This is a genomic window from Streptacidiphilus neutrinimicus, from assembly GCF_000787815.1.
Lineage (GTDB): Bacteria > Actinomycetota > Actinomycetes > Streptomycetales > Streptomycetaceae > Streptacidiphilus > Streptacidiphilus neutrinimicus.
In genome coordinates, this window is sequence record NZ_BBPO01000015.1 from 11,763 (window position 1) to 67,956 (window position 56,194).

Sequence of the window (56,194 nt, forward strand, 5' to 3'; positions counted from 1 at the left end):
CCGAGGGGCGGGCCGGGTATTCCCCGGCCCGCCCCTCGGCGTTCGCTCAGCCGCGGCCCAGCCGGTATCCGACGCCGTGGACGGTGATGATCCACTTGTCGCCGAGCTTGGCTCGCAGGTTGCTCACGTGCGTGTCGATGGTGCGGCTGGACGCCGCCCAGCTGGTGTCCCACACCCGGGCCATCAGCTCCTTGCGGGACAGCACGCTCCTGGGGTCCGCGGCGAGCGTGTGCAGCAGGTCGAACTCCTTGGAGGTGAGCTCCACCGGCCTGCCGTGCAGGCGGACCTCGCGGGTGCTGCCGTCGATCTGAAGCGGGGTCAGCGAGATGGTGTGCGAAGCGGGCTGCGGCCGCGCCCGGCGCAGCACGGCCTCGATGCGGGCCAGCATCTCGCGGATGCCGCACGAGGAGACGACGCAGTCGTCCGCCCCCGCCTGCAGCGCGAGGACCCGGTCGAGTTCGGTGTCGCGGGGGGCGATGGAGATGATGGGCTGGTCCCCGCTGGTGCGCAGCAGTCGGCACACCTCCAGGCCGTCGATGTCGGGCAGGTCGAGGTCCAGCAGGACCAGCTCCGACCGCTGGTGTGCGGCGAGCGCCTCCGCGCCGGTGGCGACGCTGCTGACGGCGTAGCCCTGCCGCCGCAGGTCCCGGACCCTGGACTCGGCCGCGGCCTGGTCGGCGGCGACCACCAGCACGGAGCCGGTCAGGCCCGGCGCGCGGGCCGTCCGCGCCTCTGCTCTCAGTGCCTCCGTCGTGATCATGGTCATGGATCCCCCACTCGTAAGCCCGGCGGGGCGCCGGTGCCCCGCCGGCTGCCCCCACATGACGGTACCCGCTTAAATAATAGCGACACTTATTTTTTTGTCACGTGAGCCGGATAACATCAGGCTGAACAGCCGACGACGGTCTGCGGGCAACTCTGCTTGCGGGGAAGGAGCGTGGTGATGCAGGAGAGGGCCGCCCGGACCCGGCAGGCGTTGGTGTGCGCCGCCGCGCGCGAGTTCGACCGCAACGGCTACGCCGCCTCGTCGCTGGCGCGGATCACCCGTTCGGCGGGGATCTCCGTGGGGGCGCTGACCTTCCACTTCGCCAGCAAGGAGGACCTGGCGGCCGAGGTCCGCGTGCACGGACACGCCGCCACCGTGGCCACGGTCAGGACCGTGCCGCGCCAGTCCGAGGCGGTGCTCTGGGTGATCTCACTGACGCTCGCCCTGGCCACGCTGCTGGAGGAGGACGTGGCCGTACGCGCCGCGGCCCGGCTGACCCGGGAACAGCCGGAGGGCGGGCCCGACTGGTCCTCCGCGTGGGTCCCGGCGATCAGGGAGCGGCTCGGCCAGCCCCGTCAGGACGAGGCGCTCCCCGGCACCGCCAGGGCCGCCCTCGCGGCCCTGGCGACCCATCTGCTCACCGGCGTCGAGGCGGAGATCCGCCAGCTTGTCTCCCTCGACCAGACCCCGGACGGCCGGCCCACCGCCCGCCTCGCCCGCATCTGGGACCTCATCCGCCAGGGCCTCGCCGCCGCCCAGGCGGAAGCCGGCCCGACGCTCCGCGACGCCCTTTAGGGCCCGGCGCGGCTCAGACCGCGGAGCAGCCGCCGTCGACCGGGACCGCGCCCCCGGTGACGAAGGAGGCGTCGTCGCTGAGGAGCCAGGCGGCGGCGCGGGCGATCTCGGCGGGCTCGGCGAGGCGTCGCTGGATGGCCCGGCTCGTGGCCGCCTGCTCCAGTTGCGGGACCGCCTCGATGGCCTGCTCCAGCAGCTCGGTGCGGGTGCTGCCGACGATGAGCGCGTTGATCCTGATGCCCCGGCCCCCGTACTCGGCCGCCGCCGCGCGGGTCAGGCCCAGCACGGCGTGCTTCGCCGCCACGTACGGCGAGACCACCCCGGTGGCGAAGAGGCCCGCCGTGCTGGAGGTGTTGACGATGGCACCGCCGCCCCGCCCCAGCATGGCCGGGATCTGCTGTTTCATGCAGTTCCAGACGCCGCGCACGTTGACGTCCATGATGCGGTCGAAGACGTCGTCGTCCGTCTCGTGCAGCGCGGTTCCCAGCGTCCCCCAGCCCGCGTTGTTGAACGCCGCGTCCAGCCGCCCGAAGGCGCGCATCGCGCGGCCGACGGCCCGCTCGACGTCGGCCGCGTCGGTCACGTCGCCGACGGCGACCTCCGCGTCCCCGCCCTCGGCCCGTATCTCGTCCGCCAGTTCGCGCAACGGCCCTTCGCGTCGCGCCATCAGCACCACCGCCGCCCCCTCGGCGGCGAACACGCGGGCGGCGGCGGCGCCGATCCCGCTGGACGAACCGGTGATCATGATGATCTTGTCGTGCAGAAGCCCCTTGTCGCCCATCGGCGCCGATCCCCCCAGATCGCTCATTCGCCCCCGCTGATCGGCGGGGGCGTGGGCGTCACCGTAACCCGGGGGTCGAGCCTCCCGCCAACTCTGTTTCCTGAACTCCAGGTTGACGCAGAGCTGCGGCGGTCGGGGGGCTGCGGCGGTCGGGGAGGTGCCGGCGGGGGGAGGCGCGGGCCGGACGGCCGGGCGGTCAGGCCGCCACGTGGGTGCGCCCCTCGCCCATCTCGATGCGCTTGACCGCGCTCGGCACGGCGAAGGCGGGCAGCAGGCAGTGCCACATGTCCTCGACGCGCTCCGGCAGGTTGGGCCGGGTGCGGTCCGAGGTCTCGACGTAGGAGCGCATCTGCGCGCCGGTGCAGGCGTCGACCACCAGCCGCGAGAGCGTGTCGACGTCGGTGCCGGCGCGCAGCTCCCGGCGGGCCAGCGCGACCTGGAGGGCCTCGGAGATGATCTCGGTCCACTGGTCGTGGGAGTTGGCCTGCGGGGAGGCGAAGTTCTCCTGCTCCCAGACCAGTCGCGCCCCCGCCTGCAGGATCGGGTCCTTCGGCATCCGGTACGCCCAGGTGAGGGTGATGTCCACGGCCTGCTGCAGGCCCTCGGAGGCGTGCGGCGGGACCACGTGCTTGGGCTGCTCCTGGACCAGCAGTTGGGCCAGTTCGTCCTTGCTGCGGAAGTGGAAGTACACCGCTCCCATCGTGAGACCGGCGCGGTCGGCGATCTTCATCATGCTGGCTCCGGCGAAGCCCAGCTCTCCGAACACCTCCGCCGCCGCCTGGATCAGGGTGTCACGGGTCCGTTCGGCCCGCGCCTGCTTCACTGTCCGTCCAGCCGCCATGAGTGCACCTCGAGGATCGCGCTTCCCAAAAACCAAAGTGTTCATTATGTTATTGACGGATGCAGCGGCCAGGCAACTGCCAGTGCGCCGCCGTTCAGCACGTACTCTCGAGGAGACGACTCGTCATGACATCGTGCACGACCGCGAACCTGCAGCTCATCAGTGTTCCGCCGCAAACGCCTGCCGGAATCTTAACTCAGGTCCGCAAGACCGACGCTGGAGAAGTCCTCGTGGCCGGCTGGAGTCGCATCTCGGACACCACCCAGCACGTCACCGTCGGCTGGCCCACGGCGCACGAGTTCTACGCCGAGGACGGGCGCTACCGTCCGCTGCTCTTCGTCGAGAGCCTGCGCCAGGGGCTGGCCCTGCTGAGCCACAGCGTGCACGAGGTCCCGCTCGGCCACCGCCTCGGCTGGGAGGCGGTCGACCTCTCGGTCAACCCGGAGGCGCTGCACGTCACGTCGGAGCCGGTGACGGTCACGCTGCTGGTGACGCACCAGTCCGTCAGACGTCGCAGACTCGGCTCCGCCCACTTCGCGTCGCGCATCGAGGCGCGGCACTCCGGACTGCAGCTCGGCACCGCCGAGGTGCACTACACCACGCATCCGCCGGCGCTCTACGACCGGCTGCGCGGCCGCTACGCGAACGCCCGCGAGGCCTTCGCGCTCGCCGCGCCCCCCACGCCGCCCGTCCCGCCGAGCCTGGTCGGGCGCACCCGCGCCCGCGACGTCGTGCTCTCGCCGACGGGCTCCGCCCTCGGCTGGCAACTGCGCGTGGACACCGGCCACAGGGTCCTCTTCGACCACCCGCACGACCACATACCCGGCATGGTTCTGCTGGAGGCGGCGGATCAGGCGGCGCAGGCCGCCACGGGCCGGCCCGTGACCGCCGTCGGGTTCGACACGACCTTCGTCCGCTACGTCGAGTTCGACCGGCCGTGCCTGGTGACGGCCGAACCGGAGGCCCCCGACGGGCTCGGTCGCGCCCGGACCAGGGTGGAGATCACCCAGGACGGCCGCCGCGTGTTCACCTCGACCGTGACCACGCTGCCCCGCTGAGGCCCAGCCGGTCACTGCCCGGCGAGCCTGCCGCGCACCATCGTCGACAGGACCGCGTGCACGTCGTCCAGGCTGCGCTCCGGCTGGAACGTGAGCCAGTCCACGGCGACGACCAGCACCATGCCGAAGACCGCCGCCGCCACCAGCCCGGTGTCGAGATCCGCCCGCAGCTCCCCCGACGCCACCGCGTCGTCCAGGGAGCCGCGCACCACCGCGACCGCCTCCTCCCGCAGCAGGGTGAGTGTGGACTGCCACGCGCGGTTGGTGCGCCACAGCTCCGACAGCAGCAGCCGTGCGAACGCGCGGTACTGCTCGATGAAGGCGAGACCCTCGCGGATCATCGCGTCGAGCTGGTCGATCGGCGCACCGGGGTGGGCGGCGGAGGCGGTCCGCAGTGCGGCGGTCAGCAGGCCGACGCCGTGCCGCAACAGCTCCTCGAACAGCTCGTTCTTGTTCTTGAAGTTGTAGTAGACCGTGCCCTTGGCGACGCCGGCCCGCTCCGCGATCTCGTCCACCGAGGTCGCGGAGAACCCTTGTTCCGCGATCAGCTGCTGGGCGGCGACGAAGAGCTTCTGCCGGGTCTGCTCGCGGCGTCCGCCGCCGCCCGCTCTGGCTGTTCTCGGGGGAGGGGTCATGACGTCATCCTTCCGCACCGGGCGTCGCTCACAGCACCAGCTCGGGGTGGAGCGAGGCCACCGTCCACATCTGGCGGCGGCGCGCCGCCAGCACGGTGCCGGCCAGCGAGGCGACCAGGAACGCGGCGAGGACGGCCGTGCCCTGCCACACCACGGTCAGGTCGCCCCCGCTGATCAGGCGGCGCAGGCCGTCGACCACCCAGGTCATCGGCAGGTAGGGGTGGATCGTGCCGAAGAAGCCGGGGCTGGTCTGAACGGGGTAGGTGCCGCCCGCCGAGGTCAGCTGCAGCATCAGGATCGCCAGGCCGATGACCCGGCCGCGCGTGCCGAAGACGGCGTTGACGCACTGGAGCACCGCGGCGAAGCTCGCGGAGGTCAGCAGCAGGAAGCCGATCGCCGCCGCCGGGCGGGCCAGGTCCAGGCCGAGCGCGAAGTGCAGCACCGCCAGCAGCGCCCCGACCTGCGCGACGCCGATCGCGACCGCCGGCAGCCAGCCGGCCAGCGCGGCGCGCCAGGAGGGGATGCCCGCGGCGAGCAGCCTGCTGTTCAGCGGGCGCAGCAGCATGTAGGCGACCATCATGCCGACCCACAGCGCCAGCGGGATGAAGTAGGAGGACAGTCCGGTGCCGTAGTTGGCGGCCTTGTTGAGCGTGCCGAGGGCGAGCTGCACCGGGTCGCTCATCACGCCGGTCGTGTTCGCGCGGTCCTGGGCGCTCAGGTCCGGGATCTTCGCGGCGCCGTCGTGGAGGGAGCCCGCCAGCTGGTCCGAGCCGCCCGCGAGCTTGTAGAGGCCGGAGTCGAGCCGGTCGGCGCCGGAGGCGAGGGTGCCCAGTCCGTCGTCCAGGCGGTGGGCGGCGGTGGAGAGTCGCGCGCTGCCCGTCGCGATGCCGCGGACGCCCGCGTTCAGCTCGTCGATCTTCGCCACCTGCGCGTCGACCTGGTCGGCCAGATGCGGCGCGTCGGCTGCGAGCTGGTTCGCGTAGCCGCGCACCGTGCCCGCGTCGGAAGCCAGTTGGGCCAGCTCGGCCTTGTTCGAGGCGACGGCCTGGTCGACCGAGGTGGCGATCGCGACCGTCCGCTGCGACGCCTGGACGGCGGTCCGCAGCGCGACGCACTCGGCGGCGCTGCCGCCCGGCGCCGCCCCGGCCTGCTGCCCGGCCTGGCACTGCTGGGCGTAGACCTGCTCCAGCTGCGCCTCGGCGGCCTTGGCGTCCGCCACGGCCCGGGCCGAGTCGGCGGGCAGCGAGGTGGCGATCTGCTGCACGGTCCCGGCAGCCGTCGCGACGGCCTGCGCGGCCCGCTGGATGTCCCCGGCGCGGCTGCGCAGCGTCGGCGTCAGCTTGTCGGTGACCCCGTGCACCATCTGGTCCAGCTGTGCCGTCCCGGCAGCGGCCTGGGCCGCACCGCTGTGCAACTGGTCCAGCCCGCCCGCGAGTTGGCCGCTGCCGGCCTGGGCCTTGCTCAGGCCGTCGCTCAGCTGCTGCGCCCCGCCCTGCGCGGTGTGCGCGCCCTGAGCCAACTTCCCTGCTCCGCCCGCCGCCTGGAGGGTCCGGTCGTGGATGTCGCCGAAGGAGACGTAGATCTGGTCGAGATAGCCGCGCACGGCGCTCGCCGAGCTGGCGGCGCGGATCTCCGAGAAGGCGGACTTCGCGATGATGCCGCTCAGGTAGCTGTTCGAGTCGTTGCTGCGGGCCTGGAGCAGGCCCGCGACGGGGTGGTCGCTCCCGCCCGTCGCGATCTTCGCGGTGAAGTCGGCGGGGATGGTGAGCGTCATGTAGTAGTCGCCCTTGCGCAGCCCCTGGTCGGCGCGGGCGGCGCTGACCTCGTGCCAGTCGAAGGTGTGCCGGTCCAGCAGCTCCGTGGTGAGGTCGCGTCCGGCGTTCAGCTGCTTGCCGCCCACCTGGGCGCCCCGGTCCTGGTCGACGATCGCGACCGGCAGGCGGTCGAAGTGGCCGTAGGGGTCCCAGAACGACCAGATGTAGAGCGCGCCGTAGAGCAGCGGCAGCAGGGCCACCGCGACGACGGCGGCGCGCGGCAGCGAGCCGCGCCGGAACCGGCGCAGCTCGAGCGAGCCGAGGGAGAGGGCGCGCAGGGGGCGCCGGCGGGCCAGCTTGTCACTCATCGTCGTCGCCCTCCGTGTCGTTCGCGTCGTCCGCCTGCGGTACGGCCGCGGGTTCGGCGTGGGCGGCCTCGATGGGCGTGGGTTCGGCAGGCGTGGGTTCGGCGGGCGCGGGTTCGCCGAGGTCGACGACCACGTCGGCCCAGGCGCCCGCCGGGGCCTGTCGGGTGGTGGCCAGCACGGTGAGCCCGGCGTCGGCGAGGGAGCGCAGCGTCGCCCAGGCCGCGTCGCGCTCGGTGTCGGAGAGGCGGTCGCCGACGTCGTCGACGGCGAGCACGCGCGGACGCCCGATCAGCGCCGCCGCGAGGGAGGTGCGGAACGCCTGCGGCGCGGAGAGGGTGTCCGCCCGCAGCGGCAGCTCGGCCCGGGTCAGTCCGGCCGCGTCGATCGCGGCGGTGACGCGCCGGTGCGCGCGGCGTCCGTGCGAGCGCAGCAGCAGCCGCTCGGTCAGGTGCTCCTCGACGGTCAGGCCGCCGTCGAGGTCGTTGACCCCGGCGACCGCGCCGAGCGCGACCAGCTTCCGCACCGCCGCGGCCCGCCGCGGCAGCGGCAGCCCGGCGACGCTCGCCTTTCCGCCGGTGGGACGCATCCGGCCCGCGACGCTCAGCAGCAGCGAGGTCCGCCCGGACCCGCTCGCCCCGACCAGGGCCACCAACTGCCCAGGTTCACCTTTGAAACTGACGCCCTGATAGACGTCTCCGCGCGGCCCCCGCAATGACAGCTCCGCCACCGCGACGGGGGCGCCTTCGTAGTCGCCCATCCCCGCCCCTCCCACTGCTCCGCAGTCTTTTGAACTGACCGGTCAGTACAAAAATGTACCACCGAAGACGCCACCGTGCGGCGAAGGGGGGCGAATCGGGCGGGTCCGTCAGGCGGGTCGGGCGAGGCCCGCGTCGTAGGCGATGATCACGGCGTGGACGCGGTCGCGGGCGCCCAGCTTGGAGAGGACGCGGCTGACGTGGGTCTTCACCGTCGACTCCGACAGGACCAGGCGCGTGGCGATCTCACTGTTCGTCAGGCCCTGGGCGACCGCCTCCAGGACCTCGCGCTCACGGTGGGAGAGGAGCGCGATGCGGGGGTCGGTGTCCGGCTCGCGGGAGGGCGCGCCGGAGGTGAAGGCGTCCAGGAGGCGGCGGGTCATCGCCGGCGCGACGACGGCGTCGCCCCCCGCCACGGCGCGGATGCCGGAGAGGAGCTCGTCCGGGCGGGCGTCCTTGAGCAGGAAGCCGCTCGCGCCCGCGCGCAGCGCGCCGTAGGCGTACTCGTCGAGGTCGAAGGTGGTGAGCACCAGGACCCGCGACCGGTCACCCGCCGCGACGATGCGGCGGGTGGCCTCGATGCCGTCCATGCCGGGCATCCGGATGTCCATCAGCACCACGTCCGGCCGCAGTTCGGCCGTCAGCCGGACGGCCTCCGCGCCGTGCGCCGCCTCGCCGACCACGGAGGTCTCGGGGCTGCTCTCCAGCAGCATGCGGAAGCCCATCCGCTGCAACGGCTGGTCGTCCACGATCAGCACGGTGGTCACGCCTTGCCGCCTTCCCTTGGAAGCCCGCCGCCGTCGAGCTTAGGGCCCGCCGCCGGGCCGCCCGGCAGCGGCAGGGTCGCGGCGACGGACCAGCCGCCCCCGGGACGCGGTCCGGCGGACACCGTGCCGCCGGCGAGCGCGGCGCGCTCGCGCAGGCCGATCAGGCCGTGGCCGGGGCCCGGACCGGGTGAGGGGCTGTCGCCGTCCTCGCCGCCGGAGTCGTCGACGCGGACCCGGACCTCCCCGGAGCGGGCGTCGGCCGTCACCGAGACGCGGACGTCGGTGCCGGGACCGGCGTGCTTGAGGCTGTTGGTCAGCGCCTCCTGGACGATCCGGTAGACGGCCAGCTGCAGACCGGGCGGCAGCGCGGAGGTGTGCCCCGAGGCGGTGTAGGTGACGGTCGGCCCGGCCGAGCGCAGCCGCTCGCACAGCGCGCCCAGCTCGGCCGTCCCGGGTTGCGGGTGCAGTTCCGCCGCGCCCGTTCGTTCGGCGCCCGTCTCCCGGGCGACGGCGAGGGAGACGGCCGGCTCGGCGCCGTCGCCGGACGCGGCCTCCGTGTCCGGGACCTCCGCGCGCAGCGCGCCGAGGGTGCGGCGCAGCTCGCCCAGCGACTCGCGGCCGGTCTCGGCGATGATCCGCAGCACCTCGGGGCCGCGTTCGGGCCGCAGCGCGGCCTGGGCGGCGCCGCCGTCGGCGAGGCCGATGATGACGGCCAGGCTGTGGCCGACGATGTCGTGCAGCTCGCGCGAGACCCGGGCCCGTTCGTCGGCCGCCGCGAGGCGCTCGCGCTGCTCGCGCTCGACCTCCAGCGTCGCGGCGCGGTCGGCGAGCGCCGCCAGCTGCCCCTGCCTGATCCGGGCCGCCAGGCCGAGGGCCGCGGCGGCCGTCGCGGCGCAGGCGACGAAGAAGAGGCCGGTCCAGGGCCGCCGGGCGAGCGGCTCGACCCGCCAGGCCAGGACCGCGATGCAGGGCAGGACCGCGGCTGCGACCCAGGGCAGCCGTCGCGGCGGCGAGTACCGGGCCACGCCGTAGAGGGCGATCATCAGACTGATGTCGCTGTGCAGTGCGACGCCGAGGGCCCACTGCGCCGCGCAGACGCCCAGCACGATCCAGAAGACCGTCAGCGGCGCACGCCGCCGCCACCCGAGCGGCACCGCCTGGGCGGCGGCGGTCAGCGCGCTCACCCACAGCGGGACGGAGTTCACCCCGAAGAGGGTGTGGTGCTCGCCGTCGCGGAAGAGATCGGCGAGCCCGATGAGCAGCACGAACAGGGCGATGACCGAGTCCAGCACCTGCGGGTGCGCCCGGTCGGCCGCACGCACGCGGAGCCAGCCGCGGGCGACGGGGTGTCCGGCCAGGTGCTCCCAGAGGGGATCGGTGCCGTGCGTCGTACTGCTCATCGGGAGGGTTACCAAGCGGTCGCTGCTAGCTGTCGGAACGCAGCAAACGGTACGCCGCGCCGATCAGGGCGGCCACGACCCACGCGCACAGGACGGCGAGACCGGCGCCCGGGCTCAGCGTGCCCGACCCCTGGTGCAGGGCGATGATCGACCCGCCCGCGCCGCCCTCGAGACCCGGGAGGTACGGGGAGACGTCCGGCTTCCAGCTGCTGGGCAGGATGTCCAGGAAGACCGGCAGCAGCATCAGCAGGACCACCAGCAGCGAGATGCCGCCGGCCACCGAGCGGACCAGCATGCCGAGCGCCGCGCCGAGCACCGCGATGAGCGCCAGGTACAGACCGGCGCCGAAGAGGCAGCGCAGCACCCCGGAGGAGGAGAGCGTCAGCGCGATCGCCTTGCCGTGCAGGAAGGGCTCCCCGCCGAGGAAGGACAGGAAGGCGCCGACGGTGGCCACGACGATGACGACGCCGAAGTAGACGAGCACCTTGGCGCCCAGCACCGGCAGGCGCTTCGGCACCGCGGCCAGGGTCGAGCGGATCAGACCGGTCGTGTACTCGCCGGCGGTGGCCAGCACGCCGAGCACGCCGAGGGCCAGCTGGGCCAGCTCGGTGCTGCGCAGCGCGATCGTCACGGCGTCGTGCGCGTCGGCGCTCGGGCCGCGCAGGGCGCTCGGGTCGTACCGGTAGGCGCCCATGATGCCGATGCCGACCAGCAGCAGCGCGGCCACGGCCAGCGTGATCCAGGTCGAGCGGAGCGAGAGGAACTTCGACCACTCGCTGCGCACGACGCGCGCGAAGGTCACCTTGTACTCGGGTCGATTCGCCGGGGCGTCGGCGATCCCGGACGTCGCGGTCAGCGTCGCGCTCATGCGGCCACGCTCCCTTCCGGCGCACCGGTCTGGGATGCGCTGCCGGCGTTGCTGCGGTACTCGACGGTGTCCCCGGTCAGCGTCATGAACGCCTCCTCCAGGGAGACCGCCTGCGGGGTCAGCTCGAAGACGGCGATGCCGGCGTCGGCGGCCGCCTGGCCGATCTGACGCGCGCTCAGGCCGGAGACGGCCAGCGTCTCGGAGCCGGCCTCGCCGGTCACGGTGACGTCCGGGCCCAGCAGCACCTCGCGCAGGCGCGCGGAGTCGGCGGAGACGACCTTGACGCTGTCGCCGCCCGCCTGGTCGATGAAGTCCGCCACGGTGGTGTCGGCCATCAGCCGGCCGCGGCCGATGATCACCAGATTGGTCGCGGTCAGCGCCATCTCGCTCATCAGGTGCGAGGAGACGAAGACGGTGCGGCCCTGCTCGGCGAGGTTCGTCAGGAGCGTGCGGATCCACAGCACGCCCTCCGGATCGAGACCGTTGACCGGCTCGTCCAGCATGATCGTCTGCGGGTCGCCGAGGAGTGCGGCGGCGATGCCGAGGCGCTGGCCCATGCCGAGGGAGAAGGCGCCGGCGCGCTTCTTGGCCACCTTGCCGAGACCGGTCAGCTCGATCACCTCGTCCACCCGGCGGCGCGGGATGCCGTGGGTCAGCGCGAGCGCGTGGAGGTGGTTGTAGGCGGAGCGCCCCGGGTGGATGGAACGGGCCTCCAGCAGCGCGCCGACCTCCTGCAGGGGCGCGGCGTGCTGGGCGTAGCGCTTGCCGTTCACGGTGACGCTGCCGCTGGTGGGCGCGTCCAGTCCGAGGATCATGCGCATGGTGGTCGACTTCCCGGCCCCGTTGGGGCCGAGGAAGCCGGTGACCACACCGGGCTTGACGGTGAAGTGCAGGTCGTCCACGGCGGTCTTGTCGCCGTAGCGCTTGACCAGATGCTGGATTTCGATCACACCAGACACACTACGAGCGCAACGGCCTGCGGCCCCGGCACACGGGGACCGTTCCGCCAGCCGTGACGGTACCCCGGTACTACCGCCCCCTAATCCCCAAGAGGTAGCCGCAATCTCCTCCAGGGGCGCGAGGCTCTGCTGATGTGCGGCTACGCCGCCTGGTCGCGACAGGTCACAGACGCTCCCGCAGGCGGGTGCACCACCCCGGGGGGGCCCGGGGAACTGCGCGACAAGCCACTCACGCAGGGGAGCCCCGAACGCGCGGGGCCATCCGCCCAGGGTGGTTCTCGCGCCCGCGCGGCGGAGCCGCACATCGGCAGAGCCCCGCGCCCCTTACGTGAGTGCGACTACCTGCGGGAGCGCGTTCTCAGAGCAGCTCTTCCAGGTAGTTCGGCTGGTCGATGGGCAGCGCGCCCTCCGGGCGGTAGCGGAGGGTGCTCGCCTCCCAGGCGAAGTAGCCGCGCATCCAGTCGCCCATGCCGTCGACGTAGCGCAGCACCGCTGCGCCCTCCTCCCTGCTGCAGCCGAGCCCCAGCACCGTGCCGGGGATCTGCTCCGCCAGGGCGAAGAACTCGTCCACCATCCCTTGTGCCTCGTCGCGGACCAGCGCGAACGCGCCCTCGCGGCTGATGCCGCGGTCCCGCTGGGTGATCACGGCGAGGTTGTAGACGTCCCCGCGCGGGGCCTCCTTGGCGTAGGAGTAGACGTCGTTGTTGACCGCGGGGGCGTCCCCGGCGAGCCGACGCATCAGCGTCAACTGCGGGTTGTGGTACGCGGTCGCGGGCACCTCGCCGAGGACGCGTTCGACGAGGTCGAGGACGGTGTCGACGCCGGACGCCCCGCGGCGCAGCACCAGGTAGGCCGCCCGGCTCGGGCGGGAGTCGGGCAGGGCGCGGCCGAGCGCCTCGCTCGGGTGGGCCATGAAGTAGCCCTCCCAGTGGAACGCCGCCCGGGCGCGCCAGCGCGCGGACATGCCCTGGCTGCCGCGACGCCACAGGTCGGCGAAGGCCGACTCGACGGGGGAGGGGTTCTCCGGCGCGCGGCCGGTGTGCAGGGTGGTGATCAGCGGCGCGCACACGCGCGCCACCTCGGCGGGACGCTCGCCGCGCTCGCCGTCGAACTGGTCGTCGAAGAGGAAGTAGAAGGCGCACTGGTCGACCGCGAGGCACAGGTCGGCCAGATCCGCGTCGGGAAAGCTGGTCGCGGCCAACTCGGGGATGGACCAGCGGTCGTAGAGTAGCTGCGCGCGCTCCTCGCGCAGCATGCCGTGGGCTCTGAGCCACTGGAGGTTGTGTCGTGCGGCGGCTTCCAGCAGTGGGTTGCGCCGGAGCGGGCCGGGGATGCGAATGACCTCCCCGGTTCCGTGCGTCTGCTCCTGATGGTGCATCAGTTCATGCATCAGCTCGTCCTCCTCTGCCCCTGGTCTGACGGCTCGGTGGTCCCCCTGTACGAACCGATTACGACGGTAGCTGAACCGATCACTCCTGTTGAGTAATCGATCGGTCATATGCTCAATTATCCAACAGAGTTGGCGTATCTGATCTGTCTTGAGCATTGCCAAAGGATCCTCCGATGCGCCAGCGCGAGGCCTCTGCGCTGGTTAACCTCGAAGTCGGGGGTGGGCCCAAGCGAGGCCGGCCGGCGGGTCAAGAGAACGGGCAGGAGCGGAGCGAGCCGTGGACGATCGACAGCTCTACGAGCGCGAGGAACCGATCGGCCTGGGCGCACGCGCCCTCGCCCGGCTGAAGGCGGACGTCGCCGCGGGCGACACCAGTCCCGGCGGTCTGCTGCTCTACCGGGGCGCGGCCGGCTTCGGCAAGACGAGCCTGCTGGGCCGCCTGCGCGCGGCGGTCAACACCGACCGCGGCGCCCAGATCCTGCTCTTCGCCAGGGCCACCGAACAGCAGCAGGGCGCGCCGTTCCACGTGGCCCGTAGCCTGCTGCAACCCGCCCTCGCGAACCTGCACGAGGCGGACCGCCGGGAGATGTTCGGCGGCTGGTACGACATCGCCGCGCCGGCCCTCGGCCTCACCCCCGCGGAGGCCGGCAGCCCGGCCGACCCGACGGGTGTGCAGGAGGCGCTCAGCTGGGTCATGACGCAACTGGCGGTGCGCCAAGGGCCCTTGCTGGTGGTGGTCGACGACCTGCACTGGGCGGACGCGGAATCGAGCCAGTGGCTCGCGAGCTACGTCGGCCAGATTCAGCACTTGCCGATGCTGGTCGCCCTGGCGTATCGGAGCGACGAGCTCGAGCCTTCCCTGGACGACCTGCTGCTGCGCGAGGTGCGCGAGCTCGGCACCCGCGGCCACAGCGTCGAGTTGCAGAAGCTCTCCCCGAACGCCGTCGAGGCGATGGTCCGCACCCGCCTCGGCGAGGACGCGGACGACGTGTTCTGCCGCACCTGCTGGTCCATCACCAACGGCAACCCCTTCTTCGTCACCAGCCTCATCGACCGCCTGAGCGAGCAGGACGTCCCGCCGATCGAGGAGAGCCAGGACCAGCTGCGCGCGCTCGCCGCGCTCAGCGGCGCCCGCGACATCGGCCGCCGCCTCGAACGGCTCGGCACCGACGTGCAGCGCACCGCCTTCGCCGCCGCGGTGCTGGACATCCCGTTCGACCTGGAGCTGATCTCCCGGGTCGCGGGCCTTCCGTTCAACTAGGCGCAGACGGCCGTCGACAAGCTGGTCGGCGACCAGATGCTCACCCGTTCCGGGCACGAGTTCCACTTCTCGCACCCCACCGTGGCCAGCGCCGTCTACCAGTCGATCACCTTCCCTGCGATGCGCACCAGCATCCACAGCAAGGCGGCCGACGAGGTGATCGCCTCGGGCAGGGGCGGCATGGCCGCGGCCTCCCGCCACCTGATCGAGCTCTACCCCGACGACAACCCCACCGTCGTGCACCAGCTGCGGCAGGCCGCCCACGAGCACCTCGCCATGGGCGCGCCGGACGCCGCCAAGCGCTGTCTGGAGCGCGCGCTGCGCGAGCCCCCGGCGGAGGAGGAGATGGCGGAGGTCCGCTACGAGCTGGGCTGCGCGGTCATGCTGCGCGACCCGGACCTGACCGTCCGCCAGCTGCAGATGGCGCTCGACGAGGTGCCCGGCCTGGAGCCGGAGCACCGGCTGAACGCCGTGCTCCGGCTCGGCCAGGCGCTCACGCACAGCAACCGCGTCACCGAGGCCGTCGAGCTGACCCGCGAGGAGGTGGCCCGGATGCCGGACGGCCCCGCGCGCACCAGGCTGCAGGCGGCGTCCTTCATGTTGCGGCTGCTGCGCCGCAACGACCCGGCGGGGCGCGAGACCTCGCGCGAGCTGGAGCTGCTGGTCCGGCAGCAGACCGGACGCACGGATCCGGAGGCGCGCTCGGTCCAGGTGCTGCGCGCCTGGGATCTCACGATGCGGGGCGAGAGCTCGTCCGAGGCGCTGGCCTTCGCCGATCTCGGCATGGACAGCGGCCGTCCGGTGGAAGGCCTCGGCTGGACCAACCAGGTCCTGGGCTTCGAGATCCCGGTCATGCTCGGCGTCGCCTACCTCTACAACGACCGCCTCGACCGCGCCCGCAGCCTCTTCATGGACGCGGCCTACGAGTTCGAGATGATGGGTTGGAGCGGCGGCCACCTGGGCTTCGCCAACTTCTTCCAGGCCCTGGTGATGTTCCGTCAGGGCAAGCTGGAGGACGCGGCCAAGGCGTTGCGGCCCACCCTGCTGCGCAAGGCCAAGGGGCTCGGCCCCGGCAACCCGCTGCTGTGGGACGTGGTCGCGGTCCTCTGCGACATCATGCTCGCCCAGGGGCAGGCCGACGAGGCCGCCAAGCTGGCCGAGGAGTACGGCATCCGCCCCGGCCAGTACCCGCCCGCGGCCGTGCTGCCGGACGCGCCCGCCCTGGTCGGCCGCCTGTTGCTGGCCCAGGGCCGCCGGGACGAGGCGGTGGCCGAGCTCGAGCGCCACGGCCGCGAGCTGGACGAGCGCGGCTGGGAGAACACCGTCTGGTCCCCGTGGATGAGCACGCTCGCTCTCGCGCTGGCGGACACCGACCCGGAGCGGGCACGCTCCCTGGCCGCGGACGCGTACGGCCGCGCCCTGCGGTCCGGAACGAACTCCGCCGAGGGCATGGCCCTGCACGCCTGGGCCAAGGTCGCCGAGCCCGCGATGGAGCTGGACCTGCTGCGCCGGGCCGTCTCCGCGCTCGGCCAGTCGCCGATCGCCTTCGAGCACGCCTCCGCCCTGGTCGACTACGGCGCGGCCCTGCGCCGGGACGGTCGGCTGCGGGATGCGGTGGCCGCCCTGGAGCAGGGCCTGGACATCGCCCGCGACTGCGGCGCGACCAGCCTGGCGGAGCGTGCCCGTCGCGAGCTGAAGGCCTCCGGCGTCAGCCCCCACCGCCTGCGGCCGATGCCATCGCGCGACCTCACCGCACTGCAGCTGCGGGCCGCCCAGCTGACGGTCGGGGGCAAGGACCGCAACGAGGTGGCGGAGTCGCTGTCCGTCAGCCCCGCCAAGGTCGACGAGCTCCTGGCGGCGGTCTACCGCACGCTGGGCACGGACGCGAAGGGCCTCGCCGAGACGTTGAAGGACGACCCCGGGGTCGATTCGGAATAGGTTGGATCGTGTCTCCGTTGTGAGCACAGGCCGAGAACCGGCCGGAAAGGCGGAACCACGACATGGCCACGATCGAGCTGACCAAGGACAACTTCAACGAAATCGTCGACAAGAACGACTTCGTTCTGATCGACTTCTGGGCGTCCTGGTGCGGTCCGTGCCGGCAGTTCGCGCCCGTCTACGACAAGGCCTCCGAGGAGAACCAGGACCTGGTCTTCGCCAAGGTCGATACGGAGGCACAGCAGGAGCTGGCCGCCGCGTTCGACATCCGGTCGATCCCGACCCTGATGGTCATCCGCGACCGGACGGTCATCTTCGCCCAGCCGGGCGCGCTGCCCGCCCCGGCGCTGGCCGAGGTGATCACGCAGTCCCGCGCCGTGGACATGGACGAGGTCCGGGCCAAGGTGGCGGAGCAGCAGGCCAAGCAGTCCGAGGCCTGACCGGGGGTCCCGAGGTGTTCACCGGCCGCGCGCGGCGAAGCTGCGCTGCGGCCGGTACTCCACCAGCGTGAGCGCCAGCTCGACGTGCCGGTCGACCAGCGCCCCGAGCGTCAGCGCGCCGTCGGAGCGGTACCACTGGGCGACGGCGTTGCACATCGCGATGACCCCGCGCCGGGCCTCGTCCGGGTAGGGGGTGTGGAACTCCCCTGAGGCGATGCCGGCCTCGATCGGGTCGCGGAACAGGTTGGTGGCCTCCGCCTGTCGCCTGCTGTACAGCTCCAGGCGCTCCGCCTCCAGGCTGCGTTCCTCCAGCAGCAGGATGTTGCTGCGCGCCGCGTGCTCCGCGCGGAACCGGGTGGTGGCCGCGACGACCGCGCCGAGCCGGTCCGCGGGTGCGGCCTGCTCGCCGCCGACGGAGTCGAGCTCGGCCGCGACCGAGGCGAAGTACCGGTCCATGCCCTCGTCCAGCAGCGCGTGCAGCAGCTCCTGCTTGCCGGAGTAGTAGTGGTACATCGCGGAGAGGCTCATCCCGGCCCGCGCGGCGATGTTCCGGATCGAGGCGCTGCCGAAGCCCCGCTCGGCGAACTCCTGCCGGGCGGCTTCGAGCAACGCGGTCTGACCGGCAGGGCGCATTCGAGCCTGTCCTTACGACGTGACTGGGCGATGACGGGACTGAGCGATCGTTCGGGATTCTATCGAGCCCGGGTTTCCGCGGCCTACTGGACAGCGGCTCCCTTCGCCTCTAGCTTAACGATCGTTCGTGAAGGTTGGAGGAGGCAACTGATGGCGAGCACGGCTGTGACGGCGAAGGCCGCGACGAAGGCCGCGACCGCGAAAAGCCCGGCCGAGGTCTACCGCGAGGGGCTGGCGCTCGGGGAGCTGCGCTACCAGCGGTGTCAGTGGTGCTCGACGCGGTTCTGCAGCGTCAGCCTGCTCTGCGCCACCTGCGGCGGCCCGGACTTCGTCTGGGAGCGCAGCAGCGGACGCGGGCGGATCCACGCCCTGCCGCAGGCGGTCGGCCCCGACGACTGGCAGGAGCGCACCGCGGTCGTCGAGCTGGACGAGGGCTTCCGGGTGCGGGCCCGGCTCGCGCCGACTCCCGCCCACCGGATCTGGCGCGGCGCGCCGGTGCGGCTGGAGGTCGCCGAGACGGGTGACGGATCACTGCGTCCGGTCTTCCGCCCGGTGGCGGCCTGACCTGGGGTCCGCTGCGGCCGCCCGCCGGTCGAATGCCCGTTTCCCGACCTTCGTCCGGTTGAAGCGGCATCCTTGGATCTGTCACTCTCGGCACGTTCGGCGCGTCTCGTCGCACGAGCACCATCAGTCCGTGGCTCATCGAGGGATCGCCATGTCCGCACGCAGCGCCTCCGCGCTCATCGCCGCCTCCGTTCTGGCGGCCACCGGCCTCGCGGTGGCGAGCGCCGGGCCGGCCTTCGCCAAGTCCTCCATCGCGATCCAGGTCAGCGCGCGCAGCGTCACGCCGGGGCAGCGCATCGGCCTCATCGCCTACGGCGCCTCCGACGACTTCGGCGGCAACCCCGTCCGCCTGTGCCTGGACGAGCGCGTCGGCCACGGGCCCTGGCGCGCCGTCGGCTGCGGGCGGGAGGGAGCGCTGCGTCTGGCAGTGCACCCCGCCCACCCCGGAACGCTGGCCTTCCGCTCCCAGTTGGTCGGCCGCAACGGGCACGGCCGCCTCGTCGTGGACCGGACCTCCCAGGTCGTCACCGTGCAGGTGCGCTGACCGCCCCGGGAGGGCCCTGCTCGACTTTGTCGAGGGCGCTAGTAAGGTATGCCTAAGCTAACCACCGAGCGGTGGTCGGCGTGTGCTGCCATACGTGTGCGTCCGGGCGAACGGCCCCGGGGGAGGGGCCAAGGATGTGGAACGACGCGTTCCCCAGTTTCCTGATCGGTCTGCGAGAGGGGCTGGAGGCGGGACTGGTCGTCTCCATCCTTGTCGCGACCCTCGTCCGCGGTGAGGAGCGGGGCCGACTGCCGCAGGTCTGGACGGGCGTCCTGGCCGCGGTGGGGCTCTCCCTCAGCTTCGGCGCGATCCTGACGTTCACCTCGGCGAACCTCTCGGCCAAGGCCCAGGAGGCGTTCGGCGGCTCCCTCAGTGTCGTCGCCGTCGCGTTCGTCACGGCGATGGTGTTCTGGATGCGCCGCAACGCCCGCAACCTCTCCGGCGAGATCAAGGAAAAGGTGACGGCGGCCCTGGCCATCGGCTCGGGGATGCTGGTCCTCACCAGCTTCCTGGCGGTCGGCCGGGAGGGGCTGGAGACCGCGCTGTTCATCTGGACCACCGCGCAGACGGCCGGCGAGTCCACCGGCCCGCTGGTCGGCGCGGCCGTCGGCCTGGTCCTGGCGGCGGCCCTGTGCTGGGGCCTGTACCGGCGGGTGCTGAAGATCAACCTGACCCGGTTCTTCACCTGGACCGGCATCGGCCTGATCGTCATCGCCGCAGGCGTCCTCGCCTACGGCCTGCGCGACCTCCAGGAGGGCGGCGTCCTGCCGGGCGCGACCGCCTTCGCCGTGGACCTCAGCGGCAGCGTCGACCAGAACTCCTGGTACGCGACGCTCGTCCAGGGCGTCCTCAACCTCACCACCCAGATGACCTGGCTCCAGGTCGTCGCCTACGTGCTCTACCTGGGCACCGTGATGACCCTCTTCGTCCGCGGCCTGCGCGCCCCGAAGCCGGCCGCCCCGAAGCCGGCCGCCCCGGAGCCGGCCGCTCCGCGGGCGGTCGAGGCCGAGGCCGGGGCCGCCGAGGCGAAGCCCGAGCCCGAGGCCGCGCGGGCGGCCGATGCCGAAGCGCCCGCGCGCGGCCGCCGCTGGGTCGTGCCGGTGGCCGTCGTCGCCGTCCCGGCGGTCGTCGCGGGAGTGGTCATCGCCTCCTCCGACGGCAAGCGGCCCGCGGCCGCGACCGTCTCCGTCTCGCCGACCGAGTGCGGCAAGGGCTTCGCCGCCCCGCAGCCCGGCCAGCAGACCTTCCAGATGCACAACACAGGCCCGCAGACCTCCGAGGTCTACCTGGTCAACCCGGCCACCAACGCCGTCTACGGCGAGATCGAGGGCCTGGCCCCCGGCACCACCCGCGCGCTGGTCGCCACCATCGGCTCCGGACAGTACGCCTGGCGCTGCGTGCCGACCGGCGGAAAGGCCGTGACCTCCGCGGCCGTCACCGTCTCCGGAGGGGGCTCCGTCGCCGCCGTCCTGCCCGTCTCGGAGCAGGACCTGGCCGGTCCGCTGGCCCAGTACCAGCAGTTCGTCGACGCGGGCCTCGCCACGCTGCAGACGCAGACCGCCAAGCTCGCCGCCGACCTGCACGCGGGCGACGTCGCCGCCGCCAAGGTTGACTGGCTGACCGCGCACCTGCAGTACTCCTCCCTCGGCGCGGCCTACGGCACCTTCGAGGACTTCGACAAGAAGATCAACGGCCGGGCCGACGGCCTGCCGCAGGGCGTGAACGACCCGGGCTTCCAGGGCTTCCACCGGATCGAGTACGGCCTGTGGCACGGGCAGTCCGCCGCCTCCCTCGCGCCGGTCGCGGACCAGCTCGCCTCCGACGTCACGGGCCTGCGCAAGGCCTTCCCGAGCCAGGACTTCGACCCCTCGGACCTGCCGCTTCGCACCCACGAGATCCTGGAGAACACGCTCCAGTTCGAGCTCACCGCCGACACCGACGAGGGCAGCGGCACCAACCTGGCCACCGCGCAGGCCAACGTCGTCGGCACCCAGGAGCTGCTGACGGTGCTGCGCCCGCTGATCGCCAAGCGCAGCCCGGACCTGCTCGGCACCGTCGACGCCGACATCGCCCGCTTCTCGTCCCTGCTGAAGCAGGGACAGCAGCCGAACGGCTCCTGGACGCCGGTGCGGCAGCTCGACCCGACGCTGCGCGCCCAGCTCAACGGCGCGCTCGGCCAGCTGCTCGAAGACCTCTCGCCCATTCCCGACCTGCTCGAGATCCGGAAGTCCGCCTGATGACCGACGTGACCGACCACCAGAACGCCACCGGCTCCTGCCCGTTCGGCTATGGATCGGGCGAGCGCCCGGGCTCCTCGCGCCGCAGCTTCGTCAGGACCGCCCTCGGCGCGGGCGCGGCCGGCGCAGCGATCGCCGGTGGAGCGCTGTCGCTGACCGGCGCCACGGCCACCCCGGCCGCCGCCGACCCGTCCAGCGACTTCAGCACCGGCAGCGTCGCCTTCCACGGCGAGCACCAGGCGGGCGTCACCACCCCGGCCCCGGCCTTCGCCGCGTTCCTGTCGATGACCGTCATCGCCCAGGACAAGGCCGGTCTGGAGCAGCTGCTGCGCACCCTGACCGGGCGGATCCGCTTCCTCACCTCCGGCGGCACCCCGCCGGACCTCGGCGTCGGCGCGCCGCCGTCCGACAGCGGGATCCTCGGCCCGGTGGTCCCGGCCGACGACCTCACCGTCACCGTCGGCGTCGGCGCCTCGCTCTTCGACGGTCGCTACGGCCTGGCCAAGCAGCGCCCGGCCAGGCTCACGCCGATGCGGACCTTCCCCAACGACAACCTGAACCCGGCCGAGTGCCACGGCGACCTCAGCCTGCAGATCTGCGCCTCCCGCCAGGACACCGTGCTGCACGCGATGCGCGACATTGCGAAGCACACCCGCGGCCTGATGCAGGTCAAGTGGCGCATCGACGGCTTCCAGTCCGCGCCGCGCCCCACCGGCGCGCAGCGCAACCTGCTGGGCTTCAAGGACGGCATCGCCAACCCGGACGTGACGTCGGGCCGGGAGATGGACCGGCTGGTCTGGGTCGAGGCGGGCTCCGGCGAGCCGGCCTGGGCGGCGGGAGGCAGCTACCAGGTGATCCGGATCATCCGGATGCTGGTGGAGTTCTGGGACCGGGTCTCGCTCACCGAGCAGGAGAAGATGTTCGGCCGCCGCAAGGACACCGGCGCCCCGCTGGACGGCGCGAACGAGACCGACATCCCCGACTACGCCAAGGACCCGCAGGGCAACGCGATTCCGCTCGACGCCCACATCCGGCTGGCCAACCCCCGCACCGCCAGGACGGACGACTCGCGCATCCTGCGCCGCGGCTTCAACTACGACCGCGGGATCGACGGCGTCGGCAACCTCGACATGGGCCTCGCCTTCTGCTGCTACCAGCAGGACGTCGTCCGCCAGTTCGAGGCCACCCAGACCAGGCTCATCGACGAGCCGCTGGTCGACTACATCTCGCCGACGGGCGGCGGCTACTTCTTCGTGCTGCCGGGCGTCGAGGACGGCTCGGACTGGCTCGGCCGCGGACTGCTCTCCGCCTGAGCCGCCTCCTGCCGGACCGGAGTGTGCGTCTCCCCTCGTGATCAGGCAAGGTAAGAGCCAGAGTACGAGGGGAGCGGTAGGTGCCCGAGGGCGTGCGGCCAGGAGAGCCCGAGCAGCCGGAGCAGCCGGAACGGACAGCGCAGGCGGAGCAGGAGACAGAGGAGCGGGCAGGGGGGTGGGCCGAGGAGGAGCTGTCGGTCACCCCCGGGCTGCTCGGCCCCACGGGACCCGTCGGCACCACCCCCGCCTCCCTGGAGGCCTCCGAGGAGGAGGCCTCCGACGAGGACTGGGCGCGCTTCGGCTACACCCCGACCATGGGCATCCCGGTCGAGGCCATGCGCCGGGACCTGCGTCGCGGCGCGCCCGGCGAGGCCCCCTGGCCGGACCGGATGCGCACGCTGCTGCGCACCCCGATGTCCGAGCGACCCGCCTTCGAGCGCACGGAATCGGAGGACCGGGCCGCGGAGGTGACCGCGCCCAAGATCGCCCGCGTGCTCGACCTGACGCTGCGCATCGGCGAGCTGCTGCTGGCCAGCGGCGAGGCCGCCGAGGACGTGGAGGCGGCCATGCTGGGCGTCTCGCACGCGCTCGGCCTGGACCGCTGCGAGCCGCAGGTCACCTTCACGCTGATCGCGATCACCTACCAGCCCTCGCTGGTCGAGCCGCCGGTCACCTCCACCCGCGTGGTGCGGCGGCGCGGCTCCGACTACACCCGGCTCGCCTCGGTCTACCGGCTCGTCGCGGACATCACCTCCGAGCGCGTCGGCGTCGAGGAGGCCTACGGCCGGCTCGCCGAGATCCGCCGCAACCGGCACCCCTACCCGACCTGGGTGCTCTCGCTGGCCACGGGCGCGCTCGCGGGCGCGGCGACGATGCTGGTCGGCGGCAAGGCCGACGGGCAGGCCTGGCTGGTGCTGCTGTGCGCGTTCGTCGCCTCCGTCATCGGCGACCGGCTTGCCTGGCTGATCTCCACCCGCGGGCTGCCGGAGTTCTACCAGTTCGTCATCGCGGCCACCCCGGCCGCCGGGCTCGGCGTCGGCCTCACCCTGATCGGCTCCGACCTGCGCGGCTCCGTCGTCATCACCGGCGGCCTGTACGCCCTGCTGCCGGGCCGCGCGCTGGTGGCGGCCGTGGCCGACGGCCTGACCGGCTTCTACATCACCGCCGCCGCCCGTCTGCTGGAGGTCCTCTACCTCGTCGTCGGCATCGTGGCGGGCGTGACGCTGGTGCTCTACATCGGCGTCAACTTCGGCGCGAGCCTGCACCCCGAGCAGACCTTCACGCAGCAGTCCGCCCCGCTGATCCAGCTCCCGGCGGCGATGGCGCTGACGCTGTGCTTCGCCGTCCTGCTGCAGACCTCCCGTCAGGTGCTGCCGGTCGTCACCGTGCTCGGCGGCGTCGGCTGGACCGCCTTCGGGGTGCTGCGGGGGGCCGGCATCTCCGCGATCGTCGCCACGGCGGTGGCCGCCACCGTCATCGGCCTCTTCGGCCAGATGGCCTCCCGCTACCGCTACGCCTCCTCGCTCCCGTACGTGACGGCGGCCCTCGGCCCGCTGCTGCCGGGCTCGGTGATCTACCTCGGCCTGCTCTTCTTCACCCAGAACCAGCCGATCCCGGGCGTGCTGTCGGTCATCCGCGCGGCCGCGCTGGCCCTGGCGCTGGCCGTCGGCGTCAACCTCGGCGGCGAGCTGGCCCGCCTGTTCCTGAAGATCCCCCAGGGCGTGGTCGGCGGCGCGAAGCAGCGCGGCGCGGCCAAGCGCACCCGAGGCTTCTGATGCGCGGCCACTTCTGGGGCTACTACACGCACCACATCCAGGACCCCGGAAAACAGCCGCTCTTCCTGCTGCTGGCCGGGTTCATCGGCTCGTTCCTGTTCATCCGGTTCAGCGTCCGGATGATCAGGCGCGGCGTGAAGTGGTGGCCCGGCAACGTCACCCCCGGCGGCCTGCACATCCACCACGTGGTCTTCGGGGTCTTCTTCCTGCTCGCCGCGGGCTTCACGGTGTTCGCGACGGACGGCACGCACCCGTGGATCGACGTCGCGGGGCTGATCTTCGGCATCGGCTGCGGACTGGTCCTGGACGAGTTCGCGCTGCTGCTGCACCTGGAGGACGTCTACTGGAGCGAGCAGGGCCGCAAGTCCGTGGACGCGGTGATCATCGGCATCCTCTTCGCCGCGCTGCTGCTGGTCGGCTACCTCCCGCTCGGCGTCAGCCCGGGCACGCCGGTGCGCTGGGGCGCGATCGCGATCATCTCCGTCAACGCGTTCTTCACGGTGGTGGCGCTGCTCAAGGGCAAGTTCTGGAGCGGCATGATCGGCATCATGGTCCCGGGCCTGTCCTGGATCGCCGCGACGCGCCTGGCGCGCCCGAACAGCCCCTGGGCGCGCTGGCGCTACACCTACCGCCCGCGCAAGTTCGCTCGCGCGAGGCGCAGGGAGGCCCGCTGGCACCGCCGGGGCGACGCGGCCCGCACCTGGTTCTTCGACCTGATCGCGGGCAAGCCCACGCCGCCGGGACAGGCGCCCTCCCGCGCACACCTCTTCGCCGAGCGCTGGGGCCACCGGGTGGCCGCCCGGCTGGAGCACGCCGCGTACGCCCCGCTGGACCAGGCCCGGGTCCAGAAGCTCGCCCGCCTGAACCGCCTCGCCGTCAAGCACGGCCCGAAGCCCGCCACCGGCACCGCCGAATCCGCCCGCCGCCGCGCCGCCGCCCGCCGCCGCCGCGCCATCGCCGCCGGCCGCCGCCGCAGCAACCTCTAGCTAGGGCCTGGCTTGTGGATCATGCCGGGCCCACGACGCGGGCTGATCCGACCTGATCCGACCTGATCCGACCTGATCCACGAGACAGGCCCCAGCCCGCCCTCCGCCGCGCCGCTTCGGCGCCCGGCCGGCCACCCTGGCCCGGTCTGCCCGTCTCCGCGCCGCCAGCCCCCGGCCGTGGCCTCCCGGCCCCTCCCGTCCCCGGCCCGGCTGTGCTCGCTGCCTCCGAGCCTTCGGGCCCGGGCATCCTGGCCTCCAGGCCGGCGGCGCTGGCCGGCTCGGGCAGCGGGATCCCGTGCGGCGGGGGCTGCCTTCTTGCGTGAGGCCCACGGCCGCCGCGCCGCCGGATTCGCGAAACAACTGACGGGCCGTCACCCAGGTGGGTCACCCAGCGGTGCGAATCTCTGACGGGTGGCCAGACTTGAGAGGGTGAACCGCCCTAGCTCCGCACTCGCGTCCGCCGCGCTGCTGCTCGCAGCCGTTCTCGCCACGCCGCGGGCTGCCGCGGACGACGGGCCCGGCGGCCCGTCCGCCGGGCGGCTCGCGTCCGCGCAGACGGCCGCTCAGGCCGCGCAGGCGCAGGTCGAGGCCGTCGAGACGCAGCTCATCGCCGCGCAGAGCGCCGAGGCGGCGACGAACGTGCGCGTGGAGTCCGCCGTGGAGGCGTACAACGGCGCCGTCGTCGCGCAGCAGAAGGCCGCGGCGCAGGCCGCCGCCACCTCCGTTGCGGCCCGTGGCGCGGACGCTGCCGAGCGCGGCGCGCGCGAGATGGTCGGCGCACTGGCCGCCCAGCAGTACCGGGAGGGCGGGCCGCCACAGCTGGCCGGCCTCGCCGGCCTCCTCGCGGCGCGGGACCCGCACGCCGCGGAGCTCGCCACGGAGGCCGCCCAGGGCGTGGCCCAGCAGGCGCAGAGCGCCCTGCGGCAGGCCGTCGCGACCGCGACGCAGGCCGCGCGCGCGGACACCGCCGCCCAGCAGGCGAACACCGCGGCCGCCGCGGCGACGGCCAAGGTCGCGGCCGCTCGGACGGCCGCCCAACTGCAACTGGCCGCACAACAGGCGCAGGTCGCCGTGCTGGACGCACAGCACACCGCGCTGCTCGAGGGCCTGGCCGATGCCCAACGGGTCGCGCTCCAGCTGACGGAGGCCCACGCCCAGGCGCTCGCCGCGCAGGCGGCCAAGCTGGCCGCGCTCGCCGCCCCGGCCAAGCAGCAGGCCACGCCGCCGCCTCCGCCGTCCGGGCCCGGAGACGTGCACAGCGTGCTGGCCTTCGCGCGTGCGGCCCTCGGCCTCCCGTACGTCTGGGGGGGCGCGGGCCCGCAGAACTACGACTGCTCGGGCCTCACCATGCGCGCCTGGGAGCGGGCGGGCGTCGAGCTGCCGCACTACGCCGCGGACCAGTACCAGCAGTCGCACCCGGTGACCTACCGTCAGTTGCAACCGGGCGACCTGGTCTTCTGGTCCCACGACGGCAGCCCGCAGGGCATCTTCCACGTCGCACTCTTCACCGGCGACGACACCGTCATCGAGGCCCCGCGCACGGGCGACGTCGTCAAGACCGCCTCCCTGTGGATCATGGGCACCCCGGCCTTCTACGCCCGCCCCTGACCACCGCCGCTCCGTTCGCCGTCCCGCCTGCTCGCCGGAGCGTCGGCCGCCGGTCGGCCGAAAGTCGGCGGCACGCCGGGGGCAGAGCGCGTCGCCGACCAGCCCGGCGCGGCCGGGCAGCTCCCGTCCAGCGGAGCAGGCGTTCGCCGCAGCGGCAGGCGAGGCGCCGTGGCGCCGCGCCGTGCCTCTCCCGCAGCTGGGCGGGCAGGGCAGGCGGACGGCCCGCGTCCGGATCGAAGTGCACCGGCGTGCTGTAGCCCGCCGCCATCGGGCCGCCCGCGAGGGGTACGGCCACCGCGGCGAACAGCAGCAGGCACGCCGCCCGCAGCCCGATCCGCCGATGCCGCCGACGGAAACGCAGGGCGTCCGGGTCGCCGTGATGCGGCGCGGCCCACAGCGGGGACGGCAGCGCACCGCCGAGCAGCGCCAGTGCGAGCAGCCGCACCGGCAGGGGCGGGGCCAGCAGGACGACCAGGCACGCGGCCGCCGCGCCGAGCGCCCGCGCGGCAGCGCCCACCTCACTGACCTGGCCCGCACCCGTCGCGCCCACACCCGTTCCGGCCTCAACAGGACGGCCAACCCCCGCATGGCACCCCCGTCCACGCACCTGCGCCGAGACGGCCACGGTGACACGCCGGGGGGCGTCCGTCCATGGTTCAGGCCTGCTGGGGCTCGGCCGTCGCCGGGACGAGCCCGAGCGCACGGAACGTCACCCGCTGGTCGTACCAGAGCAGCGCGACCGTCACGGCCGTCATCGCCACGGCCATCGCCAGGTGCCCCGCCGTCCCCTCGACCTGCGTGCCGAGGGCGCCCAGCCCGGCGTGGACGCCGACCCGCAGGGCGATCAGCCCGACCAGGATCTTCCGGCTGCGGCCGTTCTTGAGCATGGCCCGTAGCAGCTTGCGCCGACGACCCAGCATGGTGAAGCCGACCGCGATGTTGACCGCGCCCAGCGCGACCAGCGCCATCCACGCGTCCGGGTGCAGCTTGACGATGTCGAAGGCCGCGCCCATCACCCCCTCGAAGGCGAAGAACCACGGCGACAGCGGCTTGATCTCACCCGGCGCGAGCGGCTCGGGGCGGCTGCGCTTGAACGTGAACGCGTTGCTGAGCTGGCCGATCGCCATGGTCGTCTCCCCCTGGACTGCGTCTCTCCCTGACGACCACGAGCTTCCCGCGCCGGGGGACCACAGCGGCAGAAACAGCCGTCCTGACTCGGGCAGGACATTTGTCATACCGGCGGCGTGACACCGCCTAGGCTGGCCGCCGCCGCCCCGAGCGGGGCGGACCGCAGGAGAGGTGGGAGAACGTGGCCAAGCCCGTGCGCGCGGCGATCGGTGGCAAGTGGATCAGGTGCGGCTTCTGTGGCGGCGACGCCTTCCGGGACCGCGAGGTCAAGCTGAACAGCTCCGGCATGGAACTGCTCAACCTCGGCTGGGCGAACGAGTCGGCCACCGGCCTGATCTGCTGGAACTGCGGCTACGTCCAGCTCTTCATGAACGACGACCTCGACCTGTACAAGGCCTGAGCCGGAACGCACGAAGCCCGGCGGACGTCGGTCCGCCGGGCTCAGGTGCGGCCGCCGTCCGGTGCGGAGGGACGGCGGCGTCGGTCGTGCCTTCTGCCGCTGGTCAGTGGCTCTTGCCGGACTCGGCGAGGCGCTTGATGGAGTTGGTGATCTCCTCCTCCGCCTCCTGGCGGCCGACCCAGTGGGCGCCCTCGACGGACTTGCCGGGCTCCAGGTCCTTGTAGACCTCAAAGAAGTGCTGGATCTCGAGGCGGTCGAACTCCGAGACGTGGTGGATGTCGCGCAGGTGCTCCCAGCGCGGGTCCGAGGCCGGGACGCAGAGCAGCTTGTCGTCGCCGCCCGCCTCGTCGGTCATGTGGAACATCCCGATGGCGCGGCACTTGATGACGCAGCCGGGGAAGGTGGGCTCCTCCAGGATGACGAGCGCGTCCAGCGGGTCGCCGTCCTCGCCGAGGGTCCCGTCGACGAAGCCGTAGTCGGCCGGGTAGCGGGTCGAGGTGAAGAGCATGCGGTCGAGGTAGATGCGACCAGTCTCGTGGTCGACCTCGTACTTGTTCCGCGAACCCTTCGGGATCTCGATCGTGACGTCGAACTCCACAGCTCTCCTCCAATATCAGTGGTTGCAGCCAATAGTGTCTCCTACGGCGTGGAGTGCTCAGGAATGGGGAAGGGCCGGATGGGCAACTGGGCGGACCGTGGAGGCCGGGCGGCCGCGACGGCGAGACGAGTCGCGGGGCAGGTCGCACGGCAGGCGGCGGAGCGGACGGGACCGATACGCGCGTCCGCGCTGCGTTCGGCCGAGCGAGCGTGGCGGGAGTACGGGCGGCCGTACGGACGGAAGTACGGGCGGCGGTACGCGTACGCGCCCACGCGCTGGGTCGTCGGCGTCGCCGCAGGCAGCGGGCTGGTGCTGGTCGTCGTCAGCATCGCGGTGGCCGGGCCCTGGCAGGGCGGTCAGCGGGTGGGCGACCGGGCGCTCGCGGAGGGGCGGCCCTCCGCCGCGGCCCGCCACGGCGGTCGTCCGGGCACGCCGAAGCCCGCCGGCCCGGCCTGGCACGACGCCGCGGACGTGCTCGCCCCCGCGAGCGGATCGGGCACTCTGCCGACCGCCGCCGGCCTCGGCGGCACGTTGGCCGGGCCGATGGGCGTGTCCGTGCTCGGCCGGGTCACCGCCTCCGTCGTGGACGTCACCGACGGCCACACCCTCTACAGCGTCGGCGCGGACCAGGCTCAGGAGCCCGCGTCCACCAACAAGATCGCCACCGCGACCGCCGCGCTCAGCCTGCTCGGGCCGGACCACCGCTTCACCACCAAGGTGGTGGGTGACGCAGCCACCGGCCTGACCCTGGTCGGCGGCGGCGACCCGACGCTGAGCGCGTCGAGCGGTCCCGACAGCCTGACCGCCCTCGCGGCGGCGACGGCGGCCGCGCTCCGCGCCCAGGCGAGCCCCTCGGCCTCGTCGGGGGCGTCCGCGTCCGCCGCGCCCTTGGGCGGCGGGCACCGGATCACGCTCCACTACGACATCTCGCTCTTCTCCGCGCCGGCCCTGCACCCCATCGGCGTCAACGAGAACATCGCCCTGGTCCAAGCCCTCACCGCCGACGAGGGCCGGCTCGACCCGACCAGCACGGAGAACGCCCCCCGCGAGGCCGACCCCGCGTTGCACGCCGCGAACGCCTTCGCCGCGGCCCTGACGGCGGACGGCGTCGACGTCGACACCTCCCCGTCCCAGGGGACCGCACCCGCGAACGCCCCGCAGCTCGCCCAGGTCCAGAGCGCGCCGCTGAGCGACATCGTCGAGCGGATGCTGACCGAGAGCGACAACGACGTCGCGGAGGCCCTCGGCCACGCCGTCGCCCTCGCCTCCGGCAGGCCTGCGACCTTCACCGACGCCGCGGCGGCGGTGACCGCGCGGCTCGCCCGGCTGGGCATCCGGCTCGGCTCGACCCACCTGGCCGACTCCAGCGGCCTCAGCGGCGACGACGGCATCCCGGCGGCGGTCCTGACGCAGCTGCTGGTGCTGGACGCCTCCCCGGCCCACCCCGAGCTGCGCAGCGTCATCAGCGGTCTCCCGATCGCGGGCTTCACCGGCACCCTGGACAACCGCTACGGCGGCGCCGGCAGCGAGGCCGGCCTCGGCGTCGTCCGGGCCAAGACCGGCACCCTGCAGACCGTCAACACCCTGGCTGGCCTGGTGGTGGACCGCAGCGGCCGGCCGCTGGCGTTCGCCTTCATGTCCAACGGCAGCGGCAGCCAGGACGCGGCCCGCGCGGCCCTCGACGTCCTGGCCTCCCGCCTGGCGACCTGCGGCTGCGGGTAGGGGCACGCCTCGATCGTGCGACGCTGCTGCCCGAACCGGCCGGGAGAACGTACGGTTGAACGCATGACGAGCGCCAGCGGCAACAGCAGCAACGGCACGGACATGATCGACTGGGATCTCGCGGTCGCCACGGCGACCCGCCTCGTACGGCCGGGGCCGGAGGTGACGCGGGAGGAGGCACGGGCCGTCGTCGCCGAGCTCCGGACCCACGCGCACGAGGCGGAGGAGCACGTGCGCGCGTACACGCGCATGGGGGCCCCGCAGAGCGGCACCCCCGTGCTCGTCGTGGACCGGCCGGGGTGGATCAAGGCGAACGTGGCCGGGTTCCGGACCGTCATCAGCCCGCTCACGGGCAAGCTGGCGGCCCGGCGGGCGAACATCCCGGGCGGGGCGGCGATGAGCGTCGTCGGCAGCAAGATGACCGGCGTCGAGCTCGGGCTGGTGCTCTCCTTCCTGTCGACCAAGGTGCTCGGGCAGTACGAGACCTTCGCGCCGGCCGACCTGCCGGCCGACCTCTCCGCGCCGGAGGACGGCCGACCGGTCACCCCGCCGGGACGGCTGCTGCTGGTCGCGCCGAACATCGTCGCCGTCGAGCGGGAGCTCGACGTGGACCCGCACGACTTCCGGCTGTGGGTGTGCCTGCACGAGGAGACCCACCGGACCCAGTTCACCGCGGTGCCCTGGCTGCGGGACCACATCGAGGGGGAGATCCAGGCGTTCCTCGCCGAGACCGAGATCGACCCGGGCACGCTCTTCGAGCGGCTGCGCGAGGCCCTCACCGAGGGCGGGCAGAAGCCGGAGAACCTGGTCGAGGTCGTGCAGACGCCCACTCAGCGGGAGATCCTCGGTCGGCTGACGGCCGTGATGTCCCTGCTGGAGGGTCATGCCGACGTGGTGATGGACGGGGTGGGGCCGCAGGTCGTGCCGACCGTCGGGGAGATCCGCGAGAAGTTCCAGCAGCGCCGCGCCAAGGGCGCGAGCCGGATGGACCAGCTGCTGCGGCGCCTGCTCGGCATGGACGCGAAGCTGCGTCAGTACCAGGACGGGGCCGTCTTCGTGAACGCGGTGCTGGACGCCGTGGGGATGGACGGCTTCAACAAGGTCTGGACGTCCCCGAACACCCTCCCCACGCGGGAGGAGATCCACAACCCGGCCGCCTGGGTGGCCCGAATGCATCGTTGAGGCGCCGCCCGCAACCGCCGGCCCGCCCCGGGGCCCAGCTCCGGGACGACGGACCGGCGGGGCGCCGTCGCCCCGCCGAAACGATTCGGCATTCACTCGTCCGATCGAACCGGTACTGCGGGACGACGACGCACCCGCGTGTCGTCGATGACTTCTGCGACGATGCGCAACATCCCGGTCACTCTGGGTGTGAGACGATGCGGCAGTCCACCCGCCCTGAGGAGTGATCGGTCATGGGCCCCCATCCCGCGGTAGCGGCGATACGCCTGGCGGTGCGCCGGGTGCTCGCCGAGTTCTCCGACGAGGTTCCCGCCACTTTCGCCCCCGGGAGCCGAGCCCCCGGGAACGAAGCCGCCGTACCCCCGCAGTTCATCCGCTCCGTGGGCGACGTCGACCCGCGGCACGCGAAGTACCGCAGACCCCGTCCGAAGCCGGCGCCCTCCGCGCCGCTCGTGCTGGTGGCCTGCTCCGGCGGGGCCGACTCGATGGCCCTCGCCGCCGCCACCGTCTTCGAGGCCGCCAAGCTGGGCATCCGCGCCGGTGCGGTGACCGTCGACCACGGGCTCCAGACCGGCTCCACCGCCCGCGCCGTGGAGGTCGCCACGCGCCTGCGCGACCTCGGGCTCGACCCGGTCGACGCGCTCGGGGTGAACGTTCCTGCCGCGCGCGGCCACGGCGGTCCCGAGGCCGCCGCGCGGGACGCCCGCTACGCCGCGCTGGAGGCCGCCGCCGAGCGCCACGGAGCCCGCGCCGTGCTCCTCGGCCACACCCGCGACGACCAGGCCGAGACGGTCCTGCTCGGCCTGGCCCGCGGCAGCGGCACCCGCTCGCTCAGCGGCATGCCCGTCGTCGCCGGCCGCTACCGCCGCCCCTTCCTGGAGCTCGACCGGGCCACCACCCGCGCCGCCTGCCACGTGCTCGACCTGCCGGTCTGGGACGACCCGCACAACACCGACCCCGCCTACACCCGCGCCCGGGTCCGCCACGAGGTGCTGCCGGTGCTGGAGAAGCACCTCGGCGGCGGCGTGGTCGAGGCCCTGGCCCGCACCGCGCGGCTCTTCCGTGACGACGCCGACGCCCTCGACGCGTGGGCGGCCCAGGCCGAGACGGAGATCACCCACCCGGACGGCCTCGACTGCGCGCGCCTGGCCGATCTGCCCGCCGCCGTCCGCCGCCGGGTGCTGCGCCGGGCCGCGCTGGCCGCCGGGTCCCCCGGCGGGGAGCTGTTCGCCCGCCATGTCGAGGCGATGGACCAGCTGGTCACCGCCTGGCACGGCCAGGGTGCGGTCCATCTGCCCGGCGACGTCCGGATGCGGCGGCAGGCGGGCCGCCTGGCCTTCCGGCGAGTCTGAGACTTCCGGCGCTCCCGTAAGGTTGAGGAACGCAGGCGCAGGGACGACTCTGCGGAATCCAGCTTCGAGGAAGTAGCGCGGGTGGACGAGAAGGACATGGGCACCGACCTTGCCAAGGTGCTCATCAGCAAGGACGAGATCGACGCCAAGCTGCTCGAGCTGGGCGCGCAGATCGACCGTGACTACGCGGGCAAGGATCTGCTCATCGTGGGCGTGCTCAAGGGCGCGGTCATGGTGATGGCCGACCTGGCCCGGACGCTGCACTCCGATGTCACCATGGACTGGATGGCGGTCTCCTCCTACGGGATGGGCACCAAGTCCTCCGGGGTGGTCCGTATCCTCAAGGACCTGGACACCGACATCTCCGGCCGCGACGTGCTGATCGTCGAGGACATCATCGACTCCGGTCTGACGCTGTCCTGGCTGCTCAGCAACCTGCAGTCGCGCAACCCCGGGTCGCTGGAGGTCTGCACGCTGCTGCGCAAGCCGGACGCGGCCAAGGTGTCGATCGACGTCAGGTACGTCGGTTTCGACATCCCGAACGAGTTCGTCGTCGGCTACGGGCTGGACTACGCGGAGAAGTTCCGCAACCTGCCCTTCGTCGGCACGCTCGCCCCGCACGTGTACGGCGGCTGAGCCCGGGCGGATTGCTCCAGGGCGGTGGGAACAGTGCTCGGTTTCCCTCCGTTGGACCGTGGGAAGAGCCGTTTGACACGGGAACGCAACCGTTCACATGGAGAATGGCTGCGGTACCGTCCAATAATTCGCTGTTCCTATCGGGGACGGTCGAGGACAAACACAGACATAGGACGCACCACCGGCCGAAGGGCCGGGGGTGCCGCACTTAGTGGCAGGAGGGACGGGGCGGCCAGGGTCGCCCCGCATGGATGGACGTGAAGCGATACTTCCGTGCGCCGGTGATGTGGATTGTGCTGGCTGTCCTCGCCATCGTCGTGCTGATGCAGGTGGTGTCTTCGGCCCAGGGCTACAAGACCGAGGACACCAGCAAGGTCATCAGCGCGATCAACGCGGGTCAGGCCCAGTCGGTCCAGGTCACGACCGGTGACAGCCAGATGATCAAGGTTCAGCTGAAGGACGGCCAGTCCGTCGACGGCACGAACATGATCCAGGCCCCCTACGCCTCCGACCAGTTCGCGGCGACGCTGCAGACCGAACTGCAGCAGGACGTGAGCAGTGGCAAGCTGCCGAGCTACACCGTCAAGGTGGACAAGCAGAACGCCTTCCTCGGCATTCTGATCTCGCTGCTGCCGTTCGTGCTGATCGTCGGCGTGTTCCTGCTGCTGATGAACCAGATGCAGGGCGGCGGCTCGCGCGTCATGCAGTTCGGCAAGTCCAAGGCGAAGCTCATCACCAAGGACACCCCCAAGACGACCTTCGCGGACGTCGCGGGCGCCGACGAGGCCGTCGAGGAGCTCCAGGAGATCAAGGAGTTCCTGCAGGAGCCGGCCAAGTTCCAGGCCGTCGGGGCCAAGATCCCCAAGGGTGTGCTGCTCTACGGGCCGCCCGGAACCGGTAAGACCCTGCTCGCCCGGGCCGTGGCCGGCGAGGCGGGCGTGCCGTTCTACTCGATCTCCGGTTCCGACTTCGTCGAGATGTTCGTCGGTGTCGGCGCCAGCCGCGTCCGCGACCTGTTCGAGCAGGCCAAGGCGAACGCCCCGGCCATCGTCTTCGTCGACGAGATCGACGCGGTCGGCCGCCACCGCGGCGCCGGCCTCGGCGGCGGTCACGACGAGCGCGAGCAGACCCTCAACCAGCTGCTGGTCGAGATGGACGGCTTCGACGTCAAGGGCGGCGTGATCCTGATCGCGGCGACCAACCGTCCCGACATCCTCGACCCGGCGCTGCTGCGCCCGGGCCGTTTCGACCGCCAGATCGCGGTCGACCGTCCGGACCTCACCGGCCGTCTGGAGATCCTCAAGGTCCACCAGAAGGGCAAGCCGGTCGCACCGGACGTCGACCTCATGGCCGTCGCCCGCCGCACCCCCGGCTTCACCGGCGCCGACCTGAGCAACGTCCTCAACGAGGCCGCGCTGCTCACCGCGCGCAGCGACAAGAAGCTGATCGACAACAACGTCCTGGACGAGGCGATCGACCGCGTCGTGGCGGGTCCGCAGAAGCGCACGCGGATCATGTCCGACAAGGAGAAGAAGATCACCGCGTACCACGAGGGCGGTCACGCCCTGGTCGCGGCGGCCTCGCCGAACAGCGACCCGGTGCACAAGGTCACGATCCTCTCCCGCGGCCGCGCCCTCGGTTACACGATGGTGCTGCCGGACGAGGACAAGTACTCGACCACGCGCAACGAGATGCTCGACCAGCTCGCCTACATGATGGGCGGGCGCGCGGCGGAGGAGCTGGTCTTCCACGACCCGACCACCGGCGCGTCCAACGACATCGAGAAGGCGACCGGCACCGCCCGGGCCATGGTCACCCAGTACGGCATGACCGAGCGCCTCGGCGCGATCAAGTTCGGGACCGACAACTCCGAGCCCTTCCTGGGCCGTGAGATGGGCCACCAGCGCGACTACTCGGAAGAGGTCGCCGCCCTGGTGGACGAGGAAGTCAAGAAGCTGATCGAGAACGCCCACAACGAGGCGTGGGAGATCCTGGTCGAGAACCGCGACGTGCTGGACACCCTGGTTCTGGAGCTCCTCGACAAGGAGACCCTGAACAAGGAGCAGCTCGCCGAGATCTTCGCTCCGATCGTCAAGCGCCCGCCGCGTCCGGCCTGGACCGGCTCGCCGCGTCGGACCCCGTCCACCCGCCCGCCGGTGCAGTCGCCGCGCGAGCTGACGCTGACCAACGGTGTCACCGACACCGTGGGCCCGCTGGACACGACCACCAACCTGGACCAGCCGGAGCTGTGACAGCCGTGGTCTGAGACCGGACATACCGACGCTGCCCCGAGGCTTTAGCCTTGGGGCAGCGTTCTTTTGTTTCGAACTTCCAGTCGAGGAGCACTACTCATGATCGATCCGGTGACCATCGAGGGTTCGACCGGAGCCGTCCGGGAGTTCGACCAGAAGCGGGCCGAGGACGCGATCCGCGAGCTGCTCATCGCCGTGGGTGAGGACCCGGAGCGCGAGGGCCTGCGGGAGACGCCGGCCCGGGTGGCGCGCGCCTACAAGGAGATATTCGCCGGGCTCTACCAGAAGCCCGAGGACGTGCTCACGACCGTCTTCGACCTGGGCCACGACGAGCTGGTGCTGGTCAAGGACATCGAGCTGGTCTCCTGCTGCGAGCACCACCTGCTGCCGTTCCACGGCGTCGCGCACGTCGGCTACATCCCCGCCGAGAACGGCAAGATCACCGGTCTGTCCAAGCTGGCCCGCCTGGTGGACGTCTTCGCCCGCCGCCCGCAGGTGCAGGAGCGGCTGACGACGCAGATCGCGGACTCCCTGATGCGGATCCTCGAGGCCCGCGGCGTGATCGTGGTCGTCGAGGCCGAGCACATGTGCATGAGCGTCCGCGGCATCCGCAAGCCCGGGGCCAAGACGATGACCTCCGCCGTCCGCGGCCAGCTCCGCGACGGCAAGACCCGCGCCGAGGCGATGAGCCTCATCATCGGCCGCTAGGCGAGCGGGGCGCGGGCCGGTCAGTGGGTCAGCTGCTCGCTGATCCACTCCAGCATCGGCCCCTGCTCCACCGCCCAGGTGCCGAAGTTGTGGCCGCCCGAGGCGAGCAGCATCGGCGTCGCCCGCATCGGGGCGCGGACCTGCGCGAGGAACCGCTTCGTCGCCGGGTAGTCGCGGTCCCTGACTGAGGTGCCCAGCAGCACGCTGATCGGCGGGGGCGGCAGGTGGGTGAGCCGCCAGCCGAAGTCCGCCTCCTGGAGCAGGCGGTCGCGGTCCGGGCCGGGAGGGCCGAACAGGGTGCCGGTCTGCCGGTTCTCGTAGAGGCCGTAGTCGCCGCCCAGGTCCGCGACGACGCCGAAGACGGACGGGTGACGCAGGCCGAAGTCCAGCGCGCAGGTGCCGCCCTCCGAGTAGCCCTCCACCGCCCACCCGTCGGCGCCGGGCAACAGCCGGTACGCGGAGCGCAGCGCCGCGGGGACCTCCTCGGTGAAGTACGTCTCCACGCGCGGGCCGCCGACGGAGTCCACGCAGTTGGTGTCCCTGGGCAGGGCCACGTTCTGCGAGATCAGCACGAGCACCGTCGGCTGCATCCGGCCCGCGGCGATCAGGCCGGAGGCCTGCCGCGGCGGGTTCAGCCGGTCCAGCGTGGTCTGGATCGTGCCGGGGAAGCCGGTCATCATCAGCACGACCGGGAACCGGGTGCGCGCGTAGGCCGGCTGGAAGTACTGCGGCGGCAGGTACACGTACGCCTGCTGTCCCAGGCCCGTGCGCGGGCCGAGCAGGCGCACGCTGGAGACCTGGCCGACGGCGGCGGGCCGACCGGAGAGGAAGGCGGGCGCGGGACCGTCCGGGCGGACCAGACGGGAGCCGTGCCCGGTGGGGAGCGCGTCGCCGCTCGTGCCGGTGGAGGCCCCGAAGGTGACCTGCTGGTCCGCGCCGAGCAGGTCGCCCCAGGTGGGGTAGAAGTCGCCGTAGCCGTTGATCAGCAGGGCCGCGACCAGGACCAGGCCGAGCTGCGCGCTCAGCAGCGCGCCCAGCCGGGCCAGCACGAAGAGCCCGCCCGAGCGGGCCAGCCGCGGCCACAGCCACACCGTCGTCACCGTGACCAGCACGGTGACCCCGAGAACCGTCCAGAGCAGCGCGCCGCTGGTCAGTTCCATCCGCCTGTTCCCCGTTCCGCCGGTCGACCTTCCCGGTGCTCAACGACGGAGAGCGGTGAAGAGGAGCGGGTCAGGCGCCTTGGGAGCTGGGAACGGAGAGCTTGTTGGCGACCCACGGGAGCGCCAGCGGCGTCTCCTGGTTCCAGGTGTTGAAGTTGTGGCCGCCGCTGGTGAGGTACAGCGAGGAGATCTGGAACGGCGGCTTGGCCGTGACGGCCTTGATGAAGGCCTCGGTGGCCTTGTAGTCGCTCTCGGTCTTGCTGCTGGTCACCAGCAGGGAGACGGGCACGGCCGGCAGGTGCTGCACCCGCCACATCAGGTTCGCCTGGTTGCGCAGCGCCTGGCTGCCGCCGAACAGGTCGCCGGTGGTGGAGTCCTCGGCCGCCTTGTAGTAGCCGGAGAGCGAGGCCGCCGCAGTGAAGGAGTTGGGCTCGCGCATGGCCAGCGAGAGGGCGCAGTAGCCGCCGGTCGAGTCACCGATCACGCCCCACGCCTTACCGTCGGTGGAGACGTTGTAGGTGGTGGCGAGGGCGCGCGGCAGGTCCTGCGAGAAGAACGTCTGGGCCTGCGGGCCGCCGGGTATGTCCTGGCACTCGTTGTCGCGCGGCATCGCGACCGAGGGGCGCAGCAGCACCATGACCGTGGGCGGCATCTTCTTCTGGTAGATGGCCTGCGCGGCGATGGTCGGGTACTTCATCCGGGAGATCAGGTTCTCCGCGGTGCCCGGGTAGCCGGTGAAGACGACCACGACGGGGAACTTCTTGTTCTTGTACGCGGGGTCCTTGTAGGCGGCCGGGAGGTAGACGTAGCCGTCCTCGTTCAGGCCCGTCGAGCCGCCGTGGACGGTGACCTGCTCCACCGTGCCGCCCTTGGCGCCCGCCGCCGCGCCGCCCAGCTGGAGCGCCACCGGCTTGCTGTCCTGCACGGTGACGCCGCCCAGGCCCTTGCCGTCGGAGGCGGGCTTGCTGTGGTCGACGATGGCCGGGGTGGCGCCCTGGTCGGTGCCGAAGAGGTCGCTGAAGGAGCTGTAGAAGCCGCCCCAGTTGTTGGCCACCAGCGCCAGCGCCATCAGGCTGAGCAGCTGGCTCAGCAGGAGCGTGCCGACCCGCCCGAGAACGGCCTTCCAGTTCCGACCGCTCAGGCGGGGCCAGAGGTAGACCGTCCCCGCGAAGCTGGCGAGTGCCAGCAGCGCGATGAGCAGCTCGAGCTTCTTGCTGGTGAGTCCCATTCCCCGTGCCTACGCCTTCGTCCTGCGACCCGCGCCCGGGGTGCCGGGGCGGGCGGGCGCGAGGGTGGTGGCCCGGCCCGACGTACCAGCATGCCTGAGCGTTCGCTGGGAAGCTGCATCGAAGGTCGTATGTGTGACCCATTCATTACATGTCATCACCTCGCACACCCTCGCGTGGGACGAAGTCCTTACCTGTGCGTCTACGCTGTCCTCCCATGAGCGAACCCGTGGCCACCGAGCGACCGACCCGCAAGGGCCTGCCGATTCCCAAGGTCTCCCGCCCATGGGTGCCCCGAGCTGTGGGATTCGCCACAGCCCTGATCGGTCTCTTCGACATCGTCGCCGGTGTCGCCCCGCACATCCGCGAGAGCCGGATGCACAAGCTGGCGACGCTGCTGCCGGGCACGGTGACCACCGTCGCGACCGCGCTCTCGCTGGTCATCGGCATCGTGCTGATCATGCTCGCGCACGCGCTGCGCCGCCGTAAGCTGCGCGCCTTCCGGGCGGTCGCGGTGCTGCTGCCGGTCGGCTTCGTGATGGAGCTGCTGCGCTGGCATCACACCGGCACCGCGGTGATCACGCTGGTGGTCTGGATCGTCCTGCTGCTCAACCACCGCGAGTTCTACGCGCTTTCCGACCCGCGCACGCGCTGGCGGGCGGCGGTCAACTTCGTGGTGATGCTGGTGCTGAGCTTCGGCCTCGGCATGATCATCGTGAGTGCGCACGCCAAGACCACCGTCGGCGACCCGTCGCTGCGCCAGCGGTTCTGGGAGGTCTTCTGGGGCCTGATCGGCGTCGGCGGCCCGATCCACTACACCGGGAGCCGCACCGGCGACCTGGTCTACTACTCGCTGGCCGGCCTCGGCTTCTTCACCGCCGTCAGCACCATCTGGCTGGCGCTGCGCCCGTCCAAGCCGTTCGCGGTGCTGGACGCCTCCGAGGAGCAGCAGGTCCGCGAGCTGCTGACCAAGCACGGCGCCCGCGACTCGCTCGGCTACTTCGCGCTGCGCCGCGACAAGAGCGTGCTCTTCTCGCCGACCGGCAAGGCCGCCATCGCCTACCGCGTCGTCTCCGGCGTCATGCTCGCCTCCGGCGACCCGATCGGCGACGTCGAGGCGTGGCCCGGCGCGATCAAGGTCTTCATGGAGGAGGCCCACAAGCACGCCTGGGTCCCCGCGGTCATGGGCTGCAGCGAGCAGGGCGGCGAGGTCTGGACCCGCGAGGCGGGCCTGGACGCGCTGGAGATCGGCGACGAGGCGATCGTCGAGGTCGAGGAGTTCACCCTCGAGGGCCGCGCGATGCGCAACGTCCGCCAGATGGTCAAGCGCATCGAGCGCGCCGGCTACGAGTGCCGCGTCCGCCGCGTCGAGGCCCTGGACGCCGCCGAGCGCGACGCGATCCGTCACGCCGCGGACGCCTGGCGCGGCACCGAGACCGAGCGCGGCTTCTCGATGGCGCTCGGCCGCTTCGGCGACGTCCGTGACGAGGGCTGCGTCGTGGTCACTGCGCACAAGGCCATCGAGGGCGCGCCGGAAGGGACTTCCGACATCCGCGCGGTGCTGCACTTCGTGCCGTGGGGCAAGGACGGCATCTCGCTCGACCTGATGCGCCGCGACCGCGACGCCGACCCGGGCCTGAACGAGCTGCTGATCGTCAAGGCCCTGCAGGCCTGCCCCGAGCTGGGCGTGAACCGCGTCTCGCTGAACTTCGCGATGTTCCGCAGCGCGCTGGCGCGTGGCGAGCGGATCGGCGCGGGCCCGGTGCTGCGCGCCTGGCGCGGGCTGCTGGTCTTCCTGTCCCGGTGGTTCCAGATCGAGTCGCTGTACAAGTTCAACGCGAAGTTCCGCCCGATCTGGGAGCCGCGCTTCCTGGTCTATCCGGGCCCCGGCGACCTGCCGCGTATCGGCATCGCGTCGCTCCAGGCGGAGGCGTTCATCGTGATGGAGCTGCCGAAGTTCCTGCGCCGTTTCCAGAAGGACCGCCCGGAGCCGAACGCCGCGATCACGGTCCCCGTACCGCGCTGAGGCCGGCTCCGCCGGGAGGCGCGCGGGTCCGGCCGCGCCCCGGCGGGATAATCGAGCCATGGAGACTCCGCACCGACACCTTCCCGGACTGGCCGATTGGGGCCGCTGCGGGGTCATGGGCATCGTCAACGTCACACCCGACTCCTTCTCCGACGGCGGCCTGTGGCTCGATCCGGACAAGGCGGTCGCGCACGGCGTCGAGCTGACGCGGCAGGGCGCCGACCTGGTCGACGTCGGCGGCGAGTCCACCCGGCCCGGGGCCAAGCGGGTCACCGAGGAGGAGGAGCTGCGCCGGGTCGTCCCCGTCGTGACGGGGCTCGCTGCCGCCGGGGTGACCGTCAGCGTCGACACCATGCGGGCCGCCGTCGCCGAGGCGGCCGTCGCCGCCGGGGCCGGGGTGATCAACGACGTGAGCGGCGGCCGGGCCGACGCGAACATGGTCAAGGTCGCGGCCGAGACCGGCGTCCCCTTCGTGGTGATGCACTGGCGGGGCCAGTCGACGGAGATGGACGCGCTGGCCCGCTACGAGGACGTGGTCCGCGAGGTCGTGGCCGAGGTCGAGGCGCAGACCGAGGCCGTGCTGGCCGCCGGCGTCCGGCCGGAGCAGCTCATCGTCGACCCGGGGCTGGGCTTCGCCAAGACGCGCGAGGACGACTGGGCGCTGCTGGCCCGCCTCGACGCCTGGAGCCGGCTCGGGTGCCCGCTGCTCGTCGCCGCCTCGCGCAAGCGCTTCCTCGGCACGCTGCTGGCCGACGCCGTCACCGGCGAACCGCGTCCGGCCAGGGAGCGCGACGCCGCGACCGCCGCCGTCTCCGCGCTGGCGGCCGCGGCCGGGGCCTGGGCGGTGCGCGTGCACGAGGTCGCGGCCAGCGCGGACGCGGTCCGCGTCGAGGCGGCGCTGCGGGCCGCGAGGGAGCAGCGGTGACGGGCGTCCCGCGCGGGAGCGAGGCCGAGGCCACCGCGGTCCGGGAGGCCAACGACGCCCTCTACGCCGCCCTGGAGGCCGGGGACCTGGACGCGCTGACGGACGTCTGGGTCTCGGGCGCCGACGCGGACGACGTCCACGGCGCGGTCTGCGTGCACCCCGGTTGGCCGGTGCTGCGCGGCCGGGCCTCGGTGCTTCGCTCCTACGCGCTGATCATGGCGCACACGGACTACATCCAGTTCTTCCTCACCGACGTCGAGGTCGAGGTGCTCGGCGACGTGGCGCTCGTCACCTGCACCGAGAACATCCTCTCCGGCGGCGAGGCGGAGGAGGAGGGCCAGCTCGGTCCCCTGGTCGGGGGAAAGGTCGTCGCCACGAACCTGTTCCGACGGACGGGTGACGGCTGGCGGCTCTGGTCCCACCACGGTTCGCCGGTGCTGACCGGCGGCGACGACGAGGAAGAGTGATCTTTTCGGGTACATCCGGTGAAGGTCCGAGCGCCTGGGAATCAAAAGGGTGCCCTGCGGGATTGTCGGTATTGCAAGGTAGCTTGGTGCTCGTGGGCAACGATGCCTGCGCCGCTCCCGCGTGCGTCCTCCCCGGTGCGCCGTACCGGTACGCAGATGGAGAGCCGGACCTCAGGGAGTGTTCGCAACATGCTCGACCGAATCGCGATCAAGGGCCTGCGCGCCCGCGGTCACCACGGCGTCTTCCCACGCGAGCGTGAGCTGGGGCAGACGTTCGTGGTCGACGTGGTGCTCGGCCTGGACACGCGCCCTGCCGCCTCCGGGGACGACCTGGAGGCGACGGCCCACTACGGCGTCATCGCCGAGGAGGTCGTGGGCATCGTCACCGGCGATCCGGTCGATCTCATCGAGACGCTCGCACAGCGCATCGCCGACCAGTGCCTCACCCACGCCGCCGTGCGGGAGGTGGAGGTCACCGTGCACAAGCCGGACGCGCCGATCACCGTCCCGTTCGACGACGTCACCATCACTATCGTTCGGAGTCGCGGATGAGCCCCATGTCTCCCGATCCCATCGCCACGCCGGTCCCGTCCGAGATCAAGGACACCGTCGACTCGGCCGACACCACCCTGCACAACCCTCGCCGTGCGGTGATCGCCCTCGGCAGCAACCTCGGCAACCGCCTGGAGACTCTCCAGGGCGCCGTCGACGCGCTCGAGGACACCCCCGGCGTCCGGGTCAAGGCCGTCTCCGCCGTCTTCGAGACGGACGGCGTCGGCGGCCCCGAGGACCAGCCCGCCTACCTCAACGCGGTGCTGGTGCTGAAGACCACGCTCCCGCCGCAGTCGCTGCTGGAACGCGCCAACGCCATCGAGGACGCCTTCGGCCGCGTCCGCGAGGTTCGCTGGGGCCCGCGCACGCTCGACGTCGACATCGTCGCCTACGAGGGCGTCGAGCAGGACGTCCCCGACCTCGTGCTGCCGCACCCGCGCGCCCACGAGCGCGGCTTCGTGCTCGCGCCCTGGCACGACGCGGACCCGGACGCCGAGCTCCCCGGCCACGGCAAGGTCGGCGAGCTGCTCGCCGCCGTCGGTGAGGAGGGCGTCCGCCGCCGCGAGGACCTCACCCTCCTCCTGCCGCGCTGACCCCGGCTGCTTCCCGCCGTCCCCGGGCGGGTGACGCGCTGACACCCGGTCACCGCCGCCGTCCGGGTACGGTGGAGCAGATCCTGCTTGGAGGGACTGCTGTGAAGCCGCTTCGACCGCTCGTGCTGGTCGTGACCACGCTCGTCGCCGGTGTGCTGTCCTGGGCGGGCGCCCGGCTGTGGAACGCGGTCGGTTCGCTGCCCGGAGTGCCGGCCGCCGCGCCGATCGTGCTCGCGGTGATCGCGGTGGTGCTGGCCGCCGCGGCGATCACGCTGCGCGGGCGGCTGCGCGCCCAGCGCGAACGCGAGGCCGGGGCCAAGGGCGTCGACCCGCTCTTCGCCGCGCGGGCGCTGGTGCTGGGCCAGGCCAGCGCGCTCGTCGCGGCGCTGGTGACGGGTGTCTACGGCGGCATGGGCGTCTTCCTGATCACCCTCTCCGGCTCCACCCCGGCCCGTCAGGGCCAGGCGCTGACGGCGCTGTTCGCCGTCATCGCCGGCATCGCGGTGATGGCGGCCGGGCTGTGGCTGCAGCACATCTGCCGACTGCCGGACGACGACGACCAGAACCGCGAGCACGCGGCGCAGCGACACTGAGGCTCTCGCGCCCAACGTCGGTTTTCGGACGCCGGATTGAACGTGTCCGGCAATTTCTGGGGCCTGTCAAGAGTGTCTTTGGCCCCCCGCCTGACATAAGTCGGACGATCACGCTAGATTTCTGGCCATGTCTCGTGGTCGCCACCGTCAAGCCTCGCGCCTCGGCCGGGCGCTCCCGTCGATCGCCTGCATGGTCCTGGCGTCGGCCGCCTTCGCGGCCGCCCTGCTGACCAGCAGTCTCGGCATCCTGCGTGTCCTGGTGGCCGCCGTCTGCGTCGGCGCGTGCGCCGCCGCGGTACTGCTGCGGCAGCGGGAGAGCGCCGCCCAGGCCGATCTCGACACCGAGAGGTCGGCACGGGGCCGGGACGAAGCCCGGTTCGAGGAGCGTGTCGCCGAGCTCGAGTACCAGGCCGAGGTCGCCGAGGAGCAGGTCAAGCGCCTGGAGCGGCGTGTGCTCGCCCAGCGCAGCCAGCTCGCCCACGCAGAGGCGGCCCACGGGCAGCTGCTCCGCGACCGTGCCCGCATGGCCGCCGAGCAGGCCGTGCGCGACGCCGAGACGGCCCAGGCCCTGGAGGTCGCGAAGCGCGGCGCCCGGCCGACCCCGGCCGCCTTCCTCAAGGCCGCGAACGCGCTGCGCTGGCTGGAGCGCCAGGCCGAGCAGTCCGAGTCCAGCCGTACCCTGGCCCTGCGTCAGCCCGCGCTCCCGGCCGCGGTCCCGCCCGCGCCGAGCGCCGAGGTGAAGAGCGCGGCGAAGGACGTGGCGAAGGAGGAGCGCCCCGCCGAGCAGCTGGAGCCGGCCGTCTCACCGAAGCCGAGCACCGGTCAGAACGCCGCGGAGTCCGGGTCGTTCTTCACCAGGAGCAAGCCCGCCGCGGCCGTCGTGGAGAAGTCCCAGGGATCAGCGGCGGCGCCCGCCCAGCGCGAGCGCGGGCTGGTCGCCCCCTACATGCAGCCCTCGGCCCAGCCGCAGAACGCGGAGGCGGCGGCCTCGGCCCCGGCCTGGGCCCGTGCCGCGCTCCCGCCGCTGCGGCCGGCCGCAGCGGTCCCCCCGCAGTCGGCGCTGCCGCGCCAGGGCGGCACCCCGCAGGGCGCGTTCAACTTCTTCTCCCGCCAGGAGGCGGCGATCGGCAGCAAGCTCGGCACCCCGGCCGAGCAGACCGCAGCCGACCAGACCGCAGCCGACCAGACCCCAGCCGACCAGGCTGCAGCCGTCCACGACACGGCCGACGTCATCGGCGACGAGGCCGCTGCCGCGCAGGCCCGCTACGTCGCCGCGCCGGAGGCCCCCTCGGTCCTCCCGACGCACGCCCACGAGCGCACCGAGCACGCGATCGTCGACCTCACGGCCGAGGACGAGACCGAGCCCATCGACGTCCGCGCCATCCGCGCGGTGTGACGCGCGCGCCCCGGACGGGGCTCGCTACTTGTCGACGTCTCCGACGACGAAGAACAGCGAGCCCAGGATCGCCACCATGTCCGGGACCAGCGTGCCGGGCAGGACCTCGCTGAGGACCTGGAGGTTGTTGAAGGACGCCGAGCGCAGCTTCAGGCGCCAGGGGGTCTTGTCGCCGCGGGAGACCAGGTAGTAGCCGTTGATGCCCAGCGGGTTCTCCGTCCAGGCGTAGGTCGCGCCCTCGGGGGCCTTGAGGACCTTGGGGAGGCGCTGGTTGACGGGCCCCTGCGGCAGCTCCGCGATGCGGTCCAGGCAGGCGTCGGCGAGGTCCAGGCTGTTGTGCAGCTGGTCGAGCAGGACCTCGAAGCGGGCCAGGCAGTCGCCGGTCTGGCGGACCGGCACCCGGAGGACGTCGGCCAGCTCCCCGTAGGCGAGGTACGGCTCGTCGCGGCGGAGGTCGAAGTCGACGCCGGAGCCGCGGGCGATCGGGCCGCTCACGCCGTAGGCGTGGACCAGCTCGGGGGAGAGCACACCGACCCCGGCCGTCCGCGCGCGGAAGATCTCGTTGCCGAGAACCAGGCGGTCGAAGACGTCCATCCGCGCCCGCACCGCGGCCACCGAGCCGCGCACGCGGCCGTACCAGCCGGCCGGGAGGTCCTCCTTGAGGCCGCCGACGCGGTTGAACATGTAGTGCATGCGGCCGCCGGAGGCCTCCTCCAGCACCGACTGGAGGCGCTCGCGCTCGTCGAAGGCGTGGAAGATCGGGGTGATCCCGCCCAGCTCCAGGGGGTAGGAGCCGAGGAACATCAGGTGGTTCAGCACCCGGTTCAGCTCGGCCAGCAGCGTCCGCGTCCAGGTGGCGCGGACGGGGACCTCCATGCCGAGCATGCGTTCGACGGCCAGCACCACGCCCAGCTCGTTGGCGAAGGCGGAGAGCCAGTCGTGCCGGTTGGCCAGCATGATGATCTGGCGGTAGTCGCGCGCCTCGAAGAGCTTCTCCGCGCCGCGGTGCATGTAGCCGATGATCGGCTCGGCCTCGCCGATGCGCTCGCCGTCGAGGCGCAGTCGCAGCCGGAGCACGCCGTGGGTGCTGGGGTGCTGCGGGCCGATGTTCAGCACCATGTCGCTGGTCCCCAGCTCCGTGCCGCTGCCCGCCAGGGCCGCGCCTGCGCCGATGCCGACTGTCGTCTCCGTCATGACACCAGAGTCTGCCATCCCCCGAGGGGCCCGGCGTCGTCGCTGTCCGCGGCCTGGATGTCCACCGTCTGCGCGCCCCAGAGGAAGGAGCCGAGGCCCCCGGTCGCGGTCAGCTCGGCGGCCTCCCCGGCGGAGGCCAGCGCCCGGACATACCCGGCTGGGTCGCTCGACGCAAGTGCGAGCGGGGGCCGCGCGCCGTTCACGCCCAGCGCGTGCAGCGCGGCGCGCTGCGTCGTCCACAGGCTGTGGGTGACGCGCGGGTTCGCGCGCGTCGCCGCGTCGAGGCAGGCGTCGAGCGCGACATGGGCGGTCAGGTCACAGGAGCCGTCCGGGGCGGGTTCGACCTGGCGGCCGACCCGGTAGCCGGTCAGCGTGCCGAAGGGGGGCCGGTCCGCGCGGGTGTGCGCGTAGTCGACGGCGACCGCGAGGCCGCGCCCGACGGCCCCGACCGCCTCCGCCCAGGCCCGGTCCCGCTCCCGCCCGAGCTCCGCGCGCTCGGCCGGCTCGGTCAGTGCGCCGGGGAACCACTCCCGCAGCCAGGCGGCGTCCGGCGCGTCCAGCGGCTCGCCCAGCCGCTCCGCTCCCGTCGCCGGATCGACCAGCACGTACCGCGGGACGCCGTCGTCGTCGGTCTCGGCGATCTCGCAGGGGACGTTGTCCAGCCACTCGTTGGCGAAGAGCAGCCCCGCAGGGACGGCCTCGATCCGGTCCGTCCAGGCGATCCAGGCGGGCAGCCCCTCCGGGCGCGCGGCCCGTTCCACGGCGACCAGCCGCAGCCGGTCCGCCAGGGCGGGGTCGACCGCGCGGGCCTGCGCGCCGAGCGCGAGCAGCAACTCGCCGCGCCCCGCGCCGACGTCGCAGACGGTCAACTGCTCCGGACGGTCCAGCGCCTCGTCCACCCACCGGGTCAACCGCAGCACCGCCCCGGCGAAGAGCGGCGAGGCGTGCACGGAGGTGCGGAAGTGCGTGGCGGGCCCGGAGTCTTCGCGCACGAAGAACCCCTGCGGGCCGTACAGGGCCCGCTCCATGGCCGCGCGCCAGGGCAGATGGTTCATGCGCTCCAGCCTCCCAGCGGGGCCGGCCCCCGCTCCAGTCGGGGCCGTGATCGCCGCAAGAACGATTGCCGCCGGCAACCAACTCCGACTTCCGGAGGATGCCCGAGTCACCCCGGCGACGGAGGGCGGGGCTTTGCGCGCTGCCTAACCTGGAAGCGTGCAATTCCTCTACAGCTGGTTCCGCAGCCACCCGATGGTGTCCGACACCTTGTGGGCCGTGCTGCTGTTCCTGCTGTCGATGCCCGAGGCGATCTCCCAGGGCAGCCTGGGGCAGGTGCTGCTCGCGCTCGCGCTCTGCACCCTCGTGGCGATCCGGCGGCGGCACCCGAACTTCGCGCTGTGGGCGGCGGCCGCCGTTGCCTTCGTCCAGCTCGCCTACGGCCACAACATCCACGCCTCCGACCTGGCGCTGCTCGTCATCGGCTACGGCGCCGCCGCCTTCGGCAAGCCGTGGACCGCGCGGGCCGCGCTCGCGCTCGGCTTCGTCTCCGGGCCGCTGGCGTTCATCGCGTTCGGCGACACCTCGCTGAACCGGCCCCAGGACGTCGTCTTCTCGCTGGTCGCCTCCACGCCGTTCGTGCTGGCCTGGCTGCTCGGCCGGTTCACCAGCATCCGCCGTGCCTACTACCTGGAGCTGGAGGACCGCGCCGCCCGGCTGGAGCGCGAGCGCGACGCCCAGTCCAAGGTCGCGGTCGCGGCCGAGCGCGCCCGCATCGCCCGCGAGCTGCACGACGTCGTGGCCCACAACGTCTCGGTGATGATCGTCCAGGCCGACGGCGCCTCCTACGTCATGGACGCCTCCCCGGAGCAGGCCAAGGAGGCGCTCGGCACCATCGCCGCCACCGGCCGCCAGGCGCTGGCCGAGATGCGCCGCCTGCTCGGCCTGCTGCGCAGCGAGGAGTCCACCGGGGAGTACGTGCCCCAGCCCGGCGTCGAGCAGCTGCCCGACCTGCTGGAGCAGGTCCGCAGCGCGGGCCTGCCAGTGGCCTTCACCGTCGAGGGGGAGCCCCGCCCGCTGCCGCGCGGCGTGGAGCTGACGGCCTATCGCATCGTCCAGGAGGCGCTCACCAACGCTCGCAAGCACGGCGGCCCGGCGGCCAGCGCCACCGTGCGGATCCGCTTCCAGGACAGCGACCTCGCCATGCTCATCGAGGACGACGGCCGCGGCGCCAGCGCCGAGCTCGTCCACGCCGGCGGCGAGGACGGCTTCGGGCATGGTCTGATCGGGATGCGCGAGCGCGTCGGCATGGTCGGCGGCAGCCTGGACGCAGGCCCGCGCGCCGGCGGCGGCTTCCGCATCGAGGCCGTGCTGCCGCTCGGCTCCGCCCGCTGACGCATCGCCCAGAACACCGCCCAGAACGAGAGGGAGAGCCGCGTGACCGTCCGGATCATGCTCGTCGACGACCAGGAGCTGCTGCGCACCGGCTTCCGCATGGTGCTGCAGTCCCAGCCCGACATCGAGATCGTCGCCGAGGCCGGCGACGGCGCCCAGGCGCTGGAGGTCCTCTCCGCCGTCGAGGTCGACGTGGTCCTCATGGACGTCCGGATGCCCCGCCTCGACGGCGTCGAGGCCACCCGCCGCATCTGCGACCCGGCGACCGACCTCGCCTCGCGGCCGAAGGTGCTCATCCTGACCACCTTCGACCTGGACGAGTACGCCTTCTCCGCGCTGAAGGCGGGTGCGAGCGGCTTCCTGCTCAAGGACGTCCCGCCGGTCGAGCTGGTCGCCGCGATCCGCGCGGTCGACAGCGGCGAGGCCGTCGTCGCGCCGACGACGACCCGCCGCATGATCGACCGCTTCACCACCGTGCTGCCCGCCGCGGCCGAGCCCAAGCTGACCCCGGAGCTGGAGCGGCTGACCGAACGCGAGCGCGAGGTGCTGCTGCTGGTCGCGCAGGGTCTGTCCAACGGCGAGATCGCCGAGCGCCTCGGCCTGTCCGAGGCCACGGTCAAGACGCACGTCGGCCGCATCCTCACCAAGCTGGACCTGCGCGACCGCGTCCAGGCCGTGGTCCTCGCCTACGAGACCGGCCTGGTCCGCGCCGCGCGCTGAGCCCCGGCTCGGCCGGGTCCGCCCTGGTTTGACCCGGCCCGGGCTAGCGGAGCATCTTCAGGAACTGCCCGAGCGCGTCCTCGATCTCCTGCGGGGTCCACTCCAGCGCCGGACCGGCGACGGTGATCTCGGTGAAGGACACGCCCGGCACCGCCGTCGCCCGCCAGCCGCGGAACAACGCCTGCCCGGTCTCCTCGGCCTGACGCAGCGTCGTCTCGTTCAGCGCGTCGACGGCGTAGGGGAGCAGGTACTGGAACTGGTGCGTCTGCGGCACGCCGGGGTTGACCCGGCTGCCCGGCACCGCGGCCAGCGCCTTCGCCACGACCTTGGCGTGCGCGACGTAGGCGGGCAGGCGGGGCAGCTCCCGGTCCAGCCCGACCAGGGCGGAGAGCACGGCCGGCCACTGCTGGTACAACTGGCCGCCGTAGCGATGCCGCCACGCCCTCGCCTGCGCGACGAACTCCTCCGGCCCGGCGAGCGCGGCGCCGCTGACACCGCCGAGGGTCTTGTAGAAGGAGACGTAGACGGAGTCCGCCAGCTCCGCGATCTCCGCCAGCGTGTGCCCGAAGTGAGGCGTCGTCTCCCACAGCCGCGCGCCGTCGAAGTGCACGACGGCGTCGCGCTCGCGGGCCGCGTCGACGGTGGCCGTCAGCTCCTCCCAGCTCGGCAGCACGAAGCCGGCGTCGCGCAGCGGCAGCTCCAGCATCAGGGTGCCGAAGGGCTCGTCGCAGTCGGCCACCTCCTCCGCGTTCGGCAGCCGCGGCTCACGCGTCGGCCAGACGCTGCGCAGGCCCGTCAGCTGGGCGTAGGCGTGGCGCTCGTGCAGCTCCGGGTGCGCGAGCGGGTGCATCGCGACGAGCTGGTTCCCGGTCCGCTCGGCCCAGCAGCGCAGCGCGACTTGCTGCGCCATCGTCCCGGTCGGGAAGTACGCCGCCGCCTCCATGCCCAGCAGCTCGGCGACGCGGTCCTCCAGCGCGGCGACGATGCCGTCGCCGTAGAGGTCCGTCCGCCCGTCGAGGTCGTACGCGGCCCGGCCCGCGTCCCCGGACAGCTCCGCGAGCCACTCGCCCGGGGTGAGCGGGCGCACGCCGGACAGCAGCCGCTCCGCCCCGTGCGCCGCCGCGAAGCGGCGCTCGGCGCCGTCCACGGGGGGCGCGGCCGACGGGGGCACGGACGCGGTGGAGTGTTCGTTTGCCATGACGTCAGCCTCCCAGACCCGAGCCCGTACGTCGCCGGACGTGCGCTCCCCGACCGGGCGACATGACGTAGCATCCGCAACGCCCGTCACTCTCCCCTCGTCTCGTCCACGGCTTGATCTGTTCAGGAGCAGTCACCTTGTCCCAAGCCCTCGCCCAGCTGGTGCTGTCCCCGATGACGCGGGCGGTCTACCGCCCGGTCGTGATCGGCCGCGAGAACATCCCGAGGACCGGGCCCGTCATCATCGCCAGCAACCACCTCGCCGCGATCGACAGCGCGGTCATCCCGCTGGTCGCGCCGCGCCCCGTGGCGTTCCTGGCGAAGGCCGAGTACTTCACCGGCACGGGCGTGAAGGGCAGGGCCAACAAGGTCTTCTTCTCCTCCATGGGCTCCATCCCGGTCGAACGCGGCACCCACCGCGCGGCGCAGGCCGCGCTGGACGCGGGCCTCGCGGTGCTCCAGGAGGGCGGCGCGTTCGGCATCTACCCGGAGGGCACGCGCTCGCGCGACGGCCGGTTGTACAAGGGCCGCACGGGCGTCGCCTGGCTCGCGCTGGCCTCCGGCGCGCCGGTCGTCCCGGTCGCCCTGACGGGCACGGAGCGGATCCAGCCGGTCGGCAAGCTGATGCCGCGGCTGCGGCGGATCACCGTGCAGTTCGGCAAGCCGCTGGACTTCTCCGACCGCATCGGGATCACCCCGGTCGGCCCGGTCCGCCGCGCGATCACGGACGAGATCATGGAGGCGATCCACGCCATGTCGGCGCAGCCCCTCGCCGGGGTCTACAACGAGCACCAGAAGGCGGACGAGTAGGCCCCTCGGGGGCGCGCGGCAGTGGCGACAAGCCACGCACCCGGGTAGAGCCCGAACGCGCCGGGTCCATCCGCACGTCGGTGGATGCTCGCGCCCACGCGGCGGAGCCGGCGGAGCCGCAGATCAGCAGAGCCCCGCGCGCCCGACAGTGGCTGGCGCCACAGCACCTGCGCCCGTGCGGGCCGTAAACTGGCCGGGAACGTCTGGTACCCGCTGAGGACTGGAACGGAAACCGCACCATGGACGACCTCGGGCTGCCCGCCTTCGGCGATCCCGACCCCACCGCGCCCGACAACCGGCCCGGGCGACTCGCCGTAGGCGTCGTCGGCACCGGGCGCGTCGGCCCGGCCCTGGGCGCGGCGCTGCAGTACGCCGGCCACAAGGTCGTCGCCGCCTCCGGCGTCTCCCTCGCGTCCCAGCGCCGGGCGAGCACGCTGCTGCCGGGGGTGCGACTGGTCACCCCGCCGCAGGTGATGGCCGCCGCCGACCTCGTGCTGCTGACCGTCCCGGACGACGCGCTCGAGGACCTCGTCGCCGGCCTCGCCGCGACCGGCGCGGTCCGCCCCGGCCAGATCCTCGTGCACACCTCCGGTGCCAAGGGCGTCTCCGTGCTGGAGCCGGCCACCAGGGCCGGCGCGCTGCCGCTCGCCCTGCACCCGGCGATGACCTTCACCGGCACCGCCGTCGACGTCGCCCGGCTCGCGGGCTGCCCCTTCGGGGTGACCGCTCCCGAGGAGCTGCGCCCGGTCGCGGAGGCGCTGGTCGTGGAGATGGGCGGCGAGCCCGAGTGGATCCCCGAGGAGCGCCGCCCGCTCTACCACACGGCTCTCGCCCACGGCTCGAACCACCTGGTCACCCTGGTCGCGCAGGCGATGGAGCTGCTGGCACTGGCCGGTGTCGCCGAGCCCGGCCGGATGCTGGGCCCGCTGCTGGGCGCGGCGCTCGACAACACGCTGCGGGCGGGGGACCTCGCTTTGACCGGGCCGGTCGCCCGGGGCGACGCGGGCACCGTCCGCACCCACATCGAGCAGCTGCGCGGCACCACGCCGCAGTTGCTGGAGGCCTACCGGGCCATGGCCCGGGCCACCGCCGACCGGGCGCTGGCGGGCGGAACGCTGAAGCCCGAGGCCGCCGAGGCCCTGCTGGACGCCCTCGCCGAGGAGAACAACCGATGACCGTCCTGGTGCACACCAAGCGCGAGCTCGAAGCCCAGCGCGGCTGCGCGACAGGCCCGCACGCCGTCGTGATGACGATGGGCGCGCTGCACGAGGGCCACGCGGCCCTGGTCCGCGCCGCGCGCGAGCGCGCCGGGGCCGAGGGCACGGTCGTCGTCACCGTCTTCGTCAACCCGCTCCAGTTCGGCGCGGGCGAGGACCTGGACCGCTACCCGCGCACCCTCGACGCCGACCTGATGCTGGCCAGCGAGGCGGGCGCCGACGTGGTCTTCGCCCCGGGCGTCGACGAGGTCTACCCCGGCGGGGAGCCGCAGGTGCGGCTGTCCGCCGGGCCGATGGGCCGCGGCTACGAGGGCGCCTCGCGTCCCGGCCACTTCGACGGGATGCTGACCGTCGTCGCCAAGCTGCTCCACCTCACCGCGCCGGACGTGGCCTTCTTCGGCGAGAAGGACGGCCAGCAGTTGGCGCTGATCCGGCGCATGGTCGCCGACCTGAACTTCCCGGTGGAGATCGCGGGCGTGCCGACCGTCCGCGAGGCGGACGGGCTGGCGCTGTCCAGCCGCAACCGCTTCCTCTCCGTCGAGGAGCGGGAGCGCGCGCTCGCGCTCTCCCGCGCGCTGTTCGCCGGGCGGGACGCCCGCGCGGCCGGCGCGGCCCCGTCGGCGGTGAAGAAGGCGGCCTCAGGCGTTCTCGAGGGGGTGGGAAGCACCATCGCTCTCGACTACCTCGGCCTGATCGACCCGTCCGACTTCACCGAGATCGACCGGGAGGACTTCACCGGCGAGGCGGTTCTGGCCGTCGCCGCCAGGGTGGGGGCCACCCGCCTCATCGACAACGTCCGCTTCCGGTTCTGACGCCCGCCGTCCGAGCCCCGGCATGTACTTCCCCACAGGAGACGTGACCACGCCATGATCCGCACGATGCTCAAGTCCAAGATCCACCGCGCCACCGTCACCCAGGCCGACCTGCACTACGTCGGCTCGGTCACCGTGGACGAGGACCTGCTCGACGCCGCCGACCTGCTCCCCGGCGAGCTGGTCCACATCGTCGACATCGACAACGGCGCGCGCCTGGAGACCTACACCATCGCCGGGGAGCGCGGCACCGGCGTGATCGGCGTCAACGGTGCGGCGGCTCGTCTGGTCCACCCCGGTGACCTGGTCATCCTCATCGCATACGGTCAGATGGAGGACACCGAGGCCCGCGCGTACGAGCCGCGTATCGTCTTCGTCGACCGCGAGAACCGGATCACCCACACCGGCGCGGACGCCGCCGCTGCCCCAGAGGGCAGCGGCCTGACGCGGGGCGACGCGATCGTCGCGGCACCCGCCTTCGCTGTACGGAGTCACGAATGAGCAGCACCGCCTCAGCGCCAAGCCCCTCAGTGCGCAGACTCGCCGCCCCCGCGCCGGGCTGGACGAAGACGACCGACGTGGTCGTCGTCGGCTCCGGCGTCGCGGGGCTCACCACGGCCCTGCGGGTGCGCGAGGCCGGCCTGCGCGTGCTGGTCGTCACCAAAGCGATGCTCGACGACGGCTCGACCCGCTGGGCGCAGGGCGGTATCGCCGCCGCGCTCGGCGAGGGCGACACTCCTGAGCAGCACCTGTCGGACACCCTCGTCGCGGGCGCGGGCCTGTGCGACGAGGAGGCGGTGCGCATGCTGGTCACCGAGGGCCCCGGCGCGGTCCGCCGCCTCATCGCCACCGGCGCGACCTTCGACCGCGACGACGAGGGCGAGATCCTGCTCACCCGCGAGGGCGGCCACCACCGACGCCGCATCGCGCACGCGGGCGGCGACGCGACGGGCGCGGAGATATCGCGCGCCCTGGTCGAGGCCGTCCGCACCGACGACGACCTCGAACTGATCGAGCACGCCCTGGTGCTGGACCTGCTGACGGACGCGAAGGGCCGCACGGCCGGCCTGACCCTGCACGTCATGGGCGAGGGCCAGCGCGACGGCGTCGGCGCGGTGCACGCGCGGGCCGTCGTCCTCGCGACGGGCGGTCTCGGCCAGGTCTTCTCCGCCACCACCAACCCGGCCGTCTCGACCGGCGACGGCGTGGCCCTGGCGCTGCGCGCCGGGGCGGAGGTCGCGGACCTGGAGTTCGTGCAGTTCCACCCGACGGTGCTGTGGCTCGGCCCGGACGCGGAGGGCCAGCAGCCGCTGATCTCCGAGGCGGTCCGCGGCGAGGGCGCGCATTTGGTCGACGCCGACGGCGTCCGGTTCATGGTCGGACAGCACGAGCTCGCGGAGCTCGCCCCGCGCGACATCGTGGCCAAGGGCATCATGCGGCGCATGCAGGAGACCGGCGCGGAGCACATGTACCTCGACGGCCGCCGCTTCGGCGCGGCGATGTGGGAGGAGCGCTTCCCCACCATCCTCGCCTCCTGCCGCTCCCACGGCATCGACCCGGTCACCGAGCTGATCCCGGTCGCCCCTGCCGCGCACTACGCCTCGGGCGGCGTGCGGACCGACCTGCGCGGCCACACCTCCGTCTCGGGCCTGTACGCCTGCGGCGAGGCCGCGTGCACCGGCGTCCACGGCGCGAACCGGCTGGCGTCCAACTCGCTGCTGGAGGGCCTGGTCTTCGCGGAGCGGATCGCGGCGGACATCATCGAGCGCGACCGCCTCGGCAAGCTGGCGCCGCGTCACGAGGACACGACGCGCCCGGTCGAGGTTGTCCCGCTGCTCGCCGCCGAGGCGCGCGCGGAGATCCAGCGGGTCATGACGCGGGGCGTCGGCGTGCTGCGCTCGGCGGACAGCATGGCCGCGGCGGTCGAGGGCTTGGCCGCTCTCGCGGAGCCGGAGCCCGACAAGTCCGAGTTCCCGCAGGTGGAGACCTGGGAGGCGACCAACCTCCACCTCGTCGCCTCCGCGCTGACGGCGGCGGCGCTGCTCCGGGAGGAGACGCGCGGCTGCCACTGGCGCGAGGACGCGCCGGATCGCGACGACGAGAACTGGCAGAAGCACCTGATCACCACCCTGGACGAAGGACGTCTGCAGGTCGGATGAACCGTCAGGGGCGCGAGGACTGCGCGACAAGCCACCCACGCACCGGGCAGGCCGAACGCGCAGGGCCATCCGCCCCGGGTGGTCTCTCGCGCACGCATTCAACAAGCGGGGCCCCGCGCCCCTCAGTAGTGCAACACCCCTCTGACACAAAGGATCTGTCGTGTCCCACGAAGACCTCCCCCTGATCGAAGACGGCTGCGGCGACGACTGCGCGTGCGGCGAGTACGAGACCGCGCTCGACCCCGCGCTCGCGGCCCTGCTGGAGGACGCCGGGCTGGACCCGGTCGAGGTGGAGGACATCGCGACGATGGCCCTCGCCGAGGACCTCGCCGGTGGGGAGGACGT

At 72.8% G+C, this 56,194-nt stretch carries 52 protein-coding genes and 1 pseudogene (1 of these 53 running past the window's edge); 34 read left to right on the plus strand and 19 right to left on the minus strand.

Annotation, left to right across the window (positions count from 1 at the left end):
- Positions 1-46: 46 nt before the first annotated feature.
- Entirely contained in the window at positions 47-766 is a 720-nt protein-coding gene (locus TR48_RS12445) for a response regulator transcription factor (protein WP_084729289.1), read from the minus strand.
- A 177-nt stretch (positions 767-943) separates the two neighbouring features.
- Here TR48_RS12445 and TR48_RS12450 point away from each other — a divergent pair, with 177 nt between their 5' ends.
- Complete coding sequence (locus tag TR48_RS12450; protein ID WP_052442621.1) at positions 944-1,561, plus strand: TetR family transcriptional regulator; 618 nt, start codon at positions 944-946, stop codon at positions 1,559-1,561.
- Between the two features lie 13 nt (positions 1,562-1,574).
- On the opposite strand, the gene TR48_RS12455 is transcribed toward TR48_RS12450, so the two are convergent.
- A complete protein-coding gene (locus TR48_RS12455; protein ID WP_084729291.1) occupies positions 1,575-2,342 on the minus strand; it encodes an SDR family NAD(P)-dependent oxidoreductase in 768 nt (255 codons plus the stop codon).
- Between the two features lie 196 nt (positions 2,343-2,538).
- Complete coding sequence (locus TR48_RS12460; RefSeq protein WP_042366169.1) at positions 2,539-3,183, minus strand: ScbR family autoregulator-binding transcription factor; 645 nt, start codon at positions 3,181-3,183, stop codon at positions 2,539-2,541.
- 125 nt (positions 3,184-3,308) lie between these two features.
- Between TR48_RS12460 and TR48_RS12465 the strand changes: the two genes are divergently transcribed.
- Positions 3,309-4,241, plus strand: coding sequence for a ScbA/BarX family gamma-butyrolactone biosynthesis protein (locus tag TR48_RS12465; protein ID WP_042366170.1), 933 nt, complete (start codon positions 3,309-3,311; stop codon positions 4,239-4,241).
- Between the two features lie 11 nt (positions 4,242-4,252).
- Here the strand turns inward: TR48_RS12465 and TR48_RS12470 are convergent, their stop codons facing one another.
- The 8 genes from TR48_RS12470 to TR48_RS12505 form a co-directional block, all read right to left on the minus strand.
- Entirely contained in the window at positions 4,253-4,876 is a 624-nt protein-coding gene (locus TR48_RS12470) for a TetR/AcrR family transcriptional regulator (RefSeq protein ID WP_042366171.1), read from the minus strand.
- Positions 4,877-4,904: 28 nt separating this feature from the next.
- Complete coding sequence (locus TR48_RS12475; RefSeq protein WP_236652120.1) at positions 4,905-6,998, minus strand: YhgE/Pip domain-containing protein; 2,094 nt, start codon at positions 6,996-6,998, stop codon at positions 4,905-4,907.
- Positions 6,991-7,755: an ABC transporter ATP-binding protein gene (locus TR48_RS12480; protein WP_042366172.1), complete on the minus strand. Its 765-nt coding sequence runs from the start codon at positions 7,753-7,755 to the stop codon at positions 6,991-6,993. Before TR48_RS12480 ends, TR48_RS12475 begins: the two co-directional genes overlap by 8 nt.
- A 108-nt stretch (positions 7,756-7,863) precedes the next feature.
- Positions 7,864-8,520: a response regulator gene (locus TR48_RS12485; protein WP_042366173.1), complete on the minus strand. Its 657-nt coding sequence runs from the start codon at positions 8,518-8,520 to the stop codon at positions 7,864-7,866.
- Positions 8,517-9,920, minus strand: a complete 1,404-nt coding sequence (locus TR48_RS12490; protein WP_042366174.1) for a sensor histidine kinase — start codon at positions 9,918-9,920, stop codon at positions 8,517-8,519. Before TR48_RS12490 ends, TR48_RS12485 begins: the two co-directional genes overlap by 4 nt.
- 25 nt (positions 9,921-9,945) lie before the next feature.
- Positions 9,946-10,788: an ABC transporter permease gene (locus TR48_RS12495; RefSeq protein WP_042366175.1), complete on the minus strand. Its 843-nt coding sequence runs from the start codon at positions 10,786-10,788 to the stop codon at positions 9,946-9,948.
- On the minus strand, positions 10,785-11,738 hold the full coding sequence (locus TR48_RS12500; RefSeq protein ID WP_042366176.1) for an ABC transporter ATP-binding protein: 954 nt from the start codon (positions 11,736-11,738) through the stop codon (positions 10,785-10,787). The genes TR48_RS12495 and TR48_RS12500 overlap by 4 nt, the downstream gene beginning before the upstream one ends.
- Positions 11,739-12,105: 367 nt before the next feature.
- Positions 12,106-13,137: a terpene synthase family protein gene (locus TR48_RS12505; protein WP_052442623.1), complete on the minus strand. Its 1,032-nt coding sequence runs from the start codon at positions 13,135-13,137 to the stop codon at positions 12,106-12,108.
- Positions 13,138-13,414: 277 nt separating this feature from the next.
- Here TR48_RS12505 and TR48_RS38820 point away from each other — a divergent pair, with 277 nt between their 5' ends.
- From TR48_RS38820 to trxA, 3 genes and pseudogenes are all read left to right on the plus strand, one after another.
- Positions 13,415-14,398 (plus strand): AAA family ATPase, encoded by a 984-nt coding sequence (locus TR48_RS38820; RefSeq protein WP_052442624.1) that lies wholly within the window; start codon positions 13,415-13,417, stop codon positions 14,396-14,398.
- Positions 14,399-14,434: 36 nt separating this feature from the next.
- Positions 14,435-16,336 (plus strand): tetratricopeptide repeat protein, encoded by a 1,902-nt coding sequence (locus tag TR48_RS12510; protein WP_052442625.1) that lies wholly within the window; start codon positions 14,435-14,437, stop codon positions 16,334-16,336.
- 53 nt (positions 16,337-16,389) lie between these two features.
- Positions 16,390-16,776, plus strand: a pseudogene (gene trxA, locus TR48_RS12515) (thioredoxin); the annotation flags it as partial.
- Between the two features lie 18 nt (positions 16,777-16,794).
- Here trxA and TR48_RS12520 read toward each other — a convergent pair.
- On the minus strand, positions 16,795-17,409 hold the full coding sequence (locus TR48_RS12520; protein ID WP_042366178.1) for a TetR/AcrR family transcriptional regulator: 615 nt from the start codon (positions 17,407-17,409) through the stop codon (positions 16,795-16,797).
- Positions 17,410-17,559: 150 nt separating this feature from the next.
- On the opposite strand from TR48_RS12520, the gene TR48_RS38825 reads away from it, so the two are divergent.
- From TR48_RS38825 to TR48_RS46305, 7 genes are all read left to right on the plus strand, one after another.
- On the plus strand, positions 17,560-17,973 hold the full coding sequence (locus tag TR48_RS38825) for a Zn-ribbon domain-containing OB-fold protein (protein ID WP_052442626.1): 414 nt from the start codon (positions 17,560-17,562) through the stop codon (positions 17,971-17,973).
- A gap of 151 nt (positions 17,974-18,124) precedes the next feature.
- Positions 18,125-18,517 (plus strand): hypothetical protein, encoded by a 393-nt coding sequence (locus TR48_RS12530; protein WP_042366179.1) that lies wholly within the window; start codon positions 18,125-18,127, stop codon positions 18,515-18,517.
- Positions 18,518-18,651: 134 nt separating this feature from the next.
- The gene (gene efeU, locus TR48_RS12535) at positions 18,652-20,754 is read left to right on the plus strand and encodes an iron uptake transporter permease EfeU (RefSeq protein ID WP_042366180.1); all 2,103 of its coding nucleotides are present in this window, start codon (positions 18,652-18,654) and stop codon (positions 20,752-20,754) included.
- Entirely contained in the window at positions 20,754-22,067 is a 1,314-nt protein-coding gene (gene efeB, locus TR48_RS12540; protein WP_084729293.1) for an iron uptake transporter deferrochelatase/peroxidase subunit, read from the plus strand. The genes efeU and efeB overlap by 1 nt, the downstream gene beginning before the upstream one ends.
- An 80-nt stretch (positions 22,068-22,147) precedes the next feature.
- A complete protein-coding gene (locus TR48_RS12545; RefSeq protein WP_052442627.1) occupies positions 22,148-23,842 on the plus strand; it encodes a threonine/serine exporter family protein in 1,695 nt (564 codons plus the stop codon).
- Positions 23,842-24,828 (plus strand): hypothetical protein, encoded by a 987-nt coding sequence (locus tag TR48_RS12550; RefSeq protein ID WP_042366181.1) that lies wholly within the window; start codon positions 23,842-23,844, stop codon positions 24,826-24,828. The genes TR48_RS12545 and TR48_RS12550 overlap by 1 nt, the downstream gene beginning before the upstream one ends.
- A gap of 429 nt (positions 24,829-25,257) precedes the next feature.
- Complete coding sequence (locus tag TR48_RS46305; protein WP_042366182.1) at positions 25,258-26,436, plus strand: C40 family peptidase; 1,179 nt, start codon at positions 25,258-25,260, stop codon at positions 26,434-26,436.
- Between the two features lie 656 nt (positions 26,437-27,092).
- Here TR48_RS46305 and TR48_RS12565 read toward each other — a convergent pair.
- Complete coding sequence (locus TR48_RS12565; RefSeq protein WP_236652121.1) at positions 27,093-27,563, minus strand: hypothetical protein; 471 nt, start codon at positions 27,561-27,563, stop codon at positions 27,093-27,095.
- Between the two features lie 182 nt (positions 27,564-27,745).
- Here TR48_RS12565 and TR48_RS12570 point away from each other — a divergent pair, with 182 nt between their 5' ends.
- Entirely contained in the window at positions 27,746-27,964 is a 219-nt protein-coding gene (locus TR48_RS12570; RefSeq protein ID WP_042366184.1) for a hypothetical protein, read from the plus strand.
- Positions 27,965-28,067: 103 nt separating this feature from the next.
- Here TR48_RS12570 and TR48_RS12575 read toward each other — a convergent pair whose 3' ends face one another.
- A complete protein-coding gene (locus TR48_RS12575; protein WP_042366185.1) occupies positions 28,068-28,562 on the minus strand; it encodes an inorganic diphosphatase in 495 nt (164 codons plus the stop codon).
- A 63-nt stretch (positions 28,563-28,625) separates the two neighbouring features.
- Between TR48_RS12575 and dacB the strand changes: the two genes are divergently transcribed.
- The 6 genes from dacB to folE all read left to right on the plus strand — a co-directional run bounded on the left by dacB (position 28,626) and on the right by folE (position 36,414).
- Positions 28,626-30,284 (plus strand): D-alanyl-D-alanine carboxypeptidase/D-alanyl-D-alanine endopeptidase, encoded by a 1,659-nt coding sequence (gene dacB, locus TR48_RS12580; RefSeq protein WP_052442628.1) that lies wholly within the window; start codon positions 28,626-28,628, stop codon positions 30,282-30,284.
- Positions 30,285-30,347: 63 nt separating this feature from the next.
- The gene (locus TR48_RS12585) at positions 30,348-31,466 is read left to right on the plus strand and encodes a zinc-dependent metalloprotease (RefSeq protein WP_042366186.1); all 1,119 of its coding nucleotides are present in this window, start codon (positions 30,348-30,350) and stop codon (positions 31,464-31,466) included.
- Between the two features lie 233 nt (positions 31,467-31,699).
- On the plus strand, positions 31,700-32,818 hold the full coding sequence (tilS, locus tag TR48_RS12590; protein WP_042366187.1) for a tRNA lysidine(34) synthetase TilS: 1,119 nt from the start codon (positions 31,700-31,702) through the stop codon (positions 32,816-32,818).
- An 81-nt stretch (positions 32,819-32,899) separates the two neighbouring features.
- Positions 32,900-33,454 carry a hypoxanthine phosphoribosyltransferase gene (gene hpt, locus TR48_RS12595; protein WP_042366188.1) on the plus strand — a complete coding sequence of 185 codons (555 nt, stop codon included), beginning with the start codon at positions 32,900-32,902 and terminating at the stop codon, positions 33,452-33,454.
- Positions 33,455-33,705: 251 nt separating this feature from the next.
- Entirely contained in the window at positions 33,706-35,706 is a 2,001-nt protein-coding gene (gene ftsH / locus TR48_RS12600; protein WP_042366189.1) for an ATP-dependent zinc metalloprotease FtsH, read from the plus strand.
- Between the two features lie 99 nt (positions 35,707-35,805).
- Positions 35,806-36,414, plus strand: a complete 609-nt coding sequence (gene folE / locus TR48_RS12605; RefSeq protein WP_042366190.1) for a GTP cyclohydrolase I FolE — start codon at positions 35,806-35,808, stop codon at positions 36,412-36,414.
- Between the two features lie 20 nt (positions 36,415-36,434).
- Here folE and TR48_RS12610 read toward each other — a convergent pair whose 3' ends face one another.
- Together TR48_RS12610 and TR48_RS12615 are read right to left on the minus strand one after the other, a co-directional pair.
- Positions 36,435-37,574, minus strand: a complete 1,140-nt coding sequence (locus TR48_RS12610) for an alpha/beta hydrolase (RefSeq protein ID WP_042366191.1) — start codon at positions 37,572-37,574, stop codon at positions 36,435-36,437.
- Between the two features lie 70 nt (positions 37,575-37,644).
- Positions 37,645-38,802: an alpha/beta hydrolase gene (locus tag TR48_RS12615; RefSeq protein WP_042366192.1), complete on the minus strand. Its 1,158-nt coding sequence runs from the start codon at positions 38,800-38,802 to the stop codon at positions 37,645-37,647.
- Between the two features lie 215 nt (positions 38,803-39,017).
- Here TR48_RS12615 and TR48_RS12620 point away from each other — a divergent pair, with 215 nt between their 5' ends.
- The 7 genes from TR48_RS12620 (at position 39,018) to TR48_RS12650 (ending at position 45,352) form a co-directional block, all read left to right on the plus strand.
- Positions 39,018-40,826 carry a phosphatidylglycerol lysyltransferase domain-containing protein gene (locus TR48_RS12620; RefSeq protein ID WP_042366193.1) on the plus strand — a complete coding sequence of 603 codons (1,809 nt, stop codon included), beginning with the start codon at positions 39,018-39,020 and terminating at the stop codon, positions 40,824-40,826.
- A 58-nt stretch (positions 40,827-40,884) separates the two neighbouring features.
- Positions 40,885-41,751: a dihydropteroate synthase gene (gene folP, locus TR48_RS12625; protein ID WP_236652122.1), complete on the plus strand. Its 867-nt coding sequence runs from the start codon at positions 40,885-40,887 to the stop codon at positions 41,749-41,751.
- A complete protein-coding gene (locus TR48_RS12630; RefSeq protein ID WP_042366195.1) occupies positions 41,748-42,218 on the plus strand; it encodes a nuclear transport factor 2 family protein in 471 nt (156 codons plus the stop codon). The genes folP and TR48_RS12630 overlap by 4 nt, the downstream gene beginning before the upstream one ends.
- A 189-nt stretch (positions 42,219-42,407) precedes the next feature.
- Positions 42,408-42,770, plus strand: coding sequence for a dihydroneopterin aldolase (gene folB, locus TR48_RS12635; protein ID WP_042366196.1), 363 nt, complete (start codon positions 42,408-42,410; stop codon positions 42,768-42,770).
- 5 nt (positions 42,771-42,775) lie between these two features.
- Positions 42,776-43,363 (plus strand): 2-amino-4-hydroxy-6-hydroxymethyldihydropteridine diphosphokinase, encoded by a 588-nt coding sequence (folK, locus tag TR48_RS12640; protein WP_042366197.1) that lies wholly within the window; start codon positions 42,776-42,778, stop codon positions 43,361-43,363.
- 101 nt (positions 43,364-43,464) lie between these two features.
- Positions 43,465-43,956, plus strand: coding sequence for a DUF3180 domain-containing protein (locus tag TR48_RS12645; protein ID WP_042366198.1), 492 nt, complete (start codon positions 43,465-43,467; stop codon positions 43,954-43,956).
- 127 nt (positions 43,957-44,083) lie between these two features.
- Positions 44,084-45,352 carry a hypothetical protein gene (locus tag TR48_RS12650; protein ID WP_152627939.1) on the plus strand — a complete coding sequence of 423 codons (1,269 nt, stop codon included), beginning with the start codon at positions 44,084-44,086 and terminating at the stop codon, positions 45,350-45,352.
- 24 nt (positions 45,353-45,376) lie between these two features.
- On the opposite strand, the gene TR48_RS12655 is transcribed toward TR48_RS12650, so the two are convergent.
- Both TR48_RS12655 and TR48_RS12660 read right to left on the minus strand, forming a co-directional pair.
- The gene (locus tag TR48_RS12655; RefSeq protein ID WP_042366200.1) at positions 45,377-46,546 is read right to left on the minus strand and encodes an NADH-quinone oxidoreductase subunit D; all 1,170 of its coding nucleotides are present in this window, start codon (positions 46,544-46,546) and stop codon (positions 45,377-45,379) included.
- Complete coding sequence (locus TR48_RS12660; RefSeq protein ID WP_042366201.1) at positions 46,543-47,601, minus strand: SAM-dependent methyltransferase; 1,059 nt, start codon at positions 47,599-47,601, stop codon at positions 46,543-46,545. Before TR48_RS12660 ends, TR48_RS12655 begins: the two co-directional genes overlap by 4 nt.
- 157 nt (positions 47,602-47,758) lie before the next feature.
- Here TR48_RS12660 and TR48_RS12665 point away from each other — a divergent pair, with 157 nt between their 5' ends.
- Complete coding sequence (locus TR48_RS12665) at positions 47,759-48,934, plus strand: sensor histidine kinase (protein ID WP_042366202.1); 1,176 nt, start codon at positions 47,759-47,761, stop codon at positions 48,932-48,934.
- A 42-nt stretch (positions 48,935-48,976) separates the two neighbouring features.
- Entirely contained in the window at positions 48,977-49,654 is a 678-nt protein-coding gene (locus TR48_RS12670; RefSeq protein ID WP_042366203.1) for a response regulator, read from the plus strand.
- Between the two features lie 43 nt (positions 49,655-49,697).
- On the opposite strand, the gene TR48_RS12675 is transcribed toward TR48_RS12670, so the two are convergent.
- On the minus strand, positions 49,698-50,852 hold the full coding sequence (locus tag TR48_RS12675) for a threonine aldolase family protein (RefSeq protein ID WP_042366204.1): 1,155 nt from the start codon (positions 50,850-50,852) through the stop codon (positions 49,698-49,700).
- A gap of 137 nt (positions 50,853-50,989) precedes the next feature.
- On the opposite strand from TR48_RS12675, the gene TR48_RS12680 reads away from it, so the two are divergent.
- The 6 genes from TR48_RS12680 to nadC form a co-directional block, all read left to right on the plus strand.
- On the plus strand, positions 50,990-51,661 hold the full coding sequence (locus tag TR48_RS12680; protein WP_236652123.1) for a lysophospholipid acyltransferase family protein: 672 nt from the start codon (positions 50,990-50,992) through the stop codon (positions 51,659-51,661).
- A 239-nt stretch (positions 51,662-51,900) separates the two neighbouring features.
- The gene (locus TR48_RS12685) at positions 51,901-52,836 is read left to right on the plus strand and encodes a Rossmann-like and DUF2520 domain-containing protein (protein ID WP_042366205.1); all 936 of its coding nucleotides are present in this window, start codon (positions 51,901-51,903) and stop codon (positions 52,834-52,836) included.
- Complete coding sequence (gene panC / locus TR48_RS12690; RefSeq protein WP_042366206.1) at positions 52,833-53,690, plus strand: pantoate--beta-alanine ligase; 858 nt, start codon at positions 52,833-52,835, stop codon at positions 53,688-53,690. Before TR48_RS12685 ends, panC begins: the two co-directional genes overlap by 4 nt.
- A gap of 54 nt (positions 53,691-53,744) precedes the next feature.
- The gene (gene panD, locus TR48_RS12695) at positions 53,745-54,191 is read left to right on the plus strand and encodes an aspartate 1-decarboxylase (RefSeq protein ID WP_042366207.1); all 447 of its coding nucleotides are present in this window, start codon (positions 53,745-53,747) and stop codon (positions 54,189-54,191) included.
- Complete coding sequence (locus TR48_RS12700) at positions 54,188-55,849, plus strand: L-aspartate oxidase (protein WP_042366208.1); 1,662 nt, start codon at positions 54,188-54,190, stop codon at positions 55,847-55,849. Before panD ends, TR48_RS12700 begins: the two co-directional genes overlap by 4 nt.
- Positions 55,850-56,009: 160 nt before the next feature.
- Positions 56,010-56,194: the 5' portion of a carboxylating nicotinate-nucleotide diphosphorylase gene (gene nadC / locus TR48_RS12705; protein WP_042366209.1), read on the plus strand. Its footprint extends 766 nt past the window's final position; the window shows 185 of its 951 coding nt (coding positions 1-185); the start codon lies at positions 56,010-56,012; the stop codon falls past the right edge of the window.

Bases quoted from the DNA above. Each gene is read 5' to 3' on its own strand.
- TR48_RS12510 (WP_052442625.1), top strand. From the start codon at position 14,435: ATGCTCACCCGTTCCGGGCACGAGTTCCACTTCTCGCACCCCACCGTG.
- TR48_RS12475 (WP_236652120.1), bottom strand. From the start codon at position 6,998: ATGAGTGACAAGCTGGCCCGCCGGCGCCCCCTGCGCGCCCTCTCCCTC.
- TR48_RS12660 (WP_042366201.1), bottom strand. From the start codon at position 47,601: ATGAACCATCTGCCCTGGCGCGCGGCCATGGAGCGGGCCCTGTACGGC.
- TR48_RS12565 (WP_236652121.1), bottom strand. From the start codon at position 27,563: ATGGCGATCGGCCAGCTCAGCAACGCGTTCACGTTCAAGCGCAGCCGC.
- TR48_RS12450 (WP_052442621.1), top strand. From the start codon at position 944: ATGCAGGAGAGGGCCGCCCGGACCCGGCAGGCGTTGGTGTGCGCCGCC.
- TR48_RS12490 (WP_042366174.1), bottom strand. From the start codon at position 9,920: ATGAGCAGTACGACGCACGGCACCGATCCCCTCTGGGAGCACCTGGCC.
- TR48_RS12685 (WP_042366205.1), top strand. From the start codon at position 51,901: ATGGACGACCTCGGGCTGCCCGCCTTCGGCGATCCCGACCCCACCGCG.
- TR48_RS12585 (WP_042366186.1), top strand. From the start codon at position 30,348: ATGACGAGCGCCAGCGGCAACAGCAGCAACGGCACGGACATGATCGAC.
- panC (WP_042366206.1), top strand. From the start codon at position 52,833: ATGACCGTCCTGGTGCACACCAAGCGCGAGCTCGAAGCCCAGCGCGGC.
- TR48_RS12655 (WP_042366200.1), bottom strand. From the start codon at position 46,546: ATGACGGAGACGACAGTCGGCATCGGCGCAGGCGCGGCCCTGGCGGGC.
- TR48_RS12610 (WP_042366191.1), bottom strand. From the start codon at position 37,574: ATGGAACTGACCAGCGGCGCGCTGCTCTGGACGGTTCTCGGGGTCACC.
- TR48_RS12615 (WP_042366192.1), bottom strand. From the start codon at position 38,802: ATGGGACTCACCAGCAAGAAGCTCGAGCTGCTCATCGCGCTGCTGGCA.
- TR48_RS12520 (WP_042366178.1), bottom strand. From the start codon at position 17,409: ATGCGCCCTGCCGGTCAGACCGCGTTGCTCGAAGCCGCCCGGCAGGAG.
- TR48_RS12530 (WP_042366179.1), top strand. From the start codon at position 18,125: ATGTCCGCACGCAGCGCCTCCGCGCTCATCGCCGCCTCCGTTCTGGCG.
- efeU (WP_042366180.1), top strand. From the start codon at position 18,652: ATGTGGAACGACGCGTTCCCCAGTTTCCTGATCGGTCTGCGAGAGGGG.
- TR48_RS38825 (WP_052442626.1), top strand. From the start codon at position 17,560: ATGGCGAGCACGGCTGTGACGGCGAAGGCCGCGACGAAGGCCGCGACC.
- folB (WP_042366196.1), top strand. From the start codon at position 42,408: ATGCTCGACCGAATCGCGATCAAGGGCCTGCGCGCCCGCGGTCACCAC.
- folP (WP_236652122.1), top strand. From the start codon at position 40,885: ATGGAGACTCCGCACCGACACCTTCCCGGACTGGCCGATTGGGGCCGC.
- TR48_RS12460 (WP_042366169.1), bottom strand. From the start codon at position 3,183: ATGGCGGCTGGACGGACAGTGAAGCAGGCGCGGGCCGAACGGACCCGT.
- panD (WP_042366207.1), top strand. From the start codon at position 53,745: ATGATCCGCACGATGCTCAAGTCCAAGATCCACCGCGCCACCGTCACC.
- TR48_RS12675 (WP_042366204.1), bottom strand. From the start codon at position 50,852: ATGGCAAACGAACACTCCACCGCGTCCGTGCCCCCGTCGGCCGCGCCC.
- TR48_RS12620 (WP_042366193.1), top strand. From the start codon at position 39,018: ATGAGCGAACCCGTGGCCACCGAGCGACCGACCCGCAAGGGCCTGCCG.
- TR48_RS12445 (WP_084729289.1), bottom strand. From the start codon at position 766: ATGACCATGATCACGACGGAGGCACTGAGAGCAGAGGCGCGGACGGCC.
- TR48_RS12650 (WP_152627939.1), top strand. From the start codon at position 44,084: ATGTCTCGTGGTCGCCACCGTCAAGCCTCGCGCCTCGGCCGGGCGCTC.
- folK (WP_042366197.1), top strand. From the start codon at position 42,776: ATGTCTCCCGATCCCATCGCCACGCCGGTCCCGTCCGAGATCAAGGAC.
- TR48_RS12700 (WP_042366208.1), top strand. From the start codon at position 54,188: ATGAGCAGCACCGCCTCAGCGCCAAGCCCCTCAGTGCGCAGACTCGCC.
- TR48_RS12470 (WP_042366171.1), bottom strand. From the start codon at position 4,876: ATGACCCCTCCCCCGAGAACAGCCAGAGCGGGCGGCGGCGGACGCCGC.
- TR48_RS12480 (WP_042366172.1), bottom strand. From the start codon at position 7,755: ATGGGCGACTACGAAGGCGCCCCCGTCGCGGTGGCGGAGCTGTCATTG.
- efeB (WP_084729293.1), top strand. From the start codon at position 20,754: ATGACCGACGTGACCGACCACCAGAACGCCACCGGCTCCTGCCCGTTC.
- TR48_RS12455 (WP_084729291.1), bottom strand. From the start codon at position 2,342: ATGGGCGACAAGGGGCTTCTGCACGACAAGATCATCATGATCACCGGT.
- folE (WP_042366190.1), top strand. From the start codon at position 35,806: ATGATCGATCCGGTGACCATCGAGGGTTCGACCGGAGCCGTCCGGGAG.
- TR48_RS12550 (WP_042366181.1), top strand. From the start codon at position 23,842: ATGCGCGGCCACTTCTGGGGCTACTACACGCACCACATCCAGGACCCC.
- ftsH (WP_042366189.1), top strand. From the start codon at position 33,706: ATGGACGTGAAGCGATACTTCCGTGCGCCGGTGATGTGGATTGTGCTG.
- dacB (WP_052442628.1), top strand. From the start codon at position 28,626: ATGGGGAAGGGCCGGATGGGCAACTGGGCGGACCGTGGAGGCCGGGCG.
- tilS (WP_042366187.1), top strand. From the start codon at position 31,700: ATGGGCCCCCATCCCGCGGTAGCGGCGATACGCCTGGCGGTGCGCCGG.
- TR48_RS12495 (WP_042366175.1), bottom strand. From the start codon at position 10,788: ATGAGCGCGACGCTGACCGCGACGTCCGGGATCGCCGACGCCCCGGCG.
- TR48_RS12505 (WP_052442623.1), bottom strand. From the start codon at position 13,137: ATGCATGAACTGATGCACCATCAGGAGCAGACGCACGGAACCGGGGAG.
- TR48_RS12465 (WP_042366170.1), top strand. From the start codon at position 3,309: ATGACATCGTGCACGACCGCGAACCTGCAGCTCATCAGTGTTCCGCCG.